The sequence below is a fragment of the Lysobacter antibioticus genome (assembly GCF_001442535.1).
Classification (GTDB): Bacteria; Pseudomonadota; Gammaproteobacteria; order Xanthomonadales; family Xanthomonadaceae; genus Lysobacter; species Lysobacter antibioticus.
This window is the reverse complement of record NZ_CP013141.1, coordinates 3,329,771-3,386,976: the sequence shown is the minus strand read 5'-3', so window position 1 is coordinate 3,386,976 and position 57,206 is coordinate 3,329,771. Positions and strand designations below refer to the sequence as shown.

Annotated in this window: 51 protein-coding genes (2 of these 51 running past the window's edge); 20 read left to right on the top strand and 31 right to left on the bottom strand. The window is 67.1% G+C overall.

The window, feature by feature from the left end; translation table 11 throughout:
• From GLA29479_RS13590 to GLA29479_RS24600, 3 genes are all read right to left on the bottom strand, one after another.
• A protein-coding gene (locus tag GLA29479_RS13590) for a M28 family metallopeptidase (protein ID WP_057971913.1) crosses the window boundary here: on the bottom strand, positions 1-737 show its start. 952 nt of this gene lie to the left of the window's left edge; only the first 737 of its 1,689 coding nucleotides appear in the window; the start codon lies at positions 735-737; its stop codon lies beyond the left edge, outside the window.
• A gap of 221 nt (positions 738-958) precedes the next feature.
• Positions 959-1,801 carry a LysR family transcriptional regulator gene (locus tag GLA29479_RS13585; RefSeq protein WP_057916738.1) on the bottom strand — a complete coding sequence of 281 codons (843 nt, stop codon included), beginning with the start codon at positions 1,799-1,801 and terminating at the stop codon, positions 959-961.
• 65 nt (positions 1,802-1,866) lie between these two features.
• Positions 1,867-2,118 (bottom strand): hypothetical protein, encoded by a 252-nt coding sequence (locus GLA29479_RS24600; protein WP_144436517.1) that lies wholly within the window; start codon positions 2,116-2,118, stop codon positions 1,867-1,869.
• Positions 2,119-2,136: 18 nt separating this feature from the next.
• Between GLA29479_RS24600 and GLA29479_RS13580 the strand changes: the two genes are divergently transcribed.
• Positions 2,137-3,684 (top strand): MFS transporter, encoded by a 1,548-nt coding sequence (locus tag GLA29479_RS13580; RefSeq protein ID WP_057971912.1) that lies wholly within the window; start codon positions 2,137-2,139, stop codon positions 3,682-3,684.
• Positions 3,685-3,706: 22 nt separating this feature from the next.
• On the opposite strand, the gene GLA29479_RS13575 is transcribed toward GLA29479_RS13580, so the two are convergent.
• Entirely contained in the window at positions 3,707-4,630 is a 924-nt protein-coding gene (locus GLA29479_RS13575; RefSeq protein ID WP_057971911.1) for a hypothetical protein, read from the bottom strand.
• A 336-nt stretch (positions 4,631-4,966) separates the two neighbouring features.
• Between GLA29479_RS13575 and bla the strand changes: the two genes are divergently transcribed.
• Positions 4,967-5,863: a class A beta-lactamase gene (gene bla, locus GLA29479_RS13570; RefSeq protein ID WP_057971910.1), complete on the top strand. Its 897-nt coding sequence runs from the start codon at positions 4,967-4,969 to the stop codon at positions 5,861-5,863.
• Positions 5,864-5,950: 87 nt separating this feature from the next.
• On the opposite strand, the gene GLA29479_RS13565 is transcribed toward bla, so the two are convergent.
• From GLA29479_RS13565 to GLA29479_RS13550, 5 genes are all read right to left on the bottom strand, one after another.
• A complete protein-coding gene (locus tag GLA29479_RS13565) occupies positions 5,951-6,817 on the bottom strand; it encodes an alpha/beta fold hydrolase (RefSeq protein WP_057971909.1) in 867 nt (288 codons plus the stop codon).
• Positions 6,818-6,819: 2 nt separating this feature from the next.
• Positions 6,820-6,975, bottom strand: a complete 156-nt coding sequence (locus tag GLA29479_RS25325; protein WP_169795662.1) for a hypothetical protein — start codon at positions 6,973-6,975, stop codon at positions 6,820-6,822.
• Between the two features lie 108 nt (positions 6,976-7,083).
• Complete coding sequence (locus GLA29479_RS13560) at positions 7,084-7,914, bottom strand: helix-turn-helix transcriptional regulator (RefSeq protein WP_057916733.1); 831 nt, start codon at positions 7,912-7,914, stop codon at positions 7,084-7,086.
• A 104-nt stretch (positions 7,915-8,018) separates the two neighbouring features.
• The gene (locus tag GLA29479_RS13555) at positions 8,019-9,161 is read right to left on the bottom strand and encodes a M23 family metallopeptidase (RefSeq protein ID WP_057971908.1); all 1,143 of its coding nucleotides are present in this window, start codon (positions 9,159-9,161) and stop codon (positions 8,019-8,021) included.
• A gap of 798 nt (positions 9,162-9,959) precedes the next feature.
• Positions 9,960-11,117, bottom strand: a complete 1,158-nt coding sequence (locus GLA29479_RS13550) for a WD40/YVTN/BNR-like repeat-containing protein (protein ID WP_057971907.1) — start codon at positions 11,115-11,117, stop codon at positions 9,960-9,962.
• A gap of 388 nt (positions 11,118-11,505) precedes the next feature.
• Between GLA29479_RS13550 and GLA29479_RS13545 the strand changes: the two genes are divergently transcribed.
• Positions 11,506-13,500, top strand: coding sequence for a sulfatase-like hydrolase/transferase (locus GLA29479_RS13545; protein ID WP_057971906.1), 1,995 nt, complete (start codon positions 11,506-11,508; stop codon positions 13,498-13,500).
• Between the two features lie 244 nt (positions 13,501-13,744).
• Positions 13,745-14,800, top strand: a complete 1,056-nt coding sequence (glsA, locus tag GLA29479_RS13540; protein ID WP_082638651.1) for a glutaminase A — start codon at positions 13,745-13,747, stop codon at positions 14,798-14,800.
• Between the two features lie 164 nt (positions 14,801-14,964).
• Here glsA and GLA29479_RS13535 read toward each other — a convergent pair whose 3' ends face one another.
• Complete coding sequence (locus tag GLA29479_RS13535) at positions 14,965-15,555, bottom strand: hypothetical protein (protein WP_144436516.1); 591 nt, start codon at positions 15,553-15,555, stop codon at positions 14,965-14,967.
• A 142-nt stretch (positions 15,556-15,697) separates the two neighbouring features.
• Here GLA29479_RS13535 and GLA29479_RS13530 point away from each other — a divergent pair, with 142 nt between their 5' ends.
• On the top strand, positions 15,698-16,327 hold the full coding sequence (locus tag GLA29479_RS13530) for a hypothetical protein (protein WP_144436515.1): 630 nt from the start codon (positions 15,698-15,700) through the stop codon (positions 16,325-16,327).
• 196 nt (positions 16,328-16,523) lie between these two features.
• On the opposite strand, the gene GLA29479_RS13525 is transcribed toward GLA29479_RS13530, so the two are convergent.
• The 12 genes from GLA29479_RS13525 to GLA29479_RS13470 form a co-directional block, all read right to left on the bottom strand.
• Positions 16,524-17,336 (bottom strand): hypothetical protein, encoded by an 813-nt coding sequence (locus GLA29479_RS13525; RefSeq protein ID WP_057971903.1) that lies wholly within the window; start codon positions 17,334-17,336, stop codon positions 16,524-16,526.
• Positions 17,337-17,591: 255 nt separating this feature from the next.
• Positions 17,592-18,404, bottom strand: coding sequence for a hypothetical protein (locus GLA29479_RS13520; RefSeq protein ID WP_057971902.1), 813 nt, complete (start codon positions 18,402-18,404; stop codon positions 17,592-17,594).
• Positions 18,405-18,643: 239 nt separating this feature from the next.
• Entirely contained in the window at positions 18,644-19,267 is a 624-nt protein-coding gene (locus GLA29479_RS13515) for a hypothetical protein (protein WP_211264987.1), read from the bottom strand.
• A 28-nt stretch (positions 19,268-19,295) separates the two neighbouring features.
• Positions 19,296-20,084 (bottom strand): DUF899 domain-containing protein, encoded by a 789-nt coding sequence (locus GLA29479_RS13510; RefSeq protein ID WP_057971901.1) that lies wholly within the window; start codon positions 20,082-20,084, stop codon positions 19,296-19,298.
• Between the two features lie 285 nt (positions 20,085-20,369).
• On the bottom strand, positions 20,370-21,050 hold the full coding sequence (locus GLA29479_RS13505; RefSeq protein ID WP_057971900.1) for a Vgb family protein: 681 nt from the start codon (positions 21,048-21,050) through the stop codon (positions 20,370-20,372).
• Between the two features lie 46 nt (positions 21,051-21,096).
• Positions 21,097-22,317: a hypothetical protein gene (locus GLA29479_RS13500; RefSeq protein ID WP_057971899.1), complete on the bottom strand. Its 1,221-nt coding sequence runs from the start codon at positions 22,315-22,317 to the stop codon at positions 21,097-21,099.
• Between the two features lie 148 nt (positions 22,318-22,465).
• Complete coding sequence (locus GLA29479_RS13495; RefSeq protein ID WP_057971898.1) at positions 22,466-22,834, bottom strand: hypothetical protein; 369 nt, start codon at positions 22,832-22,834, stop codon at positions 22,466-22,468.
• A 76-nt stretch (positions 22,835-22,910) separates the two neighbouring features.
• Positions 22,911-23,849, bottom strand: a complete 939-nt coding sequence (locus tag GLA29479_RS13490; RefSeq protein WP_057971897.1) for a DUF6929 family protein — start codon at positions 23,847-23,849, stop codon at positions 22,911-22,913.
• A gap of 249 nt (positions 23,850-24,098) precedes the next feature.
• Positions 24,099-25,358 (bottom strand): delta-60 repeat domain-containing protein, encoded by a 1,260-nt coding sequence (locus tag GLA29479_RS13485; protein WP_057971896.1) that lies wholly within the window; start codon positions 25,356-25,358, stop codon positions 24,099-24,101.
• A gap of 845 nt (positions 25,359-26,203) precedes the next feature.
• Positions 26,204-26,992 (bottom strand): TSCPD domain-containing protein, encoded by a 789-nt coding sequence (locus GLA29479_RS13480; RefSeq protein ID WP_057971895.1) that lies wholly within the window; start codon positions 26,990-26,992, stop codon positions 26,204-26,206.
• 155 nt (positions 26,993-27,147) lie between these two features.
• Positions 27,148-27,699 (bottom strand): hypothetical protein, encoded by a 552-nt coding sequence (locus GLA29479_RS25320; protein WP_057916718.1) that lies wholly within the window; start codon positions 27,697-27,699, stop codon positions 27,148-27,150.
• Between the two features lie 270 nt (positions 27,700-27,969).
• Entirely contained in the window at positions 27,970-30,123 is a 2,154-nt protein-coding gene (locus GLA29479_RS13470) for an adenosylcobalamin-dependent ribonucleoside-diphosphate reductase (RefSeq protein ID WP_057916717.1), read from the bottom strand.
• A gap of 839 nt (positions 30,124-30,962) precedes the next feature.
• Here GLA29479_RS13470 and GLA29479_RS13465 point away from each other — a divergent pair.
• The 12 genes from GLA29479_RS13465 to GLA29479_RS13410 all read left to right on the top strand — a co-directional run bounded on the left by GLA29479_RS13465 (position 30,963) and on the right by GLA29479_RS13410 (position 43,426).
• Positions 30,963-32,399, top strand: a complete 1,437-nt coding sequence (locus tag GLA29479_RS13465) for a Do family serine endopeptidase (RefSeq protein WP_057971894.1) — start codon at positions 30,963-30,965, stop codon at positions 32,397-32,399.
• 166 nt (positions 32,400-32,565) lie between these two features.
• Positions 32,566-32,928 carry a hypothetical protein gene (locus GLA29479_RS13460; RefSeq protein WP_031372044.1) on the top strand — a complete coding sequence of 121 codons (363 nt, stop codon included), beginning with the start codon at positions 32,566-32,568 and terminating at the stop codon, positions 32,926-32,928.
• Positions 32,929-32,930: 2 nt separating this feature from the next.
• On the top strand, positions 32,931-33,476 hold the full coding sequence (locus GLA29479_RS13455; RefSeq protein WP_057971893.1) for a hypothetical protein: 546 nt from the start codon (positions 32,931-32,933) through the stop codon (positions 33,474-33,476).
• Positions 33,473-33,910 carry a hypothetical protein gene (locus GLA29479_RS25315; RefSeq protein WP_057971892.1) on the top strand — a complete coding sequence of 146 codons (438 nt, stop codon included), beginning with the start codon at positions 33,473-33,475 and terminating at the stop codon, positions 33,908-33,910. Before GLA29479_RS13455 ends, GLA29479_RS25315 begins: the two co-directional genes overlap by 4 nt.
• A gap of 32 nt (positions 33,911-33,942) precedes the next feature.
• Entirely contained in the window at positions 33,943-35,052 is a 1,110-nt protein-coding gene (locus tag GLA29479_RS13445) for an AI-2E family transporter (RefSeq protein ID WP_057973196.1), read from the top strand.
• Positions 35,053-35,216: 164 nt separating this feature from the next.
• Positions 35,217-35,933 carry an HAD family hydrolase gene (locus GLA29479_RS13440; RefSeq protein WP_057916713.1) on the top strand — a complete coding sequence of 239 codons (717 nt, stop codon included), beginning with the start codon at positions 35,217-35,219 and terminating at the stop codon, positions 35,931-35,933.
• On the top strand, positions 35,930-37,315 hold the full coding sequence (locus tag GLA29479_RS13435; protein WP_057971891.1) for a leucyl aminopeptidase family protein: 1,386 nt from the start codon (positions 35,930-35,932) through the stop codon (positions 37,313-37,315). Before GLA29479_RS13440 ends, GLA29479_RS13435 begins: the two co-directional genes overlap by 4 nt.
• A gap of 300 nt (positions 37,316-37,615) precedes the next feature.
• A complete protein-coding gene (locus GLA29479_RS13430; RefSeq protein ID WP_057971890.1) occupies positions 37,616-38,875 on the top strand; it encodes an efflux RND transporter periplasmic adaptor subunit in 1,260 nt (419 codons plus the stop codon).
• Between the two features lie 94 nt (positions 38,876-38,969).
• On the top strand, positions 38,970-39,662 hold the full coding sequence (locus GLA29479_RS13425) for an ABC transporter ATP-binding protein (RefSeq protein WP_031372051.1): 693 nt from the start codon (positions 38,970-38,972) through the stop codon (positions 39,660-39,662).
• 16 nt (positions 39,663-39,678) lie between these two features.
• Entirely contained in the window at positions 39,679-40,845 is a 1,167-nt protein-coding gene (locus GLA29479_RS13420) for an ABC transporter permease (protein WP_031372052.1), read from the top strand.
• 10 nt (positions 40,846-40,855) lie between these two features.
• A complete protein-coding gene (locus tag GLA29479_RS13415) occupies positions 40,856-42,181 on the top strand; it encodes an ABC transporter permease (RefSeq protein ID WP_057916710.1) in 1,326 nt (441 codons plus the stop codon).
• Between the two features lie 396 nt (positions 42,182-42,577).
• Positions 42,578-43,426, top strand: coding sequence for a hypothetical protein (locus tag GLA29479_RS13410; protein ID WP_057971889.1), 849 nt, complete (start codon positions 42,578-42,580; stop codon positions 43,424-43,426).
• 12 nt (positions 43,427-43,438) lie between these two features.
• Here the strand turns inward: GLA29479_RS13410 and rarD are convergent, their stop codons facing one another.
• The 3 genes from rarD to GLA29479_RS13395 form a co-directional block, all read right to left on the bottom strand.
• Entirely contained in the window at positions 43,439-44,341 is a 903-nt protein-coding gene (gene rarD / locus GLA29479_RS13405) for an EamA family transporter RarD (protein WP_057916708.1), read from the bottom strand.
• Positions 44,338-45,372, bottom strand: coding sequence for a drug/metabolite exporter YedA (gene yedA / locus GLA29479_RS13400; RefSeq protein WP_082638649.1), 1,035 nt, complete (start codon positions 45,370-45,372; stop codon positions 44,338-44,340). Before yedA ends, rarD begins: the two co-directional genes overlap by 4 nt.
• A 135-nt stretch (positions 45,373-45,507) precedes the next feature.
• Positions 45,508-45,993 carry a GNAT family N-acetyltransferase gene (locus GLA29479_RS13395; protein ID WP_211264986.1) on the bottom strand — a complete coding sequence of 162 codons (486 nt, stop codon included), beginning with the start codon at positions 45,991-45,993 and terminating at the stop codon, positions 45,508-45,510.
• Positions 45,994-46,159: 166 nt separating this feature from the next.
• On the opposite strand from GLA29479_RS13395, the gene GLA29479_RS13390 reads away from it, so the two are divergent.
• A complete protein-coding gene (locus GLA29479_RS13390) occupies positions 46,160-46,663 on the top strand; it encodes an Lrp/AsnC family transcriptional regulator (RefSeq protein ID WP_051884961.1) in 504 nt (167 codons plus the stop codon).
• A 107-nt stretch (positions 46,664-46,770) separates the two neighbouring features.
• On the opposite strand, the gene GLA29479_RS13385 is transcribed toward GLA29479_RS13390, so the two are convergent.
• From GLA29479_RS13385 to GLA29479_RS13365, 5 genes are all read right to left on the bottom strand, one after another.
• A complete protein-coding gene (locus GLA29479_RS13385; RefSeq protein ID WP_057971888.1) occupies positions 46,771-47,598 on the bottom strand; it encodes a bifunctional transcriptional activator/DNA repair enzyme AdaA in 828 nt (275 codons plus the stop codon).
• A 250-nt stretch (positions 47,599-47,848) separates the two neighbouring features.
• Positions 47,849-50,062: a carboxy terminal-processing peptidase gene (locus tag GLA29479_RS13380; RefSeq protein ID WP_057916706.1), complete on the bottom strand. Its 2,214-nt coding sequence runs from the start codon at positions 50,060-50,062 to the stop codon at positions 47,849-47,851.
• A gap of 383 nt (positions 50,063-50,445) precedes the next feature.
• Complete coding sequence (lipA, locus tag GLA29479_RS13375) at positions 50,446-51,516, bottom strand: lipoyl synthase (RefSeq protein WP_057916705.1); 1,071 nt, start codon at positions 51,514-51,516, stop codon at positions 50,446-50,448.
• Between the two features lie 125 nt (positions 51,517-51,641).
• Positions 51,642-52,322: a lipoyl(octanoyl) transferase LipB gene (lipB, locus tag GLA29479_RS13370; protein WP_144436772.1), complete on the bottom strand. Its 681-nt coding sequence runs from the start codon at positions 52,320-52,322 to the stop codon at positions 51,642-51,644.
• Positions 52,322-52,600: a DUF493 family protein gene (locus tag GLA29479_RS13365; RefSeq protein ID WP_031372063.1), complete on the bottom strand. Its 279-nt coding sequence runs from the start codon at positions 52,598-52,600 to the stop codon at positions 52,322-52,324. Before GLA29479_RS13365 ends, lipB begins: the two co-directional genes overlap by 1 nt.
• Before the next feature lie 486 nt (positions 52,601-53,086).
• On the opposite strand from GLA29479_RS13365, the gene GLA29479_RS13360 reads away from it, so the two are divergent.
• Together GLA29479_RS13360 and GLA29479_RS13355 are read left to right on the top strand one after the other, a co-directional pair.
• On the top strand, positions 53,087-54,016 hold the full coding sequence (locus tag GLA29479_RS13360; protein WP_057916703.1) for a hypothetical protein: 930 nt from the start codon (positions 53,087-53,089) through the stop codon (positions 54,014-54,016).
• A gap of 229 nt (positions 54,017-54,245) precedes the next feature.
• Positions 54,246-55,994 (top strand): PI-PLC domain-containing protein, encoded by a 1,749-nt coding sequence (locus GLA29479_RS13355; protein ID WP_057971886.1) that lies wholly within the window; start codon positions 54,246-54,248, stop codon positions 55,992-55,994.
• Positions 55,995-56,094: 100 nt separating this feature from the next.
• Here the strand turns inward: GLA29479_RS13355 and GLA29479_RS13350 are convergent, their stop codons facing one another.
• Positions 56,095-57,206, bottom strand: partial view of a D-alanyl-D-alanine carboxypeptidase family protein gene (locus GLA29479_RS13350; protein WP_057971885.1) — the 3' portion only. 10 nt of this gene lie beyond the right edge of the window; the window shows 1,112 of its 1,122 coding nt (coding positions 11-1,122); its start codon lies off the right edge, out of view; its stop codon occupies positions 56,095-56,097.

Sequence of the window (57,206 nt, the reverse complement as noted above, 5' to 3'; positions counted from 1 at the left end):
CCGGGCGCGTCGCGGACCACGTCGAACATGGTGTTGGTGTTGGAGTTCTTGACCGTGGCCCAGCCGTAGGAGGCCGGCGCGGTCTCGTGCACGATCAGCAGGCCGACCGCGCCACGGCGCGCGGCTTCCTCGAACTTGTAGGTCCAGCGGCCGTAGTAGGTCATCGCCTTGCCGCCGAAGTCGCCGTCGCCGGTCTCGAAGTCCGGGTCGTTGATCAGCACGACCGCGATCTTGCCCTTGAGGTCGACGTTCTTGAAATCGTCCCAGTCGCGCTCGGGCGCGGTGACGCCGTAGCCGGCGAACACCAGCGGCGCGTTCTTGATCGCCACGGCCTTGGAGCCGTCGAGCGCGGCGCGCACGGCGATCTCGTTGCCCTGGGTCAGGGCGCGGGCCTTCTTCTTCACCGTCACCGACAGCTTCGGCGTGCCCTCGATGTCCGAGCGCAGCAGCGGTACGGCCTGGGTCCACAGGCGCTTATTGCCCTGCAGGTCGCCGCCGGGTTGTACGCCGGCCGCCTTGAGCTGGGCGACCACGTAGTCGATGGTCTTGGTCTCGCCGGCGGTGGCCGGGCCGCGACCTTCGAACTCGTCGGAGGACAGCACCTTCACCTCTTCCGACAGACGCTTGGCGTCGAAGGTCGGCGCTTTCGGTGGCTTGGCCGGTTTCGCAGCGATCGCCGGCAGGGACAGGGCAGCCGCGCAAAGCACGGCCAAGGGAGTGGCAGTCAACAGTTTCATAGGGGGCCCCTTGGTAGGTCGCCCGATACTAGCCATCCCCCAGGGGCGGGTCCATCGGCCATAGGGCATCTTGCGGGGGCGGCCCGGAGCCGGCCGGGCTACGGCCCAATGGCTGGGAACGACCGTGGACAGGCCGGTCGCGACGCAGGTGCGATGTCGCGGTCGCGGCTCGCGCCGCTCCTACAGGGGCCGCGCCGGCTCTCAGGCAATCACGGCCTCGCCTACGGCAACGCAAGCACCAGCTTGCCGAACTCGGCGACCGCCGGCGTGCAGCCGCCCGGGCGGCGCAGCAGGACGAACTGGGCCGGCGGCAGCGGCGGCAAGCCGTATTCGCCGTCGACGATGCGCATGCCGGGCAGGACATCGTCTTCCACCATCACGGTGATGCCCAGGCCCGCCGAGATCGCGGCGTTCAAGCCCTGCTGGCTCGGCGAGGTGAACATGACATGCCATTCGACCGCGGTCCCATCGAGCGCGGACACGCCGACCTGGCGATTGATGCACGGCGAGGGGAAGAATGCGAACGGCAACGAGCGGCCGGCGGCGATGTCGAAGCTGTCGGACGCGACCCAGACGAAGCGCGTGCGCCGCAGCACCGTGTCGGCGTCGTCGCCGGGCAAGGCGATGACCACGGCGAGATCGAGTTCGTCGGCGTCGACCATCTGCCGCAGGTCCATGCTCATGCTCACGCTGACATCCATGCGCACGTTCGGGAACGCGCGGGTGAACTGGCATAGCAGATTGGGCAGGCGGTCGCCGATGAAGTTCTCCGGCACGCCGAAGCGCACCGCGCCGGTGATCGGCGAAGGCTGGAAGCGCCGCGACAGCGCGTCGAGCGACTGCAGGATCTGTTCGGCGTGACGCAGGAAATCTTCGCCGTCTTCGGTCAGGGTCAATCGGCGGGTGGTGCGATGGAGCAGCGCGCGGCCGACGTGCTCCTCCAGGCGCCGGATCTGATGGCTGACCGCGGATTGGGTCAGATGCAGGCGTTCGGCCGCGCGGGTGAAACCGCCGGCATCGTTGACCGCGATGAAGGTGCGCAGCAAGGTCGGATCGAAGTCCATGGCCGCCCGGGCTCGGCCGATTCATGACGGCCTTTAATGGATTCTACAAAATTAAATCATTTCCCTCATGAGTCCGGTTTGACCAGAATGGTCGGCATCGCATCCGGCGAGGCGGTCGCGGCTACCGTCCCGCTGTAGCGCTTTCGATTCCCGCGAACCTGCTCGATCGCCGCGAAGTCGTCGTTCGCCGCACCGCTCCACTCCATCGACCCGATCACGCGATGCCCGCACGGCATCGCGGTGCGTTCGCTCGCGCCGACGTTTCGGCGCCGCGCTTCGCCTTCGATCCCTCTCTCCCCATCCAATTTCGAGCGCACCGCAATGAGTCTGCCGTCATGAGTCTGTCCCGATCCGCCAAAAACCGCCTCGCCCTCGCCGCGGTCAGCCTGGCCGCGCTGATGTTCGGCCTGGAAATCTCCAGCGTGCCGGTGATCCTGCCGACGCTGGAACGCCAGCTACGCGGCGATCTGCGCGACATGCAGTGGGTGATGAACGCCTACACCCTCGCCTGCACCACCGTGCTGATGGCGGCGGGCACCTTGGCCGATCGCTACGGGCGGCGGCGCGTGTTCGTGATCAGCGTGATCGCGTTCGGCCTGACCTCGCTGCTGTGCGGCCTCGCCCAGAGCATGCCGGTGCTGATCGGCGGACGCTTCCTGCAAGGCCTGGCCGGCGGCGCGATGCTGACCAGCCAGTTCGCGATTCTCTCGCATCAGTTCCGCGACGGCCGCGAACGCGGCCGCGCGTTCGCAGTGTTCGGCATCGTGTTCGGGTTCGGCCTGGGTTTCGGCCCGATCATCGGCGGCGCGATCGTCGCGCTGTCGAACTGGCACTGGGTGTTCCTGGTGCATGCCCCGCTGGCGCTGCTGACCTGGTCGATGATCGCAGTAGGCGCGGAGGAATCGCGCGAGGCGCAGTCGCATCGGCTGGACGTCGGCGGCTTGTCGACTTTATCGCTGGGCGTTCTGGGACTGACCTATTACATCACCCAGGCGCCGGAATCGGGCTATGCCGATCCGATCTTGCTGAGCGTGCTGGCGTTCGCCGCATCGAGCCTGATCGCGTTCGCGTGGGTGGAAAAGCGCCACCCGCATCCGATGTTCGATTTCGGCGTGTTCCGCATCCGCGAATTTTCCGGGGCGATCATGGGCTCCATCGGCATGAACTTCAGCTTCTGGCCGTTCATGATTTATCTGCCGATCTACTTCCAGAGCGCACTGGGCTACGACGCGGTGACTGCCGGCATGGCCTTGCTGGCGTACACGCTGCCGACCTTGGCGATGCCGCCGCTAGCCGAGCGCTGGTCGGCGCGCTATCGGCCGGCCTGGATCATTCCGCTGGGGTTGTTCGCCATCGGCCTGGGCTTCATCGCGATGCGCTACGGCAGCGCGATGGCCGACGCGAGCTGGATGACGATGCTGCCGGGCGCGCTGTTGGCCGGCTGCGGCCTGGGCCTGACCAACACGCCGGTCAGCAACACCACCACCGCTTCGGTGCCGGCATCGCGCACCGGCATGGCCTCGGGCATCGACATGAGCGCGCGCTTGATCACCTTGGCGATCAACATCGCCTTGATGGGTTTGATCCTGGTCGCCGGCATCGCCGCGCATCTGCGCTCGGTGTACGGCGCCGCGCTCGACGGCGCGCAGCTGCGAGCGCTGGCTGGACGGGTGGCGGCCGGCGATGTCGGCGCGTTGCACAGCATGGCGTTGTCGGGCGATGCGCAGACGGTCGCGCGCGAGGCCCTGGTTCACGGCTTCGGCTGGGTGTTGTGGTACGGCGGCATCGGCGTGTGCGTGCTCGCCGCACTGAGCCTGACCATCTTCGCGCCCATGCGCAGGGCCGGCGCGCAAGCGGCGCAGGCCCCGGCCTGCGGCCGCTAGCCGGTGAAACGCGGCCGGCGCATCAATAGAACGCGATGCCCGGCCGCAGCGCGAACTGGAAGATCAGCAACTGCGCTATCACCAGCGACAGCGCGCCCCAGATCGAGGACGCGGGCTCGGCCTGTCCGACGCCCCGCGGCTGGACGCACCAGGCATAGCCCTGCAACCAGAACACGCCGATCACGAACTCGGCGACCGGCACGATCGCGACCTGGTCGAGGCTGCCGGGGACGCGCATCGCCACGATCAGCGGCAAGGCGAGCAGCGCCGGCAAAGTGGCCATGCGGAACATGAAGCCGCTGCGTCGCCCAGGCGTGGCCACCTCGGCCGGATCGCGCGCCAGTGCCAGCAAAGGTGCGGCGAAGCGGGTCGCGAGGGCGGCGATGACGACCAGCGCGATCAGGCCGGCGACGAGCTTGGTGGTATCGGCCAACTGCAGATAGCCGAAGGCCATGCCGACGTCGTTCTGCGGCACGACCGCGCCGACCACGACCTGCGGCAAGGACTGGAAGAATCCATGGAAGGCCATCCAGATCGCGAACAGCCGCACGGCTTCGGTGCGCGGCGGGCGTAGCTTGAGCCAGGCCACGAAGCCCAACGCGGTCAACAGGATCGCCAACGCGCCGGTACCCTGGAACAAATGGGCCAGCGGGTTATCGCCGGTCCAGTTGTGGTTGTTGTGGTACAGCGTTGCCCGCAATCCCGGGGTCAATGCCTTGGGCACGACCAGGAACAACTCCTGGATGAAGAAGATCAGGCTGAAACTCAGCGCGTATAGCAGGCTGGAATGAAACGTGCGCTGCCAGCGCCATGGACCGGCCGGGCTCGCTGCCGCTGTGGACGCCACCGAACGGCTGCGCCACCCGCCGACCGCCCCGAACAGGATCGGTGCGGCGACGATGACGGTCAGCGAGGCGATGAGGATGAGTTGGGCGTAAGGATTCATGCGACGGACTCCGGGGCCAGTCGCTGTAGATGCGCGGGACACGCGATCGGTTGCAGATGAACAGGGGCAGCTCGCCGTTTTGCAGCGCTGGATGACGCAAGCGCCGATTTCATGGCCGCCATGGCCGATCCTGTGGGCAGGAGCGGCGCGAGCCGCGACCGCCGTGCATCGACCTCGCAGCGCAACATTCGCGATTCCGTCACAGGCCATCGGCGAAATCGGTCGATATCGCTTCGTCCCCTGCCGCCGCAAGAAAATCTTGTATCAGCCCTTAGAAAACTTCGTTTGTCGGCGCCGGCCGCGCTTTCAATAATCGGTGACCCAAAGGAGACCCCCATGCATCGACGCGACTTCCTGCACTGCGCCAGCGGCCTGCTGCTGACCGCCGGCCTCGGCCCCCATCTGAACGCATTCGCCAAGACTGCGGCCACGGCGCCGACCAGCCATTGGAGCGCGCAGTTGCGCGTACTGGAAAAGAACAGCGGCGGGCGGCTCGGCGTCGGCATGCTCGACACCGGCAGCGGCCAGCACTTCGATTGGCGCGGCCGCGAACGCTTTCCGATGTGCAGCACCTTCAAGTTCCTGCTCGCCGCAGCGGTGCTGCGCGAGGTCGAGCGCGGCAAGCTGGATCTGCAAAAGAAGATACCCATCGCCAAGAGCGACTTGATCGCCTACTCGCCGGTGACCGAGCCGCTGGCCGGTTCCAGCGCCAGCGTCGCCCAGTTGTGCGAGGCGACCATGACGCTGAGCGACAACACCGCGGCGAATCTGTTGTTGCCCTTGGTCGGCAACCCCGCCGGCTTGACCACGTTCCTGCGCGGCATCGGCGATCCGACCACGCGCCTGGACCGCAAGGAGCCGGAACTCAATAGCGCCATCCCGGGCGACCCGCGCGACACCACCTCGCCGCTGGCGATGGTGGCGACCATGCGCAAGCTGTTGCTGCAGGACGGGCTGCAGCCGGCTTCGCAGAAACAACTTACCGCCTGGCTGGTCGCCAACCGCACCGGCGACAAGCGCCTGCGCGCCGGGGTGCCGAAGGGCGCGCGCGTCGGCGACAAGACCGGCACCGCCGACACCACCAGCAACGACCTGGCGATCATCTGGCTGCCGGAACGCGCGCCGATCCTGCTTACCTGCTATCTGACCGGCTCCACCCTCGACGGCCCCGGACGCGATGCCATCCATGCCTCGGTCGCGCGGCTGGTGTTCGGCCCGGTCGAGCCGCGCTAAGCGTTCCGGCGCGAACCACGGATGACACCTCTGCCCGCCGTCGTGCCGCCCGGCGCGACGGCGGGTGGTGACGAGCGAGGCCGCCGCTCAGGCGCTGGCCTGCCAGTGCGCGCGCAATTCCTCGTTGAACGCTTCCCAACGCTCTTCGGGAAAGAAGATGCGCGCGCCTTCGAACTCGACCCGCCTGCGCGTGCCCGGAATCGCGTCGGCCAGCCACTGCGACCACTTCGTCGGGAAGAACACGTCGTCGGTGCCCCAGGCGATCAAGGTCGGCGCCTGCAGGCGCTTGAGCTGAGGCTCGATGGCCAGGGTGTGGGCGTTATCGAATGCGGCAAGGAAACGCTGCAGGTCGCCGGTGCGCTGTTCGCTGCGCACCAGGGGGCGCAGATAAGTCTCGATGCTCTCGTCCGACAAAGACTGCGGGTCTTCATAGGCCGGGCCCAGCGCCTGCGGCGAACGGTACACGCTCTTGTCGGCAAGCATGGCCTTGAGCGTATCGCCGAGTCCGCCGCCGGCGGCCATCGCCAGGAACGGCTTGAATGCTTCCGGCGGCCAGTTGTCGTGGGTATCGCAGTTGGTCAGGGCGAAGCTGCGCACCCGCCGCGGATGCAGTGCGGCGAAGATCTGCGCAATGCCGCCGCCGCTGTCGTTGCCGACCAAGTCGACCCGATCGATGCCCAGAGCGTCGAGAAACTCGGCGAGCATGCGCGCATTCGCGGTCACCGACACGTCCTGGCCTGGCGCGATCTCGGTATCGCCGTGCGCCAGCAGGTCGACCGCGATGCAGCGCCGCTGGTCGGACAAGTGCGCGAGCTGGTGCCGCCACAGATGGCCGTTGAGCAGCACGCCGTGGACGAACAGCGCGACCGGGCCGGCGCCTTGCTCGCGGTAGGCGATACGGCCCGACGGGGTCTGCACGCTGGCCTTGGTGGGGGAGGAAAGATCGCCGTCCATGATCAACCCTGGCTCGGCGCCGCGGCGGAGCCGTAGGCTTCCTTGAGCTTGCGTGCGCAATCGTCGCAGCAGACTTCCACCGCCTTGCCGCCGATCTTGACCTGGTAGGAGTTCTCGTCGAGCGGGCAATCGCAAGCCGCGCAGGTTTTTTCCGTCATGACAGCTTCTCCGAATCGCCCGAACGCCGGGCAGGTTCAGTAGGCCACGGGGCCCGCCGGGCCGCTGTCAGAATCTTTAGCGATTTGCCGCACCCGCTTGCCGAGCCCTTAGCGCTGAAGAGCCGATTGGCGGAATTCGGTCGGGCTGCGGCCGTAGGCCTGCTGGAACGCCGCGCTGAAATGGCTGTGGCTGGAAAATCCCAGGTCCAGGCTCAGTTGGGTCAAATCGTCGTACTGCGCCAGCAGGTCCAGCGCGCGCGCCAGGCGCAGACGCAGTTGGTAGCGATACAACGGCAAGCCTTCGACCTGCTTGAACACCTGGGTCAGGTATACCGGCGACACCCCGACCTCGGCGGCGATCTCATCCAGCGCCCAGCGCCGCGACAGATCGCTGGCGAGGACGAGCTTGGTGCGATCGACCAATCGCTGCCGTCCGAGGCTGGCGCCGGCCGCATGCGAAGTGCGCGGCCCAAGCGAGCGCTGCACCAGGGTCAGGGCCAGGCTCTCGGCTTCGAGCGACTCGGCGATGTTCTCGCGCAGGCTGTGGCGCAGCAGCGCGACCAGCGCCTGCGCGCGCGGGTCGATGCGCAGGCGCGGCTGCCGGAACGCCAGCGCCGCGCCTTCGCGCAACAACGCCGGCGGCGCCAGCTCGCGCAGCATCTCCTCGTCGACCCGCACCGCCAGGCTGGCGTCGCCGCCGGGCACCGGATGCACGATGCGGCCGTCCTCGCCGGCATTGAAGAACAGCACCTGTCCGGCCTCGGCCACCGCCGCATCCTCGCCGACCTGGCGCACGTACAGGCCGCGGTAGGGAAACATCAGATGAGTGGCGCCGACGCAGTCTTCGGCATGCGCATGCTCGCCGTGGCCGGGACAGCACAAGTCCCAGACCGCGACGGTCGGCGTCTTCAGCAAGGGCGCTACGGTGAATTCGGACATGCCTGGGTCGTGGTCCCGCCGGGAATCGATCCGCGCGCCCAACTTTTGGCTTCGTGCGCGGATCGAGGCCGGTCAGGATAACGCCCGCGGCGTCCGTACAGGTTTCAGTGCGGAAATTCGATCACCGTGTTCGAGCCCGGCTGCTCGCCCTTGCGCTCGGCGGCGACGCCGTCGGCCAGCGGTTGCCAAGGCTCCTTGCCGAGCCGGTCGAGGCGCTCGTAGCGTCCGAGCACGCGGAACCCGCTTAAGCCGTAGGGCAGGCCTTCCGACGACAAGGGCGTGGTGCCGTCGGCGACGTGGAAGTGCAGATGCGGCCCGGTCGCATCGCCGGTGAAGCCGAGCGCGGCGATGGTCTGGCCGCGGCGCACCTTATCGCCCACGCGCACTTTGAGACTGCCCGGCTTCAGGTGTTCGTAAGCGACGTGGCGGCCGTCGGCCAGCGCCAGCACCACGTAGTTGCCGGGCGCTTCGTCGAAATCGTGTTTCGGGTTGGCGGAGACGCGTGCGGCCTCGACGGCGTCGTCGCGCACCGCCGCGACCCGCGCATCGGCCACCGCGAGCACCTCGGCGCCGTAACCCAGGTTGCTCGTCACCAGGTCGGGGTCGCCGTTGATGGTCTTCCCGGATGCATCGACCTTCACCCAGTCGACCGCATGCCGGCCCGGCAGCCGCGCGCGTCCGTCCATGGTGTAGAACACGCGGCGATGGCCGCGCGGCCAATCCGGCGAATGGATCGCGACCCAGGGGCCGCCGCGCAGGGGCGGCCCGAGCAATACCGGCGCAGGCTGGCCGACCTCGACGCGCGCACCTTCGACCGAGTTCGCCGCGGCCGCGGCGAGCCGGCGGAAGCTCAGCGCATGCCGCAGCTTGCGCGGCACGCGCGTGCCGACGTCGAGTTCGAGATAGATCACGCCGCGCTCGCCCGGCCGCAAGGCCGCCAGGCTGGCACCGGCGCGACCGATGACGCGGGAGCGGTCGGCAAGGTCCTTGCCGGCGAAACGCTGGATCACCGCGCCGCTGGCATCGTCGATCACGCGCAGCTCGTCCACCGCCAGTTCCACTTCGCTGAAGCTGCTCAGGTGCACTTCGTAATACAACCGCTGCCGCCCTTCCTGCGTCACCGGTGTCGGCGCCTGCGGAACGGCCAAGTCGAAGGAATCGACCAGGGCCGCGTTCGCGGCGCGCGTGGTCGCCGGCAGCGCCAGCAAGGAAGACAGCGCAAGGCAAAGGGCGAGCGGTCGCAACATCGCAGGGAATCCTGTCGAAAGTCTGGGCGGTAGCGCCCGCGCAGACCGTGGCCGGTCGACGCGGACGCAATGATCGAAGTCGCGACGCAGATGGCTGCTGTGCATCCACGTGTCGCGTGACCGGCATCATCCCATGCCGGATCGGCCGGCATGAGCATGACTCTCGACCTAGATTTGTACGCGTTGTGTTCGCGAGAGGGCGTTGGCCCTACCAGAGAACGCGCATCGCCATCGATCGCATTCGACTCGCCCGCATCGCTTGCGAAGCGCGCCGTGGTTCGCGGTCGCGGCTCGCGCCGCTCCTACCCCAAAGCGGTACGCGGTTGCCGTTGCTTCAAACGGCTTGGCGTCGCACCGAGCTCGCGAGAACGCCCGTAGACCCGAAGGGCGGCGCACAGGACGTGCGCCCGGCTTTCAAGGGGAATGGCGCGATAGGACAGGGATGTCCTATCGAAAAATCCCGGCGTGCGCATCGCACTCGTGGCTTGTGCCCTTGCAAGGAGAGCCCTCCCTTTAGTCAGCTTTGACCGAAGGGAATCCAGACGGACTTTTAGGCTTGGCAAAAGAAAGTAACCCGGCCGCGTCAGCGGACGGAAGCTTTGCTCTTGATGTTGCTTCTCTGTCCTACGGCCGCAGACGCCGGAGCACGACAGGACGCGATCGCGGCTTATGACCGGAGGAAATCCAGTGGGACGCCGCTCCTACAGGGGCCACGGCCAGGAGCGCCGCGAGGTTGAGACGGCGCGGTCGCGGCTTGTGACCGCAGGAAATCCAGCAGGACGCCGCTCCTACCCTGGCTCAGCGAGCAGCCGCAGGCAAGTCGAGCTTGTAGACCTCCGGCCCGATCGCGAACACGCTGGTGCCCTTCGCGTCGCGCACGATGCGGAACTTGTTGCTGGTGGCGCCGAACTGGCCGGGCGTCCAGGTCTGGCCGCCGTCGCGGGTCTCGAAACCGTTCGGCGTGGCGCCGACCCAGCCGTGCCGTTCGTCGACGAAGCCGATGCCGAATTCCCTGACCTTGTGGTCGGCGACCAACGGCAGCTCGCTCCAGGTCTCGCCGCCGTCGACGGTCTTGGCCACATAGCGTTGCACGACCGCGGTGTCGGGGTCGTAGTTCTGCACGGTGACGTAACCGACCCGCTCGGACGGGAACGACATCTTCCAGGTGATTTCGTAAGGGCGCCGGCTCTCGTACACCGCGTGCCAGCTGCGTCCGCCGTCGCGGGTCTTGAGAATGCGCGCATGCGACTGGGCGACGTCGGAATGACTGGCGCCGGCGATGAAGCCGACCTGTTCGTTGACGAATTTGACGTCGAGGATCATCGCCGTGTGCGCGCTCATATCAACCGAGGTCCAGGTGCGCCCTAGATCGCGCGAGGTGGCCAGGAACGCCGGCCCGCCGACACGACCGCCGGCGCGCAGGGTCGTGCGCCGGTCGAGCACGCCGGCATTGATGTATTCGCTGTGCAGGACGTCGATCGCGCAGATGCCGAGCGGCGCCGGGCCCTCGATGCGCTCGACCGGTGCCCAGCTCGCGCCGCCGTCGGTGGTGCGATACAGCGGCAACGCATCGGTCGCGCCCGGGAACGAGTCCGGACCGATGTTGCCGAGAATGCCGACGTCGGCGTCGACGAAACCGAGCGCGCGCACGAAGGTGCCGGGCTGCTCCCACTGTTTGGTCCAGGTCTCGCCGCCATCGCGGGTCCGGTAGACCAGGCCCTTGCCGTTGCCGTACCAGCCGGTCGAACGATCGGCGAAATAGATGTCGTCCTGCTTGCGCGGGAACGCTTCGGTGTTCAAACGCCGCCAGGCGGGGGCGGTGTCCGGCGCTGCCGGCTTGGGTTGCGTTGCCGTGGTCGCCGGCGCGACGTCGGCCTGGGCCGTGTTTTGGCAGAGGGTCAACAATAACGCAGCCGCCAGCGCCGTACGCAGGCGGGCGGTTTCGATTCCGGACATCGCAATGATCCTGTTCGCTGAGTAGACGCACGCCCCCCGGCGCAGCGTCGGTCGCCAAGTCTATCGATCGTCCTGCGCGAGTCGAGCCTGGCGACGACCGCGTCGACGCCGCAGAGGGCCGCGCATGATCGTCCGTCGGCACATCCGAAGCTGTAGCGAAACTGTTCGCTTGGCCCGTGCAGGCCGTGTCGTATCTCTGCATGGAGCCAAGCCGCCAAGACGGTGATGTTGTGACCGGCGCCACACTCCCCAGGGCGATAGAGCGCGCGGTGGCCGCCGTGGACCGTGAGCCGCGTCTGTTGCTTATGTCGCCGCCGCAGCGCGCGACCGCTCGCATCGAACCGACCCGGGCGTCCCTCCCGCCATCCGCAAGCGCCATGAGGACGCCATGCCCCAATCGCCTACCCCACCTACCCCGCCCGGCCAGCCGAACCTGCTCGTCATTCTGGTCGACCAGTTGCGTTTCCCGCGTTTCGCTTATGGCCCAGAGGGCGGCTTCGCGCCGGGCCTGAAGGAGATCGTCGGTTTCCAGGGCGAACCCAAGGCCGACAACCCCTACCGCGATTTCTTTCCCGGGCTGTGGTCGCTGCGTCAGCACTCGGTGGTGCTGCGCCGTCACACCATCGCATCATCGGCCTGCATCCCCAGCCGCACCGCGCTGATGACCGGGCAATACGGCGCGCGCACCGGCGTGACCCAGACCGATGGATTGTTCAAGAACGGCGATGCCGCGGCATTTCCCTGGCTGGCCGCCGACGGCATCCCGACGCTCGGCCACTGGTTCCGCGGCGCCGGCTACAAGACCCACTACTTCGGCAAGTGGCACGTCAGCAATCCGCCCGACCACAGCCTGCAAGACTACGGATTCGACGACTGGGAGCTGTCCTGGCCGGAACCGCACGGTTCCAGCATCAACAACCTCGGCGCCTACCGCGATATCGGCTTCTGCGACCTGGTCTGCGGCTTCCTGCGCGGCCAGGGCCTGGGCCTGCCGTACAACCGCAAACTCGCGCAGCACGATCAGAGCCATCCGCTCGCGCCCGACCCGAGCACCGATCCGAAGCCCTGGCTCGCGGTCGCTTCGTTCGCCAATCCGCACGACATCGCCACCTATCCGGGTTTGCCGCGCGGGCTCGATCCGAACGCACCGCCGCTCGGCCCGCTGCCGGTGCCGGCGCAAGGCACGCGCAGCAATCCGCCGACCGCCGGCAGCCTGCAGCTCGAACTGAATCCGCGGGGCTTTCCGCAGGACAACGCGAACGTGCCGCCGAGCCTGGACGAGGCGCTGGCCAACAAGCCGAGTTGCCAGTTCGACTACGCCTACAAGATGGGGCTGGCCCTCGCCGCCAAGAGCGGGCTCGCCGCACAGGACCAGGCCGGCCTCGACGCGGTCAACGCCGCACTCGCCGCGGGCATTCCTTTCCAGTTGACCCGCGACCCCGAGCAGGCCGCGCTGCGCTTCGTCCAGTACTACGCCTGGCTGCAACACTTGGTCGACGGCCACATCAAGCGGGTGTTGGATGCGCTCGACGAGTCCGGACAGCGCGACAACACCATCGTCGTGTTCCTGGCCGACCACGGCGAGTACGGCGCCGCGCACGGCTACATGATCGAGAAATGGCATACGGCTTATCAGGAAGCCCTACACGTGCCGGTGGTGATCCACTCGCCGCGGGTCAATGCGCATGCCGACATGCGCCAGATCGATGCGCTGACCAGCCATGTCGACATCGTGCCGACCCTGCTCGGCCTGGCCGGCGTGCGCGAGGCAGAAGTCGCGCAGATCCGCGAAACCCTGCGCGAAACCCGCCCGGTGCCGCCGTTCCCCGGCGTCGACCTGAGCGCGGTGATCCACGGCCGCGAAACCGTACCGAAGGAACCCGACGGTCGTCCGCGCGAAGGCATCCTGTTCGCCACCGACGATGAGATCACCGAGCGTCTGCGCGGCCATCTCGACCCGCATCAGCTGCATTCCGACCGCGAGTTCAAGACCTTCCTCGAGATGGTCGAGGTGGTGCGCGACGGCAGCAGCCCGCTGCCCTATAACGGCCCGGTGCCGCAGCTCGCCCCGGGGCCGGTGCGCCAGCCCAATCATGTGCGCTGCGTGCGTTCGGGCGAGTGGAAGCTGGCGCGCTATTGGGATCCGAGCGGCACCGAGGCCGATCAGTGGGAGCTTTACGACCTGGAACACGACGGCTGCGAACTGACCAATCTGCTGATCACCGATGCCAGTTTCCCGACGCCGATCCCGACGCTGCCAGCGCAATACACCGATGCGCAGATCGTCGACACGGCCGAGCGCCTGTACCGGCTGATGCAACGCTACGAAAAGGAAATGCTGTCCACGCCCGAGCAGGACACGGTGGCCGCGGCGGTGGCCTGAGCGCCCCGCGTTGCCGTGAGCGCCCCGACCCGGTGGCTGAGGTCGGGGCGTCGCTGTGGTCGTCGGCGCGGCATCGCAAGATCGAGCGCGCGATGGCCCATCGGTTCGTCTACCCTGTGCCCAGCCCGCGCGGCCCCGGCTCGTGCCCGCAAGCGCGAGGCGCGCCCTCCCGCACCGTCTACGCGTCGACCGAGCCGCCTGCTCCGCGTCGACGCGTTCCGATCGCTCAGCCCAAGGAAGCCGCATGACCGCTTACGTTCGCCCCGCACCGCACGCCCGCCGCACCCGCACCGCGCTGGTCTGCGCGCTGGTCTTGCTGATCGGGCCATGGTCGGCACAGGCCGCGACCGAGATTCCGTCGCAGGCGCGGATCAAGGCCGCGATCGACAAGGCCTATGCCGCGGCCAAGGACAACACCGCGGGCAAGAACGCCGACTACATCCCGGCCCTCGCGCAAGTGCCGTCGGGCTTGTTCGGCATCGCCGTGGTCACGGTGCAAGGCAAGGTCTACACGGTCGGCGATGCCGGCGTCGAGTTCGCCATCGAATCGGTCTCCAAGCCCTTCGCTGCCTCGTGGGTGATCGAGAAGAAAGGCGAGCAGTGGCTCGAAGACAAGATCGGCGTCAACCAGACCGGCATGCCGTTCAACTCCATCCTGGCGCTGGAAGCGCACGCCCAGACCAAGCCGGCGATGAACCCCCTGGTCAACGCCGGCGCGATCGCCATCGACAGCTGGATCGAACCGGCCGAACCGGCGGCGCGCTGGGCGACGATCTCGCAGCTGATGAACGACTACGCCGGCCGCACGCTCAGCCTCAACCAGGTCGTCTATGAATCCGAAGCCAGCAGCAACGAACACAACCGCGCTATCGCGCGCCTGCTGAAGGGCTACGGTACGCTCGATGGCGATCCGGAAGTCGCGCTCGACCTGTACACCCGCCAGTGCTCGATCAACGTCACCGCCAAGGACCTCGCGGTGATGGGGGCGACCCTGGCCAACGGCGGCAGCAACCCGCTCACCGGCAAACGCATCGTCGCTTCGGACACCGCCGAGCGGACGCTCGCGGTGATGTCGACCACCGGCCTGTACGAAACCACCGGCGCCTGGACCTGGAACGTCGGCCTGCCGGCCAAGTCCGGCGTCGGCGGCGGCATCGTCGCGGTCGCGCCCGGCAAATTCGCCATCGCCACCTTCGCTCCGCCGCTCGATGAAGCCGGCAACTCGGTCAAAGGCCAACAGGCGATCGAATCCATCGTGCGCGAACTGATCGGCGCCGGCGTGTTCGAAACCGGGCATTGATCGGGGCCGCGTCGAGCATTCGACCGACGCGTTGAGTGCCGGCGAGTCGACGAAGCGGAGGCAGCCACCGATAACGCGCCAAAACGAAGGGCTCCCGTGGGAGCCCTTCGTTCGTTCGATTCATCGATGGCCGATCATCATGATCCGAAGGGTTGCGGCGGCACTTATTTATCCGTCGCCGCCGTCAGTTCCTCGAACAGGCTCTTGCCGACCGACGCCGACAGGTGGTTGAGCCCCATGACGATATTGGCCGAAGTGTCGGAGACTTCGAATTCCTTGCCGGCATGCCGCACTCGCAGTCCGAGACGATCGCGGCCGGCCATGATCCCGAACATCACCCGCACGCCGGGCGGGCGCTGGCGGATGTCGATGATCGCGACTTCGGCCACGTCGGTCTCAGACACGCTGAGCGAATGTTCGCTGGCTTGCTCGGCGTAGGCCTGCTCGATCAGCGGCGGCACCTTGTCGTTGCGCTCGCACTCGCCGCAATCCCAGCGGATGTTCAACTTCGGCACGCTGGGCGCGCTCGCCGCATTGCTGGCTTCGGCAGCGGCGGTCGCGTGCGCCCTGGCAGCCTCGGCGGCGGCGGCCGCTGCTTCGGCGGCGGCCGCGGCGGCTTCCCGGCCCTCGGTCTCTGCCCGATCCTGGGCCATCGCATACGGCGACGCCGTCGCGGCCACGAACCACATCAGGGAAAACAGAACGTCCTTGCTCATACAGTCTCTCGTTCGAAGATTCGGCCCGGGGTCGGCCAAGTCGCGGTCGGACTCACGCCTGTGCTCGGCGTCCGATGCCCCCGCATCCCCGCGCGGATCATAGCAGCCGGTCTTGAGCCGGCGGAGATGCCGGACTCGCTCCCGATTGACTGTCTCGGATTCGTGAATGCATGCCACAGGCATGCCGGTCGTCGATCGATTAGGCTCGCATCGTCGCCGCCTCGCTCCCCGCCGGATGCGCCGCCGCCCGCCTTCGGCCCGCGTTCACGGACGAAGGCGCAAACAAGATGCCTGCTTCGATGGATGCCGCGCCATGCCCAGAAAACTCGCCTGCCTGTGCCTGCTCGCGTTGTCCCTCGCCGCTTGCCGCACCGGTCCGAATGAACGGACGCCCGAGAAGACGCTGCCGATCGAAGCACCGCTGCCGCCGAGCGTCACGCCCGGCGAGTTCCTGATCGAGGCCGACAAACTCGACACCTGGAACGCGCTAGGCCAGATCGCGGTGCGCACGCACGGCGTCGAGTACGAAGGCCGGGCGCAGATCATGGATCTCTACAGCCTGCGTTATCGCGGAGTCGCGTTCATGGCGCTGACCAAGTCGGTGCTGCTGTCGGACACGATCAAGCGCACCACCACCCGGGTCACCGCGACGACGCTGGACGGCAAGCCGATCGACAGCAAGCCGGTGACGGAGTTTCTCGCCCTGCTGCAGCGCGAACTGCCGGCGGAAATCGAAAGCGTGCGCGCCAAGCAGGCGGCGCAGAAGAAGGCCAAGGCTAAAGGCAAGGCGAAGAAGAAAAAGAAGAAGTGAAACGGGCCCGGGTTTAGCCCGGTTGGATCTGACCCAGCCGCGCTCATTCCAGCCGCGTCTTGATGCCTCGCGCGCTGCGCGGCTCGTTTCCGCCATCAATGTTGCAGAAGCCCTTGCGACACAACGCACTAGCCGAGTCATTGCCGCCACAGCAGGGACCTGCTGCGGCGCTGTCCACCCGGACGACCGCGTTCGCTCAGATCTGGTGGATCTCGATCTCGCTATCGAAGCCGTTCGCTTGCGCGGCGGGGACGTTGCCCGGAAGCGCGCCGAGCACGGCGCCGCCGGCGACCTTGCCCTGCGGCAGCGTCGCCGTCCCGTTCATCGCCTTCGGCAGTGGCGGCATCACGAAACTCACCGGAAAGGCCGCGACCGCGCTCATCGGGTAAGTACCGAGATTCGCTGCGGCCGTTGCAGTCGATACGTTGACCGGTTTCAGGATCCTCACCGCACGCCAGAGGATGCGAATGAACTCGGGCGCGTAGGCGTACAAGTTCTGCTTATTGGTCGTAGCCGCATCCGAGAACGGACTCACCGAGCTCTGCACGCAGTAGTAGAGGCCATACCAGGCGTCGCGCTGGCCGCTGGTCTCGTACTGATAGCTCGCGGCGAGAAAGGCGTCCATATAGGCTTCGACCGTCGCCTGATTCGCGTACGCCGGCGCGGTCATCGGCACGAGGTTCTGCCAGCCATTGCCGGCGCCGCCCCAGCGCCCGTTGATCAGGTGCGCGCGAATCCAAGTGTTGAGGTTGTCCTGGGTAAACATCAGCTGCGGCCCGTCGGGGAGCAACTGATTCCACGGCGCACCGATCGCCGTGGGAACGTTGTTGCCCTGCTGCCCCGGCATGATCAGATCGAGCCCGAGCACGGCCGTGGCCGACGCGGCGCCGAAATTCGCGGCTTGGCGGACCGCAACCGGCCCCGTCCGATATTGCGTCGCAACGAAGATGGGCTGGTTGGTGCTCCAACGCGGGTTGATGGGCGCACCGGTGTAGACGATCCTGCTCATGAGGGCTTCCTGTCGGCCATGGCCCCGGACATCGGAACCGGATACGCAACCGACACGTTACTCCCACACTGTGCGACTGTCCGCAGCGCAGGTCGCTTCAAGCCCTCGCAGATGCACGCAAGGCCATCGCGAGGCGACGGCCTGCCCGGATACGCACCGCATCGGACGCGATGTCCTGATCCGGCTGCGCTTCGCGTTTATGAGATCGCATTCGCGGGAGAGCGGAGTGGCCGCCGCCCTCGCGCGCCGACCGACTCAGTTCTGGTGGACTTCGATGCCGCCGTCGAAACCGTTCCCTTGCGCGGCGGGAAAGTTGCCCGGGACCGCGCCGAGCACCGCGCCGCCGGCGGCATTGCCCGGGGGCAGCGTCGCCGTGCCGTTCATCGCGTACGGCAGCGGCGGCACCACGAAGCCCGCCGGAAACGCCGCCACGGCATTCATCGGGTAGGCACCGATGTTCGCCGCGGCCGTCGCCGTCGATACGTTTACCGGCTTCAGAATCCTTACCGCGCGCCAGAGGACGCGGATGAACTCGGGCGCATAGGAATACAGGTTCTGGTTGTTGGTCGTGGTCGCATCCGAGAACGGATTCACCGAGCTTTGCACGCAGTAGTAAAGGCCGAACCAGGCGTCGCGCGGGCCGCTGGTCTCGTAGGCGTAACTCGCGGCGAGATAGGCGTCCATATAGGCCTCGACCGTCGCATGGTTGGCGTTCGCTCCGGTCGTGAGCGGCACCAGGTTCTGCCAGGTATTGCCCGGGCCGCCCCAGCGCCCGTTGATCATGTGGCCGCGGATCCAGGTGTTGACGTTGTCCTGGGTGAAGGTCAGCGGCGGCCCGCCGGCGAGCAATTGATCCCAGGGCGCGCCGCCGGCGGTCGGCACGTTGTTGCCCTGCTGCCCCGGCATGATCAGGTCGGGCCCGAGGATGGCGGCCACCGCCGATGCGCCGAAGTTGGTGATCTGTCGGACCGCGACGGGTCCGGCCTGGTACTGCGCGCCCATGAAAATGGGCTGGTTCGTGCTCCAGCGCGGGTTACCGGGCGCACCGGTGTAGATGATTCTGCTCATGATGGCTACCTGTCGGGTCGTGGAATCGGCGATCGAAACCGGAGGCCGCACAGGACACATCGCTCTCACGGTGCGCAGCGGTCCGAAGCGGCCGCCGTCGCACCGTCCCATCGTTGTGGGATTGGAATACGGAGTCGCGCGACGGCACGGGCTCGCTCGGTAGAAACGCGGAGACCGTCGCGTTGTGAAATCAACGCTGCGCAGCGGCTGCCGGGAAATCTGCAGCGCGTATGCCCGAATCAGCGCAACACGATCAACAGCACGCCGGTGATCGCCAGGACGGCGGACCAGGCCCGGCTGGCCGCAACGCCGCTCAGACGATGGGCCTGCGCGGCGACGCCGCGCGACACCGCAGCGGCGATGACACCGGTGGTGGCCAAGGTCGCCGCCATGTGCACCGCGACGGCGGCGAGCGCAAGGATCATCGAACCCGAGGCGGTGATCTCACGCGCCGGGCTGCCGGACAAACACATCGGCGCCAAGGCCGGCACCAGCATCAAGCCGCTGCCGTGCACGGTCGCCATCAGGAACGACCAGAGCGCGATGCCGGCGCTGCCGGCGTTCGCGCTCTGCGGTGCGGGCGGCCTGGCACCGCGCAACCATCGGTACGAAGCCACGCACATCAGCAGGGCGCCGGCGACGCCCTGGACTTGCACACGATCCATCTGCAGACCCTGGGCGAAGGCATAGGCCACGATCGCGATCGACAGCACGTGGCCGATCGCGATCGGCAGCAGCGCGCGCCAGACCTGGGCCTTGTCGCGCACGCCGCAAGCGGCAGCGAACATCCAGCCGGTCGCCGGGCTCAATCCATGCAGGGCGCCGAGTCCGGCGACCACCATCCACGGCCACAGACTCGCCATGACGCGCTCCTAGCAATGGATGGCCAGCTCAGTCGTGCGTCCGGCAGCACGAACCGGTCGCGGCCGCCGGCGTGGCCGCGGATGCAGGCTCGTAGCGGTCGCGATGCCGCACCCATTCCATCGGATAGCTCAACGCCTCTTCGTTGCGGCCCTTGGGCGTGAGATCGATCAGCGGATAAGCGCCCATCATCACCTCCACGCCGCGTCCGTATCGCGAATAGGTATGGAAGACCTCGCCCGCCTCGTCCTTGTAGAACACGCTGACGCCGGGCGCTTCCACGTGCGGGAACGCTTGCACGGTGTAGTTGTAGGGCACCTCGCCGCTCGCGACTTCCTCGGCAGTGAAGCTGACGCCGAAATCGTGATTGAAGTCGTTGCCGTACGACGACACCCAAGGAAACTGCCAGCCCATGCGCTGGCGGAAACGTTCGATATCGGCGAGCGGCGCGCGCGAGACGACCACCAGGGTGACGTCGCGCTGCGCCAGGTGCGGGTTGGCGCCGTCGTTATGGTCGGCCATGTAGGAACAGCTCTTGCAACCCTGCTCCCAACCCGGTGCGAACATGAAGTGCTGCACCAACAACTGACGGCGGCCGTCGAACAGTTCGGCGAGGCTGCGCGGGCCTTGCAAGGTATCGAAGACATAGTCCTTGTCGACGCGCACCCAGGGCAGCGCGCGTCGCGCGCTGGCGATCTCGTCGCCGAGGCGCGTCAGTTCTTTTTCGCGCGCCAGTAATTTCATGCGTGCGGCCGTCCAACGGTCCCTGGATACGACCGGGTGATGCAGGGCGTTCAACTCGGCAGTGACGGTGTTCATGGTGTGCTCCCAGGCTCGAAGAGCCCAATGATGTTGAAATGGTGTGGATCTGAATCAATGCACCGCTGGTCGCGCGCAGCCTGGCGGTGCGCCGGGTACTCGATCGTCGAGACGAACGCATCCCTCGGCACAGGCGTGTTCGGCCTGTGCGCTGAGTTCGTTGCCAAGGTTCGCTACGGCGTCGGTTGAAGGGCTTGGACGCTGCCCCATGCTCGAGACAGGCGAAGCGAGCGATGTCGCTTCGCTGTCGGTCGCCTGGCGCGACAGCGGAGGAACTGCCTGCGATCAGGCCGCGGCGCGTCTCGGACGTCGCACGGCGCGGACTTTTCCGCTGCCTCCGCCGCCGCAGTAGAACAAGTCCGCGCCATCGGATTCGAGCCCGCTGACGTTGACGCCCGGCGGCATTTCCAGGCACTCCAGGACCGTGCCGTCGGCGGGGTCGATGCGGCGGAGCTCGCTGTCGTCGCCCTCCCAGGTGCCGTGCCACAGCTCGCCGTCGACCCAGGTCACGCCGGTGACGAAGCGGTTGGACTCGATCGAACGAATCACCGCACCGGTTTGCGGATCGACCTGGTGGATCTTGCGATCGCGGTACTGGCCTACCCACAGGCTGCCCTCGGCCCAGGTCAGCCCCGAATCGCCGCCGTTGCCCGGCGCCGGAATCGAGGCCACGACCTTGCCGGTGGCCGGATCGATCTTGTCGATGCGGGCCTCGGCGATCTGGTACAGGTAGGTGCCATCGAAGGCCGTGCCTGCATCGCAGGCGACGTCGAGCGAATCCATGGGCTCGCCGCTGGCCGGGTCGAAAGCGACCAACTTGGCCCCGGTGGCGGCCCATACCCGGCGGCCGTCGTAAGTCACGCCGCCTACCCGCTCGGTGCCGCCGAACGGTCCGTACTCGCGCACGACCTGCGCTGCACGTGTAGTGACCGGGCGGCTGCTGGGTTTGTTTACGTTGCTGCTCATCGCTGGCTCCTCGTGGCGCAAGTCGGGTCGGCGCCTGGAAACGACTCTATTCAATCGGCAACGCGGCAGGGAGTAACAAGATCGTCGTGAATCCGGCCAAGGGCGGCGCCACCCAACGCTGGGCCCGCGCCCGGCCGATCGAGCGCACCCGTCCGGCGGCTTCGAGCTCGGCCAGCGCGCGCTGGACGGTGCGCTGACTGGCACCCAGCGCCAGCGACAGGGCCGAAGTCGACCAGGCCGCGCCGTCGGAAAGCAGCGCCACCAGCGAGGCCTGTTCGCCGTCGATCGGCGGCGCCAGCACCACGACTGTGCGGTCCTTATGGGGTTTGAGAACGAAGCCGCGCGCGCTCGCCTCGATCTGGGCGAAGCCGCCGACCAGCGAACGCAGGCGGCCGATCTCGACCCGCAGCCGGGCGCGATGGGTTTCGTCGGGGCGGCTCATATGGAAGGCGCACTCGATCAGGGTTTCCCGATCGACATCGCCCGGCCAAGCCTCGGCGAGCGCGAGCGCCAAGGCGAACAACACCGGCCGACGCGTCAGCGCTTGCCACGACCCGCCAGCGCGAATACCGCGACGGCAGGCGTCGACCACCAGCGCATCCGACTCCAACAGCGCCGCAACTTCCTCTAGACGCAGCGCTTGCTCGCCGTCGGCGGAAAGCCGGCGAGCGGCGGGGCGATCCAGCGCCCGCCTCGCCTCGGTCACCTCGGCCGACAACGCCGGCACGCCGGCGCGAGCCGCGGCCGCCTGCGCGCGATCGAGCGCCGCGCGCGCAACCTCGGTCTGCAACGAACGCAACGACAACTCGGCGGAAGTCAGCTCGGCCATGGCCACCAGCGACGGCGGCAGCGCCTGCGCGTCGAGCTTGGCCAGCGCCGCCGCGGCCTCATCGAGCCGGCCGAGCAACAACAGACGGCGCGCCGCGATCAACCAGGCCTGCAGCGCGTTAGCGCGATCGGCGCGCGCCTCCAAGGTCGCCGCCGCGGCGGTCAAGGCCCGTGGCGAACCGCCGAGATCGCGCATCGCCAGCGCCACCTCGGCCTCGGCCACCACGCAACGCGCCCGCGCCAACTCCTCATGGCCGCCGAAACCGCGCGCGGCGCGGCGCAACAACTCGCGGGCACGCGGATGGTCGCCGAGCTGGGCCATGGCGATGCCGCGCAAGGCCAGGGCCGGCGGATCGTCGCGCAGCGCGACCCGCTTGAGCGCACCCAGCGCATCGCCGGCGGCGAGCGCGCGTGCGGAGGCGGCGATCAGGGAGTCCATGGGGAAAGGCTACCTCGCCGCGGTCTCGGACGCGCGTGACTGCCTCGCTGCGGCCGCCAGCCGGCCGCAGCGGGTCGTTCGACTGCATCCGCAGCGAACCGCGCCATGAACCTGCGGCGGGCGCAGCTGCGGCATCGACACCGATCACTCAGACACTGTTGGCGAGCTTCGGCAACCAGAAGAACCCGGCCGCCACCGCGCCGAGCAATAAAACGGTGACGTAGTAGTTGACGACCGCGAGCGACGAAACCCAGTACAGCTTCGCTTCGCGCGACTTGGCCCGAAACAGGACCAGCAGCGCCAGCGCGGCCGACACCAACAGTACGCCGAAGCACAGCAGTGCACTGTTATGCATCAGCGTCATGCTCGAAACCGAAAACGCAGGCACATGGCTTCCGAAAGACAAGAGATGGGCCGAGCCGTAGCTGGCCAGAACGCCCGAGGCGATCGTGTGCGCCGCAACCAGGACGGCGCAGCTGACGATGTAGAAGAGCGTGGTGAGGATTGCCTTGATCATTCCATTGCACCTCGTGTCCGGGTCGCACCGTGCGTGGCGCCATCCTGCCACGCGGCCAGCGCCTCGTCTTCGATGATTAGCGCGCCTGCGGTTGCTGGCCGGGCGGAGGCCATCGCAGACGGCGGAGCCCCGATGGCACGCTGGGGTCGTCGGCATCGGTCGTCAGCCAGAGCGTGCCTTGCTCATCGAAAGCGATGCCCTCCACCTTGAAACCGCCATCCAACCGGCCCGTCCACGTCAACTTGCCGCTCGCGTCGCACGCTGCCAACACGGCCCCAGCGCATCGGCCGTCGTCGTAGGCGTTCGAGGTATCTTCCGCCACCGCGCTGAGCAGCCAGCCGCCTTCCACAAGGGGAGTCGCATCGGTAATGCCGACAGGCACTTCGCCTATCCGGCCCAGATCGAGTTCGGCGAAACGCACCGGAGGCACCTGAGCCGCACCCTCATCGGCCAGTAGAAAACCGATTACCAGGCCCAGGTCGAGGCGAAAGCATCCGTTCGCCGGCGCGCCCCGGTTGGCCCGGCTGAACAAGCACAAGTCGTCGCCCTGCACGAGCCCGGCTTCGATGTTCAACTCTCCGACATGACTGCGCAGCACGTCGTGCAGTCGCGTCAGGGAAACCGCTCGCGCGGCGCCCGCAAGGCTGCCGTCCGAGTCGAGGCCGACGATATAGGCGAAGTCGCGTTGCGCGCGCGAACCGGAGCCCCAGGCGACCAACATCGGCGGACGACCCTCGTCCCCCGGCACATGGAAGAGCGCCTCCAGGTCTCGCTTCCGGCGCTTGCGCTCCGCGGGATCGGTCGGCAGCCGCGCTTCGAGCAGAGGCAACATCCGCAACGATCCGGCCTCCACATCGGCGCTTCGCAATGCGATCAGATGATTCTCGTCGTCGGCGACGATGTAGAACCAATCGCCCACGATCGCCAAGCCACTGGCCGAGCTGATATGCGGCTGCCCCCGAGGATGCGAGGCCGGGTCGATTTCCAGGGAGCGAACGAGCGTCGAGAAGATCATTGCCGGAAGGAATACGAGAGGTTCCGCATTATGTCCACTCAGGGCCGCGGGCGGTCCGGGTTGGGCCAATGCCGCTGCATAACGGCGGCGATGATACGTCGCCGGATTGGCATACCTGCTTCTGCGCCCAACCAACGCCTCAGGCGCCCGCGAACAGATTAGGGTCTTCCCAGAAAAAACCCCTCCCGCCGCAGCGGGCGAGAGGGGCGTTCCTGATGCTGCCGTCGAGGCTGGCGCTCGAGCCTCGGTTTATTGATAGCGCGCGACAACGAAGGCCGCCGGCGAGTTGCCATAGCCCGCGACGACGATTTTGCCGTCGCCCTGTATGGCGAGCCCTTGAACCGCGGCATTCGCACTGCCGACGCTGGTGACGACAGGCGCGAAGCTGGCGTCCTGGTTGCCGTACTGGTCGTAGCGATTCAAGGTCAACTGGCGGTAGCTGCCCGCCTTGGAATAGCCGCCGACAATGATGCCTCCGTTGGCATCGATGGCGACATCGCTGCCGATCGCATCGCCACTACCGATGGAGGTAAGGACCTTGCCGGTGCCGGATCCAAAGTAGCTGTCCAGCGCGCCTGTGCTGGTGTAACGAACCGCAGCCAGTCGGTAGTAACCGCCGCTCGTGCTGTTCGCGTAGCCAGCGGCGACGATGTTGCCATCGCTTTGAATCGCCAGCGAAGTGGCGATGGCGGCGTTACCGGTGAACGTGCCGCCCACATTGGTCAGCACTTTACCGCCGGTGCCGAACGTGGCGTCCAGCGCGCCCGTCGTGGTGTAGCGCGTCAACGCGAATACGGTGCCGCCGCTCGACGCATAGCCGGCCAACACGGGTTTGCCATCCGCCTGGATGGCCAGGCTGTTGGCGAGGGCCGAGCTGGTGCCGACCGTCGATGTGACGGTGCCGGTACCGCTGCCGAAGCTGTAATCCAAGGTACCGCCGCTGGTAAGGCGCGCCAGCGCAAAACCGGAACCGGCATAGCCCGCAACCCAGATTGAGGTCCCCTGGATGGCAACGGCGTAGGCTTCCGAAGCGCCCGCGTAGAAATTGACGGTCGCCTTGCCCGAGCTGCCAAAGCCGGTGTCCAGCGAACCATCCGTGTTGTAGCGATAAACGGTGAAGTTGCGGGTGGAGGTGAAGTTCGGGCACGAAGCACCTGCAACGACGATCTTGCCATCGGCCTGCAGGGCGAGTGCGCGCGCCTGTCCCGAGCAACTGCCGGACGGCGTGGTGGTGACCTTGCCGGTGCCGTTAAAGCTCGTATCCAGCGCACCGCTCGTCGTATAACGGGCCAGTGCGAACTCGCCGAGCGCGGTCTGGCCGGCGGCGACAATCCGTCCGTCCGGTTGGATGACCACCCGGGCGGCGGCACCGTAGTTGCCGAATGCGGTGGCGGTGATGCCGGCCGAACCGAACGCGGGGTCCAGCGATGCGGCCTGTGCGGGTGTTGCCAGTGCGCCGATCGCACTCATGGCGATGCCAAACGATACCTTCATCGGGTTGCCGATCACTGCTTGCTCTCCTTGTTGAATGTGCTTGAGTCCATTTGGGTTTCAATTCACACACCGTCGCTCGCCGTGCAGCGGCGGCGTGTTGAATGCGCAAGGTTTTAAAGGCGGCTGCGAGGGCGGCGCCGCTTGCCAAAGGTATCCGTACTTGATTACAGATATCGCGCAAGTAGCCGTGCAGCGCGGTTCCCAGGAGCTACGTATTCCAGTCGAATACTTCAAAGGAATCTGCAACCGATCTCCGAGATGCGGTTGTAGTTCTTCGTCGTTACGCTGAAAACCCACAGCGCGTTCTTGTGGCGGTCATACAGGTTATTGGCAAGCAACATGAAGCTGCCAAAGCCGTAGGCTATAACCTCGCCACACCTGACCGACCAGGCAGATCGGGCACCGCTAGCGTAGTTCCCCGCCGGCAGGCTTCAGCTTCAGACCACCCGCATCTGCTCCATGACCGTCCCGTAGTCGCATTTCCCCATGTACTGAACCAGGGTCACTCCCTGCTCTGTTCTTGAACCAGACCATGCTTACGCGTGCGATGGTGGGCATGCCACAGGTTCTGCACAGACATTCAGCGAGTTCCCCTTTGCTTAGTTTGCCCCAGGCAAATCTCCGTCGTTGAGACGTTCCGGAGACATGGGCCAGCCAGCGCCTGGGAGCACTGAACCCGACCTTTCGTAGCCATCACGGTCCGCTTTGGGTAGAAGCAATTTCTAAAAAAAGAAAAGGGGCTGCGGAGAGCCCCTTTTAGGTATCAGCAGTTTCCAGGCACCCGTACTAGCCACTTCTGGGTGCCCAACCAGCGGCTTAAGGTGCACGCACAGCAGCGCCACCCGAAGACCCAAGCAACCTCACCCGCACTTCGAATATCCGCAATTCAAGCAAGTCGCGCAGCCGTCCATCAGGACCAGGGCCTTGGTGCTGCACTTGTGGCACAGGGTCGCGGTCGGCGGGAAGGAGGCGCCTTCGCCGGTCACGGCGACGTCTTCGCTGCGCGACTCGACCGCGGATGCGGCGACGGGGGTTAGCTCAGAGTTTTTTTTTGAGCCGCGCTGCTCGTAGGCGGCGCGCTTTTCGGCGATGAGGGCGCGCTGGGCGTCGCTCATTTCCGGATCGTGGATCATGCCGATCGACTTGAGGTGGTCCTCGACGATGGCGCCCATCTCGGCGACCAACGAGGGCATGTAGACGCCGCCGGCCTTGAAATAGCCGCCACGCGGGTCGAACACGGCCTTCATTTCGTCGACCAGGAAGGTCACGTCGCCGCCCTTGCGGAACACGGCGGACATGATGCGGGTCAGCGCGACGATCCACTGGAAGTGGTCCATGTTCTTCGAGTTGATGAAGATCTCGAAGGGACGGCGCGACTCGTGCTCGGTGCCGGCGTTGAGGACGATGTCGTTGATGGTCACGTACAAGGCGTGCTCGAACAGCGGCGATTTGATCTTGTAGGTCGAGCCGATCAGGATCTCGGGGCGCTCGATGCGCTCGTGCATCTGGATGACGTCGGCCACCGGCAGTTCGTCGGCTTTGGCGGCCGCGGCGGCGCTGGCCGCGGAGACCTTCGCGGCTTCCTTGGTCTTGTCTTCCAGGCTGACGACGCTGTAGCCCTTGATTTTCTTTTCGATCTTGACGGCCATGGGCCCGACTCCTGGTGCTTCGTGCTTGTTCTTGTGTGGTGGCGCTGAACGGGTGACGCGGATACCTCAGGGGACCGGACGGTTCCGGCCGGCGGCCGTCGCCCCGACCCTCTCCCGCGGCGCGGGAGAGGGCGGAAACGCGAGGCGCCTATCGATCAACGCTTCTTCGCGGCCTTCTTGGCAGCCTTCTTCGCCGGTGCCTTCTTCGCGGCCTTCTTTACCGCAGCCTTCTTGGCGGCCTTCTTCACGGCGGCTTTCTTGGCCGGCGCCTTCTTGGCTGCGGCCTTCTTCGCCGGAGCCTTCTTGGCGGTCGCCTTCTTGACGGCCTTGGCCGCCTTCTTCGCTACCTTCTTGACCGCCTTGGTCGCCTTCTTCGCGGCCTTCTTCACGGCTTTCTTGGCCGTGGCTTTCTTGGTCGCTTTCTTGGCGGCCTTCTTCGCAGCCTTCTTGGCCGGCTTCTTGCCGGTGGCCTTGGCCTTCAGCGCGGTCGCTTCCTTCTTCGCCTTGGCGCTGGCGGTCGCGAGCTTCTTCTTGGCCGTGCCGACGGCCTTCTTGGCGGCCTTGCGGGCCTTGGTCGCGGTCTTCTTGACCGAAGCCACGGCTTCCTCGGCGCGGTTGGCGATGGCGCTGCCGATGTTGGACGCCGTTTCTTTGACGTTCTCGGCGGCCTGGGTCAGGGTCGCCGTCACTCCATTACCGTTGCTCATGGTGCCCTCCTCGTGGGCGTTTTTTCTAATGGGCGGTACGTACGCGGTACGTGTAATCGGGGTCTTGCCGGAGCGATGCTATACCTGCTGCGCGGGCGTAGACAGGGGTCGGTCTTCAGCGCCCGAGGCCGTCGCGGCGAAACCTGGCGGATGAACGCGGAATCGGCCTGAATTCCGCGTCCGGCGTAACGGCCGCCGTGCCCGTACTGCGTGATCGTACTCACCTGCCGCGCGCGCCCGGCGGACCGGGCGGGCGCTCAAGTGCGCCGATCAGAACTTGCCGTAATACCCTTCCTTGAGCGCGTCGAACAGGTTGGCGGCGGTGTGCATCTCGCCGTCGTATTCGATCTGCTCGTTGCCCTTGACCTCGAGCACGCTGCCGTCTTCGAGCTCGAAGCGGTAGGTGGTGTTTTCCAGGTCGGCTTCCTTGACCAGCACGCCCTGGAAGGCGGCCGGGTTGAAGCGGAAGGTGGTGCAGCCCTTGAGGCCCTGCTCGTGGGCGTAGCGGTAGATGTCCTTGAAGTCCTCGTACGGGTAGTCCGTGGGGACGTTCGCGGTCTTCGAAATCGAGCTGTCGACCCACTTCTGCGCGGCGGCCTGGACGTCGACGTGTTCCTTCGGGGTGATGTCGTCGGCGGAAATGAAGTAGTCGGGCAGCTTGGCCTCGGCTTCTTCGCTGAACGGCATCGCCTTGGCGTTGATCAGCTCGCGGTAGGCCAGCAGCTCGAAGGAATAGACGTCGACCTTTTCCTTGGACTTCTTGCCTTCGCGGATCACGTTGCGGCTGTAGTGGTGGGCGAACGAGGGCTCGATGCCGTTGGAGGCGTTGTTGGCCAGCGACAGCGAAATGGTGCCGGTCGGGGCGATCGAACTGTGGTGGGTGAAGCGGGCGCCGATGTCGGCCAGCTCCTCGACCAGCTCCGGGGCCACGCCGGCCACCCGCTGCATGTAGCGCGAGTACTTGGCGTGCAGGACCTTGCCCGGGATCTCCTGGCCGATCTTCCAGCCGTCGGCCTTCATCTCCGGGCGCTTGCGCAGCATCTCGGCGGTGACGGCGAAGCGCTCTTCCATGATCGGGGCCGGGCCCTTCTCCTTGGACAGGGCCAGGCCCATTTCCCAACCGGCCACGGCCATTTCGCGGGCGATGCGGTCGGTGAACTCGCAGGACTCGGCCGAGCCGTACTTCATGCGCAGCATGGTCACGGTGCTGCCCAGGCCCAGGAAGCCCATGCCGTGGCGGCGCTTGCGCATGATCTCGGCGCGCTGCTGTTCCAGCGGCAGGCCGTTGACCTCGACCACGTTGTCGAGCATGCGGGTGAACACGCGCACGACTTCCTTGTATTCCTCCCAATCGAACTCGGCCCGATCGGTGAAGGCGTTGCGGACGAACTTGGTCAGGTTGACCGAACCCAGCAGACAGGCACCGTACGGCGGCAGCGGCTGCTCGCCGCAGGGGTTGGTCGCGCGGATGGTCTCGCACCACCAGTTGTTGTTCATCTCGTTGACACGGTCGATCAGGATGAACCCGGGCTCGGCGTAGTCGTACGTCGAGACCATGATCATGTCCCACAGATGGCGGGCGCGGATGTGGCCGTAGATCTTGCACGCGACTAGGCCGTCCTCGCGGACCACGTAGTTGCGGGTGGTCGGCCAATCGCGCCAGACCACCTGGTTCGGGTCTTCCAGGTCGACGTCGCCCTGTTCCTTGATGTTGACCGGGAACACCAGCGGCCAGTCGGCGTCGGTCTTGACCGCCTCCATGAAGCCGTCGGTGATCAGCAGCGACAAGTTGAACTGGCGCAGGCGGCCGTCTTCGCGCTTGGCGCGGATGAAGTCCTTCACGTCCGGGTGGCTGACGTCGAAGGTGCCCATCTGGGCGCCGCGGCGGCCGCCGGCCGAGGACACGGTGAAACACATCTTGTCGTAGATATCCATGAAGGACATCGGACCGGAGGTGTAGGCGCCGGCGCCGGCGACGAAGGCGCCGCGCGGACGCAGGGTGCTGAATTCGTAGCCGATGCCGCAGCCCGCCTTGAGGGTCAGGCCGGCTTCGTGCACCTTTTCGAGGATGCCGTCCATCGAGTCTTCGATGGTGCCCGAGACGGTGCAGTTGATCGTCGAGGTGGCGGGCTTGTGCTCCAGCGCGCCGGCGTTGGAGGTGATGCGGCCGGCCGGGATGGCGCCGCGGCGCAGCGCCCAGACGAAACGCTCGTACCAGTACTGCTGCTTCTCGGCGCTGGGCTCGGCGTCGGCCAGGGCGCGTGCGACGCGTTGATAGGTGGCATCGATATCGCTATCGACCGCTTCGCCGCTCTTGGTCTTGAGGCGGTATTTCTTGTCCCAGATGTCCTGGGACGCGGGTTGCAGGGCGATGTCTTTATCTGCCACCGCGTTCTTGACCGCCTCGAGGCGCACCGTGCTCATGCCTGTTTCGTCTCCTGAATCTTGACGGCGGGCCGTTCGGTTGCGCCCGCCATCGGTGGTTTCTTTTTGTGCTGGTAACCGGGGTTTATCTAAAGCCGGTGTCTGTCTAAGCCTGGACTTAGCTAAGCCGGGGCTTAGCTAAGGTCGTGCGTGTTGCGGGTGGAACGGGTCTTCGTCGAGACCTGGGTCGAATCGGTAACCGGGGCGTTGCGTTCGCTTTACTGCCGTCAGCTCATCCATGTATCGAGTCGCGCGTGTACAGCGTGTGCGGGTACTGCTGCCTGGCGCCGGCGGGCCGGAACCGGGTTTCGGAGCCGCCGCCAGCCCCCCGCCGACGGCGACGCACGCGTTCGCGTTGATTACGCGCCACGTGCGGTATTTGGCTGGTCTTTGCGGTTCGCGCCTGTTCCCGTCATGCGCCCGCTCGCTATCAAGGCTACGCACCGACCGACCCAAGCTGAACCCCTATGCTTGGGCTCCTTCCACGAAGCCGACCACTAGATGTTGTGGCCTCGCAGAGACTTCAAGCTACGCCCGGTGTTTCTGGAAGTCAACGGCTTTTTGATGGCTATCACGCTTTGTCAGTGTTGGCGCGGTCACGCATTCCAATTTCGGCGCGACCAGGCGGCGCGCGCGCGGCGAGGCCGCGGCGACACGATACGCGCGGGTACTTCATCGGCTATTTATTCGCATTCTCCGACACTGGCCACGACACTGAACGAGATCGCGCCGACGCGGTCCAAGCCCCTGCCAGCGCGCGGGCTTGATCGCCTGCGGCGGCGCCACGATCTCTGTGTTCTGCCCCCATCCCTTTCACCGTTGACCGGAACAGCGACTCGATGCGTCCCTTGCCGACCCTGCTGACCCTTGCCCTCGCCGCCGCCTTCGGCGGCTTCGCCGCCACCGCGATCCGCGAGGGGCTGCAAACGCCGGCCGAGGCTTCGCCGGCCGCCGCGGCCCTGCCGCTGCCGATCGCGGGCGCATTGCCGGCCTCGGTCGGCGGCCAGCCGGTGCCCTCGCTGGCGCCGATGCTGCAGCGGGTCACCCCGGCGGTGGTCAGCGTGCACACCAAGCAGACCGTGCGCATCCGCAACCCGTTCGCCAACGACCCGTTCTTCCGCCGCATGTTCCCAAACATCCCGCAGGAGCGGATCAACGAATCGCTGGGCTCGGGCGTGATCATCGACGCCAAGAACGGCTACGTGCTGACCAACCATCACGTCATCGAGGGCGCCGACGAAGTCTCGGTGACCCTGGCCGACGGCCGCACCATCAAGGCCGACTTCGTAGGTTCCGACCCCGACACCGACATCGCCCTGATGCGGGTGCCGGCGCAGAACCTCAGCGCGATCAGCCTGGCCGACTCGGACGCGCTGCGGGTCGGCGATTTCGTGGTCGCGGTCGGCAACCCCTTCGGCATCGGCCAGACCGTGACCTCGGGCATCGTCTCGGCGGTCGGCCGCAGCGGCCTGCGCGGCCTGGGCTACCAGAACTTCATCCAGACCGACGCCTCGATCAACCCGGGCAATTCGGGCGGCGCGCTGGTCAACCTCAATGGCGAGCTGATCGGCATCAACACCGCCAGCTTCAACCCGCAGGGCAGCATGGCCGGCAACATCGGCCTGGGCTTCGCGATCCCGGCCAACCTGGCGCGCAACATCAAGGACCAGTTGATCGCCAACAACGGCGTCGTGCGCCGCGGCAGCCTCGGTCTGGAATCTCAGGACGTGACCCCGCAGCTCGCCGCCGGCCTCAAGCTCGGCGAGCCGCGCGGCGCCCTGGTCTCGCGGGTGTTCGCCGGCAGCGCGGCGGCGGCGGCGGGCCTCAAGCCCGGCGACGTGATCCTGACCGCCAACGGCCAGCGCGTCGACGGCCGCGACGCCTTGCGCAACTTCGAGGGCCTGCAGGCGATCGGCAGCAAGATCGCCCTGGAAGTGCTGCGCGACGGCCAGCCGCTGCAGCTCAGCGCAAGCCTGCGCGAACAGGCCAAGGCGGTGGCCGGCGCCGACCTCGATGCGCGCCTGGGCGGCGCGACCTTCGCCGAGCTGCCCGAACGCCTGCGCCAGTCCGGTTTCTCCGGCGTGGTGGTCGAAAGCGTGGCCCGCGGCAGCCGCGCCGAAAAGAACGACCTGCGCAAGGATGACGTCATCGTCGCCGCCACCAGCGGCCAGTTCGACGATCTTCCGGGTTTCCGCGCGAGCTTCACGCGGGCTCCGGCACAGTTGGTTTTGCGAATCGTGCGCGGCAATCGTCGCGGCGATCTGCAGATGCAGTAACGTCGCGGGGGCATCCTGCGCCGTTGCCATCGGCATGAATGCGCGTCGCACCGCGGCGCGATCCGATCAATGCCGCCGAGGGCCGGGACCGCCCGGCACGTCGACGGCCCGCTAGAACCCTGGACTCGTTCAGCGGTTCATCCATGCAGCACGGAGGAACACCACGATGACCCCCACTTCGACCGACGCCATCAAGACCAACCTCGGCCAGGCCGGTACCCACCTCAAGCAGGCCGCCAGCGACGCAGGCGAAGCCATCCGCAGCGCCGCCGGCGTCGCGGGCGAGGAGCTCAAGCTCGGCAAGGCCAATGTGAAGTCCGACCTCGCCGACAGCGCGCTGGCCGGCATCGCCGCCGCCGAACATGCCGGCGGCGCCGCGCGCGAGCAGGTCGACGCCCTCATGGACAAGGGCCGCGACCTGATCGAAAGCGCCGCCGAACTCGTGCGCGAACGGCCGCTGGCTTCGTTCGGCGTCGCCTTCGCAGCCGGCTTCATCATCGCCAAGCTCGCCCGCGGCAGCGATAAGTAAGCGTGAGCGATCCCAGCCGCAGCGGCCCGCACTCCGCTTCAGGCGGCGACGACAGCCCCGACTCTGCCGGGCAGGGCCGGGGGCCGTCGATCGAGGACTCGTATCGCGAGATCCGCGATGCCGGCCGCGAAGGCCTGTCGGCGGCGATCGACACCGGCCGCGCCCTGCGCGGTCTGTTGATCGCCGACTTCGCCCTCGCCCGCAGCGCGCTCGGCCGCGCCCTGCTCTGGGTCAGCGTGGCGATCGTGTTCGGCGCATCGTCCTGGCTGCTGCTGATGGCGGCGCTGATCGCGCTGCTGCAGGGCGTGCTGGGCTGGTCGTGGCTGGCCTCGATGTTGGCCGCGTCCGGGCTGAGCCTGGTCGTGACCGCGGTCGGGGTGTGGCAGGCGCTGCATTACTTCGAGTTCACCCGCCTGCACGCCACCCGCCGCCAGTTGCGGCGCTTGGGCATGGGCGACCTCGACGACGAGGAACTGCAGGCGCATCTGGCCGCCGACGCCGGTCACGCGGCCCGCTATCACGGCAAGGACGACGGGAAGGCGCCATGAGCCGGTTCGAACGACTGCAACGACGCGTGCACAAACGCGAACACCTGCTCGAAGGCCGCTACGAGCAGGCGCTCGAACGCAAGGCCTTGCTCAAGGCCCGCTGGCACGAGGCCTGGACGCCGGGCCGGATCGTCATCGCCGGCCTGGTCAGCGGTTTTTTGATGGGCCGCGCCGAACCGGTCAAGATCGCAGCCAAGAGCAGCAACCTGATGCAGATCATCACCATGCTGTCGGGCCTGTTCGCCGGCAGCAGTGCGCAGAACGCGGCCGACCAGGCCGGTCGCGCCGCCGGCGAGGCCGGACACGCCGCCGACAACGCCGAGGCCGTCGCCGAAGCCAGCGGCGCGGTCGCGCCCGGGCTGACGACAGTGGCGCCGCCGCGGACGACGGCGCACAGTGCGCGCAACGACCGCACCGAATCGATCGAGCCTTGAGCACCTCCGCACCGCAACCGCCTGCCGCGCCCATCGAGCCGGACTCGGCCGAACCTCCGCCGGGCGATAGCGAGCCCGAGCCCGCCGCCGCCGCGACGCCGCGGCCGAAAGCGCCGGTGCCGCTGTACATACTCGCCGTGCTCGCGGTCGGCTACACCTTGTGGGCGGCCCAGGAACTGATCCTGCCGATCCTGTTGGCGGCCTTCTTCGCCCTGGTCGGCAACCCGATCCTGCGCCTGCTGCAGAAACTCTATCTGCCGCGTGTGGTCGGCGCGGTGGCGGTGATCGTCGGCGGGCTGGCGATTTCCGGCGTGCTCGCCCTGCAACTGGTCGAGCCGGCCAGCGAGTGGGTGCGCCAGGTCCCGCGCGAGATGAAACAGCTGGCGCCGAAACTGCGCGAGATGACCAAGCCGATGCAGGAGGCCAATCGCGCCGCGCAGAACATCGCGCGCGCCGCCGGCGGCGAAAGCACCAGCAAGCCGGTACAGGTGATCAAGACCGAACTCAACGACCCCTACCGCGCGCTGACCTCGACGCCGAAGTACGTCGCCCAGGTGTTGGCCGTGGTGCTGCTGACTTTCTTCTTCATGGTTTATGGCGAGTCCCTGCAGCGCAACGCGATCGCGCTGCTGCCGGGGCCGCAGCAGAAAAAACTGACGATCGACATCCTGCATTCGATCGAGCGCGAGATCTCGCGCTACGTGCTTACGATCACCCTGATCAACAGCGGCCTCGGCCTGGCCCTGGCCGGCGCGTTGTATGCGCTCGGCGTGCCGCTGCAGGAGTCGCTGCTGTGGGGCACGATGGCGGCGATCCTCAACTTCGCCCCCTTCGTCGGCCCGCTGATCGGCATGCTGATCATGCTGATGACCGGCCTGGTCGCGTTCGACGAATTGCTGCCGTCGCTGTTGCCGGCCGGCGTCTATCTGCTGCTGCACGCGATCGAGTCGCAGGCGGTCACCCCGATCGTGCTCGGCCGCAGCATGCGCCTGTCGCCGCTGGTGCTGATCCTGGCGCTGATGCTGTTCGGCTGGCTGTGGGGAATCATCGGCCTGCTGCTCGCCGTGCCGATGCTGGTCTGTGTGAAGCTGGTGCTGGCGCGCATCGAAGGGCTCGAGGGCTGGTCCAAGCTGCTGGAGTGACGCGGCGGCGATCCGCGCGCCGATCCGGCAGGGTCGGCCTGGGCGCACTTTCCTGAATACAGCCGCGCGTCGGCGGGCACCCGTATTGCGATCCACCCGCCCCTGTCAGCGTTTCCGGGGCGGCATCGCCCAAACCCATGGCCGCGGCGCGCTAAAATGCCGCCATGAATTTTCCCGTACGCGCCATCACCCTCGACCTCGACGACACCATCTGGCCGATCGCCCCGGTCATGATCCGGGCCGAAAGCATCCTCGGCGATTGGCTGCGCGAACACGCGCCGCGCACCGCCGAACGCTATCCGGCCCAGGCCATGCGCGAGCTGCGCGACCGCATCGCCGCCGAGCGCCCCGACTTGGCCCACGATTTCACCCAGCAGCGCCGCCTGACCCTGGAGCACATGCTGCGCGAGACCGGCGAAGACATCGCCCTGGTCGCGCCGGCCTTCGACGTGTTCTTCGCCGCGCGCTGCGAGGTCGAGCACTACGCCGACAGCGAGGAAGCACTCGCGCGCCTGGCCGCGCGGGTGCCGTTGGCCGCGCTGAGCAACGGCAACGCCGACCTGGAGCGCATCGGCCTGATGCCGCTGTTCCGCTTCCAGCTCGGCGCGCGCGAGCACGGCCGCGCCAAGCCCGACGCCAGCATCTTCCACGCCGCCTGCACCCGCCTCGACGTCGAACCGGCGCAGGTGCTGCACGTCGGCGACGACATCGAGATGGACATCGTCGGCGGCGCCCGCGCCGGCCTGCGCACTTGCTGGATCAACCGCGAAGGCCGGCAATGGCCGCACGCCCAGCTGCGCCCCGACCTGGAATTCACCACCCTTGCCGCCCTGGCCGACTGGCTGGACACGGCGCATCGCACGGATACCGCTGCCGCATGACTTTGCCCCTGGGTTTCACCGACGACGCCAGCGACGCTCTGCCGCTGGTCCTGGTCAGCCGCGCTTCGCTCAAGACCTGGCGCGAAACGCTGGCCGATTCGGCCGTGGCCTGGCTCGACGCACAAGGCTTCGACGGCACGCCCGGCACTGCCGTGGTCATTCCGGGCGGCGACGGCCGCATCGCCGCCGGCGTGCTCGGGGTCGGCGATCCGCTCGATCCGTATTCCTACGGCCACGCACCGTTCGCGCTGCCGGCGCGCACCTGGCGCATCGAAGGCCAGCACGACGCCGCCACCCTGGACGCATTGCGCCTGGGTTGGGGCATCGGCAGCTATCGCTTCAGCCGCTACAAGGCGCCGCCTCGCGCGCCGGCGCAGTTGCTGGTCGATGCGACGCCGGAAAGCCGCGACGAAATCTTCGATCTGGTTGCCGCAAGCTGGCGCGTGCGCGATCTGATCAACACCCCGACCGAGCACATGGGCCCGGCCGAGCTGGAAGCGATCGCGCGCGAGATCGCCGCGCGCCACGGCGCTGCCATCGAAGTGGTAACCGGTGAAGAGCTGATCGCGCAGAACTTCCCGGCGATCCACGCGGTCGGCCGCGCCTCGCATCGCGCGCCGCGTTTGATCGCGCTGCGCTGGGGCGACCCGGCGCATCCGCACATCGCCCTGGTCGGCAAGGGCGTGTGCTTCGACACCGGCGGCCTCGACCTCAAGCCCGCCGAGGGCATGCGCTGGATGAAGAAGGACATGGGCGGCGCGGCGCACGCGATCGCCCTGGCCGAACTGATCATGGCGCGCAAGCTGCCGCTGCGGATCACCCTGCTGGTGCCGGCGGTCGAAAACGCGGTCGGCCCGGACGCGTTCCGCCCCGGCGAAGTGATCGCCACCCGTCAGGGCGTCAGCGTGGAGATCGACAACACCGATGCCGAAGGCCGGGTGATCCTCTGCGACGCGCTGACCTATGCCGGCGAACAGTCGCCCGAGCTGCTGCTGGATTTCGCCACCCTGACCGGCGCGGCGCGCATCGCGCTCGGCCCGGACCTGCCGGCGCTGTTCGCCAATCGCGACGAACTCGCGGCCGAATGGCTCGATGCCGGCATCCAGCAGCGCGACCCGCTGTGGCGCATGCCGCTGTGGCGCCCCTACCTGCGTTACCTGACCAGCCAGATCGCCGACCTCGCCAACGGCGGCCCGTCGAAGATGGCCGGCTCGGTCACCGCCGCGTTGTACCTCGAACGTTTCGTCCCGGCCGAGCTGCCGTGGGCGCATCTCGACGTGTACAGCTGGAACGACGCCGACCGCCCCGGCCGCCCGGCCGGCGGCGAGGCCCAAGGCCTGCGCGCGGCCTACGCCATGCTCAAGGCGCGTTCGGCGCGCTGATCGCCCGATAATGCGGCGGGCGCGTCCCGCCGCATTCAGTTGCTCGGCCAGGGACCGCGCACGCACCGCAACACCGCATGCAGCGCTCGCCTCGGCGCGAATCCGCAAGCCCCGCACAAAACGGATGCCCCGCGAACCAGCGCGGGACTCGTGTATCGCCGCACGCACAAAGCGCGAAACCATGACGTTTGTCATGAAAAACCGCCGACACCGGCGCTGACAAAAACTGACTTTCTGCACGTTGGCGCGCAAGGGCTACCGCAGTCACACTAGACAATATCTGGCGTCTTGGTTGTGACCATGAGTGCATCCGCTGATCTGCTGAAAGAGCTCCGCATCGACCGCAATCGTCCGCCCGAGCGTTCCCGCCCGGGGCGCGGCCTGCTCGTCGGCATCGCCGTGTTGGTTCTGGTCGTGCTCGGCGTCGCCGCCTGGGCCTTGTTCGGCCGCACCGGCGGCCCACGTGTAGAAACCGCCACGGTCACCGCGATCGGCGGCGGCAACGGCGCCGGCGCCTCGGTGCTCGACGCCTCCGGCTATGTGGTCGCGCGGCGCATGGCCACGGTGTCGGCCAAGATCACCGGCAAGGTCCGCGAGGTCATGATCGAGGAAGGCCAGCGCGTCGAGGAAGGCCAGATCATGGCCACGCTCGACCCGATCGACGCCAACGCCCAGCGCGAGCTCAGCGCCGCCCAGCTCGGTGCGGCGCAGAGCGAGACCGCGCGCGTGCAGGCGCAACTCACCGAAGCCGAAGCCAATGCCAGGCGCCTGGCCACGCTTGCCGGCCAGCAACTCGTGTCCAAGTCGCAATACGATCAGGCCGTGGCCACGCGCGATGCATTGCGTGCGCAATTGCTGACCGCGCAGCGCAACATCAAGGTCTCCGGCGACAGCCTGCGCATCGCCGACATCGGCGTCGACAACACCATCGTGCGCGCGCCGTTCTCTGGCGTGGTCACCGCCAAAGCCGCCCAGCCCGGCGAAATCGTATCGCCGTTGTCGGCCGGCGGCGGCTTCACCCGCACCGGCATCGGCACCATCGTCGACATGGATTCGCTGGAGATCGAGGTCGACGTCGGCGAAGCCTTCATCGGCCGAGTGCAGCCCAAGATGCCGGTCGAGGCAGTGCTCAACGCCTACCCGGACTGGAAGATCCCGGCCGAGGTGATCGCGATCATTCCGACCGCAGACCGCGGCAAGGCCACGGTCAAGGTGCGCGTGGCGATCAAGAACCGCGACCCGCGCATCGTCCCGGACATGGGCGTGCGGGTGAGCTTCCTGGAGGCGGCCAAGCCGGCCCAGGCCGCTGCGCGCAAACCCAGCGCGATGGTGCCGGCCGCAGCCATCGTCCAGCGCGACGGCAAGGACAATGTGTTCGTGGTCGCCGACGGCAAGGCCGCGCAGACCGCGGTGACCCTGGGCCGCAAGCTCGGCGACGACCAGGAAGTGACCCAGGGCCTGAGCGGCGGCGAGACCGTCGTGCTCGCCCCGCCGGACTCGCTCGCCGACGGCGGCGCGGTGCGTGTCGAAAACGACGCCCCTGGTTCGTCGGATAACTAAGGACCGGGCGCAAGCCGCCGGTCCACCGATCCGCGAGCGGCGCCGCCTCCGGCGCCCTCGCCCCTTCACCGATCCACGTTCGAGGAAGCCGAAGATGGACACCCTGGTTTCGATCAACAACCTCACCAAGACCTATCAGCGCGGCCCGGAAAAGGTCGAAGTGCTGCACGGCATCAACCTGGACATCGCCAAGGGCGATTTCGTCGCCCTGATGGGACCGTCGGGTTCGGGCAAGACCACCTTGCTCAATCTGATCGGCGGGCTCGACAACCCCAGCGGCGGCGAGATCTCCATCGAAGGCGAGCGCATCGACCGCATGAGCTCCGGCCAGCTGTCGCAGTGGCGCAGCCGGCACGTCGGCTTCGTGTTCCAGTTTTACAACCTGATGCCGGCCTTGAGCGCGCAGAAGAACGTCGAGCTGCCGCTGCTGCTGACGCCGCTCAACGGCGCCCAGCGCAAGCGCAACGCCGAGATCGCCCTGACCCTGGTGGGCCTGGCCGATCGCGGCAAGCACCGCCCGAACGAACTGTCCGGCGGCCAGCAGCAGCGCGTGGCGATCGCGCGCGCGATCGTCTCCGACCCGACCCTGTTGATCTGCGACGAACCGACCGGCGACCTCGACCGCCATGCGGCCGAGGAGATCCTCAACCTGCTGCAGTTGCTCAACCGCGAGCACGGCAAGACCATCGTGATGGTGACCCACGATCCGAAGGCGGCCGAGTACGCCACCCACACGCTGCATCTCGACAAGGGCACCCTGGTCGAGCAGCAGTCGCACGCGGCCTGAGCCGGGAGCGGCCCTCATGAAATATTTCCATCTGATCTGGGCGGAGCTGATGCGTCGCAAGACGCGCACGCTGCTGACCCTGCTGTCGATCATCGCCGCGTTCCTGCTGTTCGGCCTGCTCGACGGCGTGCGCGAGAGTTTCGAGCAGGCCGGCAACAGCGCCAACGGCGCCAAGCGCCTGCAGACCGGCTCGCGTCTGTCCTTCATCCAACCGCTGCCGATGTCGCTCAACGACCGCATCGGCCTGGTGCCGGGCGTCAGCCAGGTGTCGTACGCGAACTGGTTCGGCGGCGCCTACCAAGACCCGCACAACCAGATCTTCAGCTTCGCGGTGGCGCCGAACTACCTCGACCTGTACCCGGAAATCGCCGTCGACAAAGCGCAGCGCAAAGCCTTCGAAGCCACCCGCACCGGCGTGCTGGTCGGCGAAGGCCTGATGAAGCGCTTCAACTGGAAGGTCGGGCAGAAACTGCCGCTGCAATCGACGATTTTCCCGAACCGCGACGGCAGCAAGAACTGGATCTTCGACATCTCCGGGGTGATCTCGGCGACCGACAAGAAATCCGGCGCCTGGTTCGACCAGATGATCCTGCTGCACTGGAAGTACTTCGACGATTCCACGCCGTACAACACCGGCCAGGTCGGCTGGTACGTCACCGAGGTCAAGGACGTGAACCAGGCCGACCGCATCGCCAAGGCCATCGACGCGATCTCGGCCAACTCCGATCACGAGTCCAAGACCCAGACCGAAGCGGCGGCCTCGGCCAGCTGGATGAAGCAGATGGCCGACATCGGCCTGATCGTCGGCTCGATCATGGGCGCGGTGTTCTTCACCCTGGTCCTGCTGACCGGCAACACCATGGCCCAGGCGGTGCGCGAGCGCACCTCCGAGCTGGCGGTGTTGAAGACGATCGGCTTTTCCAGTCATAGCGTGCTGTGGCTGGTGTTGGCCGAATCGGTGCTGCTGATGTTGATCGGCGGCGTCGTCGGCGTGGCCATCGCCGGCGTACTCGGCCCGATCGTCAGCACCGCCAGCGGCGGCGCGATCAGCGTGCCGCCGATCGGCCTCAACAGTTGGTCGCTGGGCCTCGGCCTGATGATCGCCATCGGCCTGCTGGTCGGCGCCTTGCCGGCGATCCGGGCGATGCGCCTGAACATCGTCGATGCATTGGCCGGACGCTGAGGAGAACGCAATGAAGAGACTCAAATCGTTCGCACGCGGCCTGGCCGTACTCGTGGGCCTGGCCGCCGGCCTGATCGCCTGGTCGATGTTGCCCTGGCCGGCCTTGCTGGGCTTGGCCGCGTTGTTCGCGCTGTGGATGTTCACCACCCGCGGCGGCCGCCAGGCCGCCTCGGTCGCCGGCGTCGGTATCAGCACCTTGAGCCAACGCCTGGGCTCGTCGTCGGTGGTCGTGATCGGCATCGCCGGCGTGGTCGCGGTGCTGGTGGCGATGCTGTCGATGGCCGAGGGCTATCAGCAAACGCTGCGCCGCACCGGCAGCGACGACAGCGTCATCGTCCTGCGCGGCGCATCCGCGGCCGAGGTGATGTCGACCCTCAGCCTGGACAGCATCAACGTCATCGCGCAGGCGCCGGGCATCGCCCGCAGCGCCGACGGCCGCCCGTTGGCTTCGGCCGAGACGGTGGTCGCGGCGAACCTGCCGATCAAGGGCGGTGCGCCCGACGAAGACGGCAGCGTGCAGTTGCGCGGCGTCGGCGACCGCGCCTTCGACGTGCGCCCGCAGCTCAAGATCGTGGAAGGCCGCAAGTTCGAATCCGGCAAACGCGAAGTCGTGGTCGGCAGCGGCGCGGTGCGCCAGTTCACCGGCATGCAGGTCGGCAAGCAGATCCGCCTGGGCAGCGAGCTGTGGACCGTGGTCGGCGTGTTCCGTTCCGGCGATGCGATGGACTCGGAGCTGTGGGCCGATGCGGAGATGGTCGCCTCGACCTACCGCCGCGGCGCTTCGCGCAACTCGGTCATCGCCAAGCTCAGCGACGCCAAGCAGTTCAAGAGCTTCAAGGCGGCGCTGGCCGGCGACCCGCGCCTGCAGGTCGACACCACCACCACCGCCGAGTACTTCGCCAAGCAATCCGAAACCATGACCAAGGTGATCCGGGTGATCGGCATCGTGGTCGGCTCGATCATGGCGATCGGCGCGGTGTTCGGCGCGCTCAACACCATGTTCGCCACGGTGGCGACGCGGGCGCGCGAGATCGCGACCCTGCGCGCGATCGGTTTCCGCGGCGTACCGGTGGTGGTCGCGGTGATGCTGGAAACGATGCTGCTGGCACTGCTCGGCGGGTTGATCGGCGGCGCCTTGGCCTGGCTGATCTTCAACGGCTACACCGCCTCGACCATCGCCGGCGGCGTCGGCCAGTTGACCTTCGACTTCCGCGTCACCGGCGAATTGCTGTGGAGCGGGCTGAAGTGGGCGTTGGCGATCGGCTTCATCGGCGGCCTGTTCCCGGCCTTGCGCGCGGCGAATCTGCCGGTGACCTCGGCCTTGCGCGCGCTGTAGGTTTCGCCTGGCGGCTTCGCTGAAAAACTAGAGCCCCCTTCTCGCGAAGGGGGCTTTTTTATTGGAGCGAGTTCGTCGGTCTTCGTTGGCGAAAGTTCGATCGCGGGCGAGCGAGAGCAAATCCCCCCCTTTCAAAAGGGGGACTCCGCCTTGAAGAGACGACGGGTTTCCACGGACCTCGCTTCCGATGGCCTTGGGGCTATCGCAACAACATCCGGGCACGACTCCCGCCGAAGCATCCCCTTTTGGAAAAGGGGGCAGGGGGATTTGCTCTTAAGCCCCTTGCTGGTGCGGCATCCTCGGAAGACCTGATCGGTTGAAACCGGAGCATGGCGGCCTCTGCGCTATGCTGTCAGCGCCGTTCGGGATGCCGGCAAGGGGGCGTCATTGGAGGTAGTGAAGAAGCTTTCGCTGGCGCTGCTGGGCGGCTTGCTCGCCGGCACCGGCATCGTGATCGCCAAGGAGGCCGTGGCCACCGACCCGCTCGATGCGGCCGGCCGGGTGGTGGCGATTTTGTTGGCCCTGAGCGCGGCCTGCGCCTGTTTCGTATACCTGTACCGCATCACCATCGACACGCTGCCCGGGCGCGCCGCCACGTCCTCGACCACCCTGCGCCGCAAGCGCCTCGGCGACAAGACCGGGTTCGACAACGCACCGTTGATCGAAGAGCGCGGTATTCGCCATCCGCATTTCGGCTGGATCGATTGGCAGGACATCATCGGCGTTCACCGCCATGCCCTCAACGGTGAATATCCCGAGGGTCGGGGCTTGCAGTTGTGCCTGCGCGATCCTCGGCATTATCTCGGCGACGATGCGCTGTGGATGCGCATGCGTTTCGCCCGGCTGTCGCAACCCGAGGGGAGCTACGGCACCGTGTTGCTGTTGCTGCAGCCCTACGGCATCGATCAGTACGACGCCTACGTGTTGGCGCTGATGTTGCGGCGCAAGTACCAGGAGCCTTTCATCGAAGACTGGACGCCGGACATGACGGAAACCGAGATCGATGAGCATCTGCGCGAACCTCCCGTCTCGCTGCCTGCGCCGTCCGCGCTGCCCGCCGACGACTACCGGCAGCGGCTGCAGGCGCTGGCCGCACGGGCCGAGGATCGCAGCCGCTTGCGGGATCGGCAGCAAGATCGGTTGCAAGATCGGCGCCAGCGCTCGCGCGATGCCGCGATCTGGATCGCACTGGGCCAGGCCGCGGTATTAGCGCTCTATCTGGTCGTCAAGTACGGCGGGAACTGAGCCCTGCCGCGCTCAGGCGGTCGCAAGCCCCACCCGCCGCGAGCGCAGCACGCCCTCGCCGGCGAAGATCATCAGCCCGACCCAGATGATGATGAAACCGATCGCACGCTCGGCATTGAAGGGTTCGCGCAGGATCAGCACACCGATCAGAAACTGCAGGGTCGGGGCGACGTACTGCAGCAAGCCGATCGCGGTCAGCGATACACGCCGTACCGCATAAGCGAAACCGATCAGCGGCAGCGCCGTCAGCGCGCCGGCGGTCAACAGCAGCAACGCGGTACCGAGCCCCCAACCGCCGATGAAGCTGCCCTGCCCGTGGGTTTCGCCCCAAAACATCAAGGCCAGGGCCGGTACGAACAGATAGACGTTCTCGACGCCGAGACCGGTTACCGCCTCGACCGCGACCAGCTTGCGGATCAGTCCGTACAAGGCGAACGACACCGCCAGGCCAATGGCGATCAACGGAGGCCGGCCGTAATCGAAGGTCAGCCAAGCGACGCCGGCAAAGGCGAAGGCGATCGCGATCCATTGCGCCGTGCGCAGGCGCTCGCCGAGGAAGACCACGCCGAGCATCACGCTGACCAACGGGCCGATGAAGTAGCCCAGGCTGGTCTCGATGACGTGGCCGGCGTTGACCGCCCAAATGTAGAGGCCCCAGTTGAAGGCGATCAAGGCGCCGCTGACGCCGAGCATGGCCGCCTTGCGCGGCTGACGCAGGACCTCGCGCAACCAATGCCGCCCGAGCGTCCAGCCGAGCCAGGCGGCGACCAGCAAGGTGCTCCAGACGACGCGGTGGGCGACGATCTGCAGCGACGGCACGGCCTTGAGCAGATGCCAGTACAACGGCATCAGGCCCCACAGGACGAACGAAGCGACCGCGATCCACAGTCCGCGGCGATCGGTGTCGGCATTCATGCGTGCGTTTCCTTTTCCGCCGCAGCGCCCGGGCCGGTCGCAGCGATCGCGTCGACCTCGTGCTTCACGGGCATGGGCTTCACGGGCATGGACTCCGCGGGCATGAGCTCCACGGGTTTGGGCTCGGCCGGCTTGGCCGCGCGGGCGCGGGCCAGGGTGATGATGACGACGCCGACCAGGATCACCGCCATGGCGCCGAGGTCGTGCGAGGTGAAACGCTCGCCGGCGAGCAAGGCGCCGAACAACACCGCGATCGGCGGATTGACGTAGGCGTAGCTGGTCGCCAGGGCCGGGCGCACGTGGTGCAACAGCCAGATGTAGGCGGTGAAACCGAAGATCGAACCGGCCACCACCAAGTACAACATCGCGCCGGTGGCGGCCCAGGTCGGCATCGCGGCGATGCGCTCGCCGGTCACGACCGCGGCGCCGAGCATCCAGATGCTGCCGGTGAGCATCTGCGCACTCGCGGCCATGAACGGCGACGGCAGGTCCTGGTCGCGGCTCCAGATCGAACCCCAGGCCCAGGCGATCGGCGCGACCGTCAGGCACACCAGGCCGAGGGTCGAGGCCGACAACTTGCTGCCCGCATTGAGCCAGATCACCCCGAGGAAGCCGATCGCCAGGCCGATCCATTCGATCTTCGAGGGATGACGCCCGCGCAGCATCGCGAACACGCCGGCGAACAGCGGCATCGAGGCGACGGCGATCGCGGCGAGGCCGGAATCGACCTCGGTCTCTGCCAGGTTCACCAGACCGTTGGACAGCAGCACCATCCAGATCGACAGCAGCCACAGCGTGCGCCACTGCTTGCGGCTCGGCGGCGCGACGCCGCGCCAACGCAGGACCGCATACATGATCGCGCCGGCAAGGAACATGCGTCCGGCGCCGAGCAGGAACGGCGGATAGCTTTCGAGGGCGAAACGGATCGCCAGGTAGGTCGATCCCCACAGCACATAGACCGACCCCAGGGCGAAGGCGACCGCGAGGGCGCCAGGGGCCAGTCGTTCAGCAGTCGGTGAAACGGCGCTCATGACGCGATTCCGGGGGGAAGAGCAACAGCGGAGGGACGGACGACGCGGGTCGACCGGTGGTGACGTGCATTCGGGTCGAAACGGTGAGGAGCGAAAACACCGGCGTCGCGATCTCAGCGATCGCGCCGCCCTCGATCAGGGATGCGGCCCGTAACGCGACACCGCCGTCCTGCGGCTGCCGACGTCGCGGCGACGCGGATCGTCGAACACGTCGATCACCAGGAAGCCGGCCTTGCGCATCATCCCGGCCGAGCCTTCGTTTTCCTCATGGCGCTCGACGTAGATCTCGATCAAACCCATTTGCAACAGGCGCGCGACCGCCGCCTTCAACAATCGAGTGCCGAGTCCTTGTCCGCGATGTTCGCGGTGCACTACGACTTCGCCGACATGACCCTGCCATTCGATCTCGCGACCGGAAGGCTGATAGCGATGAAAGGCATCGCTCGGCTCAAATGTGACGACGGCCACAATTTCTCCGTCGTGCAAAGCGACGACCGCCTGCGTTCTTCCTCGCCGGATCGCCGACAGATGTGCGGCGAGCTCGACGTCGGGCAGGAAATTCCAGGGATTAGGGCCGTGTTCGCGGATCAGCGCGAGAATCTCGCCGATCTGCTCGGGCATAGCGGCTTGCATCACGTACCGGGACATCCCGGGGGCGTCCGTATCGAATAGGTCGGGGGAGCGATCCCGCACATAAAAATTCCTCATGCGACAGGATCGTGAATAGCGTATCGATGTCAGTCAAATTGCGGTTGAATATTTGCCCGCATCAACGCAAAAATCTTGCATGAGCACCCCACCCCTGGTTTTGGACGAGTTCGACCACAAGCTGCTCGAACTGCTGCAGCGCGACGCCTCGGCGACCCTGAGCGAGCTCGGCGACGCCATCGGGTTGTCGCCGAGCGCGGTCCAGCGGCGCATGACCCGCTACCGCCAGGAAGGCCTGATGCGCCAGGTGGCAGTGCTCGACCCACTGTCGCTCGGCAGCACCCTGGCGGCGGTCTGGGTGACGATGGAGCGCGAGTCGGCCGAGCGCCACGCCGCCTTCCACGCCCGCGTGCGCGCCGCGCCCGAGGTGCAGCAGTGCTACACCCTCGCCGGCGAGTGGGATTACCTGGTGATCCTGGCCACGACCGGGGTCTCGCATTGCCGCCAGGTGGTCGACCGGCTGTTCCTCGACGAAGGCAACATCAAGCGCTACGACACCCACCTGGTGTTCGACGTGGTCAAGCACGGCCTGGAGCTGCCGACCCGCGATGCCCCGCGGGCGGCACGCAAGCGGCGGGGCTAGCCCAGCGACATAGCCGCTGGGCGGGAATGGGGAATGGGGAATCGTAAAAGCGATTACCGGGCTCCTGCTCTTTCGATTCCCGATTCCCGATTCCCGATTCCCGTCTCTCAGGCCGCCCGCTCGCGCTGCAGCAGACGCTCCTTGAGCGGCAGGCCCCAGCGGTAGCCGCCGAGCGATCCGTCGCCGCGCACCACGCGGTGGCAGGGCACGACCACCGCGACGCGGTTGTTGGCGCAGGCCTGCGCCACCGCGCGCGCACCACGCGGCGCACCGACCTGTTCGGCGATCTGCGCATAGCTGCGGGTCTGCCCGGCCGGAATCTTCATCAACGCGTCCCAAACCTTTTTCTGGAAGGCGGTGCCGATCAGGTCCAGCGGCACCGCATGACCCTGCCCGCCCAGGGTGTCGGCGACCGCGCGCAGGCGCGGGGCGAGGAATTCGTCGCGGCCGGCATCGACGCGCTCCAGCAGCGCCTGCGGGAACTCGCTACGCAATTTCGCTTCCAGCGCCTGCGGATCGTCGCCAAGCTCGACCATGCAGATGCCGCGCGCGGTGGTGGCGACCAGGGCGGTGCCGATCGCTGTCGGCGCCAGGCTCCAGCGGATCTGCTCGCCGGCGCCGCCGGCGCGGTAACGCCCCGGGGTCATGCCGAGCTTGGCCGCGCCGCTTTCGTACACCCGCGACGGCGAGCCGTAGCCGGCGTCGTACAAGGCCGCGCTGACCTCGTGGCCTTCGCGCAGGGCCGAGCGCAGGCTGCCGAGCTTGCGTTGCGCCAGGTACTCGGCCGGGCTCAGGCCGAAGCGCGCGCTGAAACGCCGTTGCAGGTGCGAGGGGCTGAGGCCGACGGTCTCGGCCAGTTCGGTCAGGGAAGGCTCGCCGCCATCGAGCAGCGCACGGGCCTGTTCGAGCTTGTCGTTGTGGGGTTTGCTGTTCATAGCCGACAGACTAGGCCTCGTGCCGCGGCCTCGCTATCCGGATCTTGCGCGGCGCAGGGTCGGATTTTCGGGCGCGGTTCATCAGGATCGGATGAAGCGGCGGACTGCATGGCCCGTGCGTCGAGACGGCAGCTACGCGGGCGCGGTTTGCACCCGCTCCTCCCCCCGGACCCGAGGAGTGGGCCAGCGGCGACGCAAAAAAAAGCGCGCCACCCAGGCGCGCTTTTCGTTTCGCGATGCGAAGCCCGGCTCAGTCGGCCCAGTGCCCCGGCATGGTCGCGGTCGGCAGCACCTGCGCCGACAGCTGTCGGTCGTTGTTGAGCAGGCGCACCGCGTCGGCGAGGATCGAAGCCGACTCGCGCAGCAGCGGGTCGGGACGCTTCTCGGCCAGCTTCTCGCGCGCCGCGTCCTTGGCGATGTCGCGCTCGGCGGCGGCGAGGCCGTCGTCGTTGGCATCGTCGGCCAGCGGATCGAGCTCCAGGCCCAGTTGCTTGCGTTCGGCCTGGCGCTGCTTGCGCTTGACGTCGTCGCGATCGCGCTCGGCGCGGCGCTCGGCCTCGTTGAGCGAGATCCACTTCTTGGCGCGCTCTTCGCGGAACTGGGCGACGTCCTGCGACCACCACTGGAACTCCTTGTCGCCGGCGATGCGGCTGCTGTGCAGCGTCTCCAGCTTGGGCAGCAGCGGGGCGAAATTGCCGTAGCTGGTGTGCGGCACGGCGGCGATCTTGGTCCACGGCAGGGCGTTGTCGTAGGTGCTCTCACCGTATTCGGTGGCGTCGACCGAGACCGGGAACGCCAGGTCGGGCACCACGCCCTTGTTCTGGGTCGAGCCGCCGCTGACGCGGAAGAACTGGGCGATGGTCAGCTTGACCTGGCCGAAGCGCGGGCCTTCGTTGGCCGGCCAGCGGTCGAGATCGACCAGGTTCTGCACCGTGCCCTTGCCGAAGGTGGTCTCGCCGATGACCAGGCCGCGGCCGTAGTCCTGGATCGCGCCGGCGAAGATTTCCGAGGCCGAAGCCGAGCCGCGATTGATCAGCACCGCGAGCGGGCCTTCCCAGGCGATGCCGGTGTCGCTGTCGCCTTCGACGCTGACCCGGCCGCCGGATTCGCGCACCTGCACGACCGGGCCGCGGTCGATGAACAGACCGGTGAGCTCGATGGCTTCGTTGAGCGAACCGCCGCCGTTGTTGCGCAGGTCGAGAACCACGCCGTCGACCTTGTCGCCGCGCAGCTTGGTCAGCAGCTTGGCGACGTCGCGGGTGGCCGAGGCGTAGTCGTTGGCGTTCTTGCGGCGGCCTTCGAAATCCTGGTAGAAGCCCGGCAGCTTGATCACGCCGATGCGCTTGGCCGGCGCGTCGCCGGCGGCGGGGATGTCGATGACCTCGGACTTGGCGGCCTGGTCTTCCAGGCGCACCTTGTCGCGCACCAGCACGATACGGTTGGGCTTGCTGTCCAGGCCCGATTCGGCCGGCACCACGTCCAGGCGCACCTTGGTGCCCTTGGCGCCGCGGATCTTGGCGACCACGTCGTCGATGCGCCAGCCGATCACGTCTTCCATCGCGCCGCTGTCGCCCTGGCCCACGCCGACGATGCGGTCGCCGGCCTTGAGCAGGTTGCTGCGCGCGGCCGGGCCGCCCGGAATCACTTCGCGGATCGCGACCACGTCGTCCTGCTTCTGCAGTTGCGCGCCGATGCCGTCGAGCGACAGCGACATGGTCATGTTGAAGTTGTCGGCCGACTTCGGCGTCAGATAGTCGGTATGCGGGTCGATCGCGTTGGCGTAGCTGTTGACGAAGGTCTGGAAGACGTCTTCGCCCTTGAGCTCGGCGATGCCCTTGGCCATGTTGGCGTAGCGCTTGTCGAGGGTCTTGGCGATGTCTTCGGGTTTCTTGCCGGCCAGCTTCAGGCGCAGCCAGTCGTTGCGCACCGATTGCTTCCACAGCGCGTCGAGCGCGGCGGTGTCAGCGACCCAGGGCGCGTCCTTGCGGTCGTAGTCGTAGCGGTCGTTGCCGGTGAACTCGAAACCGGCGGGCTGCTTGAGCAAGCCGCGCGCGTAGGCGACGCGTTCGTCGACGCGCTGCTTGTAGGTGGCGAAGATCGCGTAGGCCGGCGACAGGTCGCCGCTCTTGATCGCGTCGTCGAGCTTGTTCTTGCTGGCGTCGAAGCGGGCGATGTCGACGGCACTGAAGAACTGCTTGCCGCCGTCCAGCGATTCGAGATAACGCTTGTACATGTCGGCCGACAGCGCATCGTCGAGCGCGCGCGGCCGGTAGGCGTAGCGGCTGTCGGACAACAAACCGTAGACGAGTTTCGCCGCCGTGGTCTGGTCCGCGGTCGGCGCGCTCGGCAATGCCGTGGACGCCTTGGGAGCGCTGACCGCGTCGGGCCGCGCCAGCAGCGCCAGCGGAGCGGTCAGCAGGAAGCCTGCTAGCAGGGTAACGGCACGCTTGTTCTTGAGGGTCATCGCGAAGTCTTCTCGGCCAAGAGGGCCGATGTCTAGGATGTAGCGGCTTTGGACAAGACCACAGTGCCGAAAGTTGCCGGCCCTGTCACGTCCGCAACGCGCGATTAGGCGTTAACGGCGTGAAAGCGGTTCAGTTTGAGCGTGATCGGCGTTAGCGAGTCGTTATCGCGGCCGGCAAACGCCTGTCTCGGCGTTCATGCCGGGCCGTCCCGGCCGTCGCGGCGGGACCAGACTGCGCCACTGGAGCTGCGTCGCGCGAAGCAACGGCGCCGGTCGCTGCGACCGGTTACCAGCCGCCGCCGATGTCCGCCGGCCGGCTTTGCGCGGGCCGGCGTTCGAGGCGGCCCCGCGGCCACCCTGCGGCTCGGGCGAGCCGCGAAGAATCAGACCGCGGCGCGGTCGGTCCAGTCGTTCGAGGTCTCGGCGAAACCGGCTTCGATCGCCTGGCGGTCGGCGTGGTACGAGGAGCGCACCAGCGGGCCCGAGGCGACGTGGGTGAAACCGAGCGACAGCCCGTAGACCTCGAGTTCCTTGAACTCTTCCGGAGTCCAGTAACGCAGCACCGGGTGATGGTGCGCGGTCGGCTGCAGGTACTGGCCGATGGTGATCATGTCGACATCGTGCGCACGCAGGTCGCGCAGGGTCGCCTGGACCTGCTCCATGGTCTCGCCGAGGCCGAGCATGATCCCGGACTTGGTCGCGACCTGCGGATGCTGGGCCTTGAACTTCTGCAGCAGGGTCAGCGACCACTGGTAGTCGGCGCCCGGGCGGACGTTGGTGTACAGGTCCGGCACCGTCTCGACGTTGTGGTTGAACACGTCCGGCGGATTGGTGTTGAGGATGTCCAGCGCGCGCTCCATGCGGCCCTTGCCGCGGAAGTCGGGCGTGAGGATCTCGATCTTGGTGCGCGGGCTTTCGCTGCGGACCGCGGCGATGCAGTCGACGAAATGCTGGGCGCCGCCGTCGCGCAGGTCGTCGCGGTCGACGCTGGTGATGACCACGTACTTCAGCCCCATGTCGGCGACGGTGCGCGCCAGGTTGGCCGGTTCGCTCGCATCCGGCGGCTTGGGCCGGCCGTGGGCGACGTCGCAGAACGAGCAGCGGCGCGTGCAGACCTCGCCGAGGATCATGAAGGTGGCGGTGCCGTGGCTGAAGCACTCGTGGATGTTCGGGCAACTGGCCTCTTCGCAGACGGTGACCAGGCGGTTCTCGCGCAGCTTCGCCTTGAGCTGGGCGACCGAGTTGCCCGAGGGGATGCGCACCCGGATCCAGGACGGCTTGCGCAGCGCCGGCACGTCGGCGAACTGCACCGGCGAACGGCTGATCTTGTCGCTGCCGATCTGCTTGGCGCCGGGCGTCATGGTGGTCGACTCCAGCACCGCCGGCACGAGCGCCTCGGGCGCGCCGCCGCTGACGACGGTGAGCGGGATGGACTTGGAGACGGGGTTGGTCATGACGTCGCTTCGACTCTTGGCTGTTTGCTCCCTCCCCGCGGGCGGGAGAGGGCTGGGGTGAGGGCAGGGCTACCGCGAATCGCGGCGGCTGGCGGATATGCGCGCCCTCATCCGCCCTACGGAAATCAAAAGCTCAACGGCTCGGCATCCTCGACGGTCAGCCCGAACTGGCGCGCAAGCTGCGCGACCAGCACCGGTTTGACCTGATCCAGGCCCGAGGGGCCGCCCAAGTCTACCACCGAGGTCACCTGCAACCCCTGGTAGCCACAGGGATTGATGCGCCGATACGGCTCCAGGTCCATGGCGATATTGAAGGCCAGGCCGTGGAAGGTGCAGCCGCGCCGGACCCGGATGCCCAGGGCCATGACCTTGGCCCCGGCCACATAGACGCCGGGCGCGCCGTCGCGGCGGGCGCCCTCGATGTTCCACTCGGCCAGGGTGTCGATCACCGCCTGCTCGATGCGGTCGACGTACTCGCGTACGCCCACCTTGAGCCGGCGCAGGTCCAGCAGCGGGTACAGCACGATCTGGCCGGGGCCGTGATAGGTCACCTGGCCGCCGCGATCAACGTGGATCACCGGGATATCGCCCGGCATCAGCACATGTTCGTCCTTGCCGGCCTGGCCGAGGGTGAACACCGGATCGTGCTCGACCAGCCACAGCTCGTCCGGGGTGTCGGCGTCGCGGGCGTCGGTGAAGGCCTGCATCGCGCGCCAGACCGGTTCGTAGGGCTGGCGGCCGAGGTCGCGCAACTGCGCGCGCGGCGGCGCGCTGACGCCGCCGAGCACGGCGGCGACGGCGTCGATTACAGCGTCCACTTCACTTCCGGATGCTCGCGCAGGACCTGGTGGGCCAGGTCGTACTGCTCGCGGTTCTCGGCGCGGAAACTCAACCGTACCGACACGTATTTGCCGGTCGAGGAATGCTTCCACTGGATGGTTTCGGTTTCCACGCTGATCCCGGCCTGGAACAGCAGCTGCGGCAGTTCGCGCTCCAGGCCGGCATCGGCCGCTCCCATCGCGCTGAGCTCGAACGAGCCGGGGAACTGGAAGCCGTGGTCGGGGTTGTCGGAATGAATGTCCATGGGCGCCATTATGGGTCCGCCGGCGGGGCAACCCAAGCGCAGCAATGGGACGACGGTGTGCCGGGGGTGGAACGGACCGAGACGGCACTCAACCCTGCCCAAGTCGAAACGGCGCGCACCATGGCGATGGGCACCGCTGAGGCCGGTAAAGCTGGGTTTGTGTAGCTGAACTCGTGCAACGCGGCGGAAGGCACACGGTCGCGGCTCGCGCCGCTCCTACCCTGGCAAGAACGCGGCTTCGCGACGAAACATTGCGTCGTATCGATTCGGGGTAGGAGCGGCGCAAGCCGCGATCAAGTCGATCCGTATTCCGGCGCTTCGGCCCAGACCGTTCGTGCCGTTCAAAATCTGAATCCGGCACGACTTGCGTCTCGCGTACTCAGTGACAAAGCTGGCCGCGGGCTCGCAACGCTGCCGTTCTCAACGAATGAGTCGAACAGGCGGTATTTTTACCCACGGTCCACCGTCCGCTCACAAGGAACGACCATGCCCGCCAGCCAATCCGTCGCCCTGCCCTTACGCGGTCAGTTCCGCAATCTTTACACCTCGCTCAAGCGCGCTCGTCTGTTGGAACGCACGCCGGTGATCTTTTGTGAAGGCGATTCGTGGTTCTCCACGCCGCTGGCGATGAACCTGCTCGACTGGATCGTCTCGCCGGCCCCCGAGGACGAGGAGCGCGGCATTCCGCTGCTCGGCCAGGGCGGCCTGTTCTTCCGCGCCGAGCACAGCGGCGACCATGCCTCGCGCAACGAGGACCATCCCAAGCGCTCGATGTTCGTGCCCGAGAACATCGAGGACATCATCGGCTGGTACGGCAAGTTCGACTTCGACCTGATCCTGCTCAGCGCCGGCGGCAACGATTTCGTCGACCAGTTCCTCAAGCGCACCTTCGCCGGCCAACAGAATCTCTCCGCCGAGGCCGCGTTCCAGCGCGTGCTCGACACCGGCAAGTACGAACGGGTCCGCCAGGCCTATGCGCTGTTCGTGCAGGCGGCGCTGGCGGCCCGGCCGAACGCGCCGATCCTCGCCCACAGCTACGACTACCCGCAGCTGATCGGGCGGCCCGGGGCGCTGACGCCGGGCAATATCGGCGTTGCCGCGCTGCTCAAGAAAAGCGTCGGGCCGTGGATCGGGCCGCACATCAATGCCATCGTCCACGCCGACCCGGCCAAGACCCCGGATGAACGGCGGCGCTTCGGGCGCATGCTGATCGACGGCTTCGAGAAGCACGTGCTGCGCGAGCTCAAGCACGATGCGCGCTTCGCCGGGCGCTTCGATTACGTCGATCTGCGCGGCACGCTGGCCGCGGAAAGCCAGTGGTTCGACGAAATGCATCCCAGCGAAGCCGGCTTCCACGCGTTGGCCACGAAGTTCCGCACTGCGATCATCGCCAAGCTGCCGCCGGCGAAGCGATAAGGCTTCGATGCTCCCGCGCCGCATCTGCGCGCGCTCCCGGCGTGCCCCCAGGCCAAGCGCTTGAGCCGGCGCGGGCCGCGACCTCGCGGCCCCGCCCGTCTTCACAAATCCCCCTGCGAAACGCTTAACACGGTGCCGCATCGGCATGCGCCGATGCACGCGATCCCGTGTGGCGAGGGCCGGACGACTCGCCTCGACGTCACCCGCTCAGCTCGCAGGAAGATTGCTCATGAAGAATGTGTTCTTTGGCCTCGGTGTGAAGTACGAAAAAGGCATCCACGCCCGTGTCGCCCTGGGCCGCGACGGACGCGTCATCGAAGTCCACGAATCGCCGGACGCCAGCGGCCTGAACTATCGCAGCGGCCGGCTCAGGCAGATGGCGATCGAATGGGACGACAGCGTAGCGTTCGGCGAAGGCGCCGAGCCTGGCATCGCCATCGAGGGCCGGGTCATGGTCGAGGTGCATCGCTCGGCGGGCGGCTCGGACCTGTCTTGCCGCATCGGCGTGTGGGACGAGGACGGCATCGTGTTCGGCGAAAGCGTCAAATACGCCAGCGGCGAAGCCCCCTGCGTGGCGATGAACCGGCAGGCCATCGTCGAGGTTCACGAATCGCCCTGGAACGCGAAGATCTGGTGCAACCTGGGACGGCTGGACGAGGGCACCGATTCGATCGTCTGGCAGGGCAACACCTACCTGGATGCCGGCATCCAGCCCGGTATCGCGATCAACGCCCAGAACGATGTGGTGATGGTGCACGGCAACGCGTCGGACTCCGACCTGCATTACCGCGTGGGCAAACTCGGCCGCGACGGCATCGCCTGGGGGCCGGCGGCCCGCTACGGAGCCGGCAGCCACGCCTCGGTCGCGCTGACCCCGGAAGGCGAGGTCATCGTCGTCTACGAAACCAACGACCAAAAAGACGTGCTGCAGCGGTTCGGCAAAATCCGCGGCAAGAGCATCGACTGGGCCGGCGAAGCGGTGTACTTCGACGACGGCGCGCGGCCCAGCGTCGCCTGCAACGGCGGCATGGCGATCCAGGTGCACGAGTCCGAACTCTTCAATGCGTTGTGGGCGTCGACCTCGCGCGTCGCCGACCGTTCGCGCTGGATGCAGGACAATCTGCGAGTGCTCGGCGATCTCACCCTGCCGTGGCTGACCACCGGCGCCTCCCACGACGCCGGCATGTACCAACACGGCCTGCTGATGTCGCTCGGCAAGACCCAGAACCTCGATCTGTACCAACAGCTCGGCAACGGCATCCGCTACTTCGACCTGCGGCCCAAGTGGGACGGCAGCGCGCTCTACGTCAGCCACGGACCGATCACCGGGCCGGCCTTGTCGGAGATCCTCGACGACGTCAGGCGCTTCATGAGCGAAGGCAACCGCGAGCTGGTCATCCTGAAGTTCTCGCATTACGCCAAGTTCACCGACGGGATCTACGAGCAGCTCGTCGAGATGCTGCAGGACAAGCTCGGCCGCTGGCTGTTCCAGAACCTCCCGCAGGGCGCACGTCTGTCCGATGTCCCGCTGGGCGAGTACCTGCGCCACTCCGGCGTGGTCCTGATCGTCTGCGACGAGGACTATCCCGTCGACATCCCCGCCGCCGGCATCTGGGTCTATCGCGATTCCGACTCGCCCACGGCCGAGCTCGGCGATCTGCGCGTCTACGACAAGTACTCGAACACGACGAGCTACGACACCATGAGTACCGACCAGATCGCCAAGTTCCAGGCCTATGACGGCGCCTGCGTCGACCGGCCCGAACTGCCCTGCGATCAGTTCCTGTTGTCGTGGACGCTGACGCCGCCGACCGGCGTGTGGCTGCTGTCGAAGGACGCCAACCGCAACCTGGGCGCGGCGATGGCCGCCCTGCCCCGCGAGAACGCCAGCGGCCGCGTGATCAACCAGCTCTATGTGGACTACGCAGAGTATTCGCGCGCCACCGACGTGGCGATGTCGATGAACGGGATCCCGTGATCGGCGATACCCCATGCCGTAACACCAGAACCCAAAACGCAACGAGCCGGCAATGCCGGCTCGTCGTTTCAGCTCGTGCGGGATCGCTGGAAGCGATCGATCACTCCGACTCCCACCACATCCAGAACTCGTCCCACAGGCGCTTGAAGAAACCGCCTTCCTCGACCGCGGCGATGGCGACCAACGGGCGCTGGGCGACGACCTTGCCGTCGAGCATGACCTTGACCGTACCGAGGGCCTGGCCCTTCTTGATCGGCGCGACCAACGTCTTGGGCACGTCGATGCTGGGCTTGAGCTGGGCGTACTTGCCGCGCGGCACGCTGACCAGCATCGGCTCGGCGACGCCGAACTGCACTTCGTCGGCCTGGCCCTTCCACACCTTCTGCTTGGCGATCACCTTGCCGATGTCGTAAAGCTTGTGGGTTTCGTAGAAACGGAAGCCCCAGTTGAGCAGCGCCTGGCTGTCGGTCGCGCGCTGCGCTTCGGAGGTCGAGCCCATCACCACCGAGATCAGGCGCTGGTCGCCGCGCTGGGCCGAGGCCATCAGGCAGTAACCGGCCTTGGAGTGGTGACCGGTCTTGATGCCGTCGACCGTGGAATCGCGCCACAGCAGCAGGTTGCGGTTGGGCTGGGTGATCGGCCCGACCTTGAGTTCCTTGATCTTGTTGTACGAATACGCGACCGGGAAGTCGCGGATCAGGGCGCGGCCGAGCAGGGCCAGGTCGTGCGCGGTCGAGTAATGATTCGGGTCCGACAGGCCGTGCGGATTGACGAAGTGCGAGCCCTTCAGGCCGATGCGCGCGGCGTACTGGTTCATCAGCGCGGCGAAGGCGTCTTCGCTGCCGGCGACGTGTTCGGCCAGGGCGATCGCGGCGTCGTTGCCGGACTGCACCACCATGCCCTTTTCCATGTCGACCAGCGCCGCGGTCTTGTTGACCTCGAAACCGGAGTAGCTGCCGTCGGTGGCCGCGCCGCCCTTGCGCCAGGCGTTCTCGGTCATCATCACCTGATCGGTGTCCTTGACCTTGCCGCCGGCCATTTCGGCGGCGATCACGTAGCTGGTCATGACCTTGGTGATGCTGGCCGGCTCGACCCGCACGTCGGCGTCCTTGCTGGCCAGGATGTTGCCGCTGGCGGCATCCATGAGCACCCAGGCGGTGCCCTGGATCGCCGGCGGCGGCGGCACCGGCAAGGCGTCGCTGGCCGGTCGCG

Excerpts from the sequence above, each read along its gene's own strand:
- GLA29479_RS13585 (WP_057916738.1), bottom strand. The coding sequence starts at position 1,801 with ATGGACTTCGATCCGACCTTGCTGCGCACCTTCATCGCGGTCAACGAT.
- GLA29479_RS13580 (WP_057971912.1), top strand. The coding sequence starts at position 2,137 with ATGAGTCTGTCCCGATCCGCCAAAAACCGCCTCGCCCTCGCCGCGGTC.
- GLA29479_RS13575 (WP_057971911.1), bottom strand. The coding sequence starts at position 4,630 with ATGAATCCTTACGCCCAACTCATCCTCATCGCCTCGCTGACCGTCATC.
- bla (WP_057971910.1), top strand. The coding sequence starts at position 4,967 with ATGCATCGACGCGACTTCCTGCACTGCGCCAGCGGCCTGCTGCTGACC.
- GLA29479_RS13565 (WP_057971909.1), bottom strand. The coding sequence starts at position 6,817 with ATGGACGGCGATCTTTCCTCCCCCACCAAGGCCAGCGTGCAGACCCCG.
- GLA29479_RS25325 (WP_169795662.1), bottom strand. The coding sequence starts at position 6,975 with ATGACGGAAAAAACCTGCGCGGCTTGCGATTGCCCGCTCGACGAGAAC.
- GLA29479_RS13560 (WP_057916733.1), bottom strand. The coding sequence starts at position 7,914 with ATGTCCGAATTCACCGTAGCGCCCTTGCTGAAGACGCCGACCGTCGCG.
- GLA29479_RS13555 (WP_057971908.1), bottom strand. The coding sequence starts at position 9,161 with ATGTTGCGACCGCTCGCCCTTTGCCTTGCGCTGTCTTCCTTGCTGGCG.
- GLA29479_RS13550 (WP_057971907.1), bottom strand. The coding sequence starts at position 11,117 with ATGTCCGGAATCGAAACCGCCCGCCTGCGTACGGCGCTGGCGGCTGCG.
- GLA29479_RS13545 (WP_057971906.1), top strand. The coding sequence starts at position 11,506 with ATGCCCCAATCGCCTACCCCACCTACCCCGCCCGGCCAGCCGAACCTG.
- glsA (WP_082638651.1), top strand. The coding sequence starts at position 13,745 with ATGACCGCTTACGTTCGCCCCGCACCGCACGCCCGCCGCACCCGCACC.
- GLA29479_RS13530 (WP_144436515.1), top strand. The coding sequence starts at position 15,698 with ATGCCGGTCGTCGATCGATTAGGCTCGCATCGTCGCCGCCTCGCTCCC.
- GLA29479_RS13525 (WP_057971903.1), bottom strand. The coding sequence starts at position 17,336 with ATGAGCAGGATCGTCTACACCGGTGCGCCCATCAACCCGCGTTGGAGC.
- GLA29479_RS13520 (WP_057971902.1), bottom strand. The coding sequence starts at position 18,404 with ATGAGCAGAATCATCTACACCGGTGCGCCCGGTAACCCGCGCTGGAGC.
- GLA29479_RS13515 (WP_211264987.1), bottom strand. The coding sequence starts at position 19,267 with ATGGCGAGTCTGTGGCCGTGGATGGTGGTCGCCGGACTCGGCGCCCTG.
- GLA29479_RS13510 (WP_057971901.1), bottom strand. The coding sequence starts at position 20,084 with ATGAACACCGTCACTGCCGAGTTGAACGCCCTGCATCACCCGGTCGTA.
- GLA29479_RS13505 (WP_057971900.1), bottom strand. The coding sequence starts at position 21,050 with ATGAGCAGCAACGTAAACAAACCCAGCAGCCGCCCGGTCACTACACGT.
- GLA29479_RS13500 (WP_057971899.1), bottom strand. The coding sequence starts at position 22,317 with ATGGACTCCCTGATCGCCGCCTCCGCACGCGCGCTCGCCGCCGGCGAT.
- GLA29479_RS13495 (WP_057971898.1), bottom strand. The coding sequence starts at position 22,834 with ATGATCAAGGCAATCCTCACCACGCTCTTCTACATCGTCAGCTGCGCC.
- GLA29479_RS13490 (WP_057971897.1), bottom strand. The coding sequence starts at position 23,849 with ATGATCTTCTCGACGCTCGTTCGCTCCCTGGAAATCGACCCGGCCTCG.
- GLA29479_RS13480 (WP_057971895.1), bottom strand. The coding sequence starts at position 26,992 with ATGGCCGTCAAGATCGAAAAGAAAATCAAGGGCTACAGCGTCGTCAGC.
- GLA29479_RS25320 (WP_057916718.1), bottom strand. The coding sequence starts at position 27,699 with ATGAGCAACGGTAATGGAGTGACGGCGACCCTGACCCAGGCCGCCGAG.
- GLA29479_RS13470 (WP_057916717.1), bottom strand. The coding sequence starts at position 30,123 with ATGAGCACGGTGCGCCTCGAGGCGGTCAAGAACGCGGTGGCAGATAAA.
- GLA29479_RS13465 (WP_057971894.1), top strand. The coding sequence starts at position 30,963 with ATGCGTCCCTTGCCGACCCTGCTGACCCTTGCCCTCGCCGCCGCCTTC.
- GLA29479_RS13460 (WP_031372044.1), top strand. The coding sequence starts at position 32,566 with ATGACCCCCACTTCGACCGACGCCATCAAGACCAACCTCGGCCAGGCC.
- GLA29479_RS25315 (WP_057971892.1), top strand. The coding sequence starts at position 33,473 with ATGAGCCGGTTCGAACGACTGCAACGACGCGTGCACAAACGCGAACAC.
- GLA29479_RS13440 (WP_057916713.1), top strand. The coding sequence starts at position 35,217 with ATGAATTTTCCCGTACGCGCCATCACCCTCGACCTCGACGACACCATC.
- GLA29479_RS13435 (WP_057971891.1), top strand. The coding sequence starts at position 35,930 with ATGACTTTGCCCCTGGGTTTCACCGACGACGCCAGCGACGCTCTGCCG.
- GLA29479_RS13430 (WP_057971890.1), top strand. The coding sequence starts at position 37,616 with ATGAGTGCATCCGCTGATCTGCTGAAAGAGCTCCGCATCGACCGCAAT.
- GLA29479_RS13425 (WP_031372051.1), top strand. The coding sequence starts at position 38,970 with ATGGACACCCTGGTTTCGATCAACAACCTCACCAAGACCTATCAGCGC.
- GLA29479_RS13420 (WP_031372052.1), top strand. The coding sequence starts at position 39,679 with ATGAAATATTTCCATCTGATCTGGGCGGAGCTGATGCGTCGCAAGACG.
- GLA29479_RS13415 (WP_057916710.1), top strand. The coding sequence starts at position 40,856 with ATGAAGAGACTCAAATCGTTCGCACGCGGCCTGGCCGTACTCGTGGGC.
- rarD (WP_057916708.1), bottom strand. The coding sequence starts at position 44,341 with ATGAATGCCGACACCGATCGCCGCGGACTGTGGATCGCGGTCGCTTCG.
- yedA (WP_082638649.1), bottom strand. The coding sequence starts at position 45,372 with ATGAGCGCCGTTTCACCGACTGCTGAACGACTGGCCCCTGGCGCCCTC.
- GLA29479_RS13395 (WP_211264986.1), bottom strand. The coding sequence starts at position 45,993 with ATGCCCGAGCAGATCGGCGAGATTCTCGCGCTGATCCGCGAACACGGC.
- GLA29479_RS13390 (WP_051884961.1), top strand. The coding sequence starts at position 46,160 with ATGAGCACCCCACCCCTGGTTTTGGACGAGTTCGACCACAAGCTGCTC.
- GLA29479_RS13385 (WP_057971888.1), bottom strand. The coding sequence starts at position 47,598 with ATGAACAGCAAACCCCACAACGACAAGCTCGAACAGGCCCGTGCGCTG.
- GLA29479_RS13380 (WP_057916706.1), bottom strand. The coding sequence starts at position 50,062 with ATGACCCTCAAGAACAAGCGTGCCGTTACCCTGCTAGCAGGCTTCCTG.
- lipA (WP_057916705.1), bottom strand. The coding sequence starts at position 51,516 with ATGACCAACCCCGTCTCCAAGTCCATCCCGCTCACCGTCGTCAGCGGC.
- GLA29479_RS13365 (WP_031372063.1), bottom strand. The coding sequence starts at position 52,600 with ATGGACATTCATTCCGACAACCCCGACCACGGCTTCCAGTTCCCCGGC.
- GLA29479_RS13360 (WP_057916703.1), top strand. The coding sequence starts at position 53,087 with ATGCCCGCCAGCCAATCCGTCGCCCTGCCCTTACGCGGTCAGTTCCGC.
- GLA29479_RS13355 (WP_057971886.1), top strand. The coding sequence starts at position 54,246 with ATGAAGAATGTGTTCTTTGGCCTCGGTGTGAAGTACGAAAAAGGCATC.